Genomic DNA, 44497 nt, shown 5'->3' with positions numbered 1-44497 from the left:
TAATAATAAGTTATATTTAAGAACCTCAAATTGTACGACTGTAGCTCAGTTGGTTAGAGCACTACCTTGACATGGTAGGGGTCGGTGGTTCGAATCCACTCAGTCGTACCAATTCAAAAAATATAAACTCAAGAAAACCTTCTCCCTACTTTTATAGCGCTTTCCTTGGGTCAATAAATAGAATCAACTGAGTTGTGCAAATTAAAACTTATAAAGTTGCTAGTCAGAGAGCGCACCAAGTACATACACAAGTGGCGCATTCCAATTAATCGCAACCTCGTTAGTTGAAAAGCTACACCAATCGTCAACGTATGATTTTGCTGGCTCATTGAATAAGTAGTTACAATTATCTTGTTGTCCTGAATGAGGGCCACCTACAAGCATTCCTGGTACAGGTGCAACAACATTATCACTGTGTGAAATTCGATGATGTGGATACAAAGGTGTTTTAGTGCCAAACCCAGTAACAAAAGAGTACCCCGTAGGGTTTCGCCCTAATACATAATCGACAAGTCCATGAGCTGCATTTTTATAATCGTTATTTTTATTTATCTGAGCGGCTTGTAGCAAAACCATCGCTTTATTTAACGCGGCTGAGTTACTCCCCCATACAAAGTCTGATTTTTGCATAGCAACATTGTATGGACTGCTTTTATGTTGGTTTAAATATATGTCAGCTAAGTCATTTTGCTTTATTTTAAGGGCTTCGTATTCTTGTTTAGACAATAAGTCCTTTGCTTTAAACAGCAAACTACTCAAAGAAAGGTACGATACATTTCGCCACGCTGGAGCCACGTAATCAATATTTATCTCTTTATAAATAGTGTAAAAGTTTTTATTTTTAGTGGTTATAAATAACTCTGCAGCGGCCCAAGCAAATTCATCCTTTAAATAATGATCTCCATATTCACCACTTTTAATATCACTTGGTTGCTCATAATATTGTGTTTGGTTTAAAAGCGCCCAACGCCATGCTTTTATGGCTGCATTTGAATATTGCTTACTCTTATTGGGGTAGTAAGGTTCAATTACCCGGCTAGCCATGGAAAGCGTAGCTGCAAAATTTGAGCGCCTTTTATTTTAGACTTATTTTATAGCTTAACATTTTGTGATCACTGCCTTTAAAGTCCGTGACCACTAGGCTTTGTAATAAAACTTGTTCGCTCATTACACAGTGATCTATAGGTAAGCCAGTCAAAATAGAGTGCCCTTTTTTAAAAGGCATAAAGCTTGAGTATCGATGTTGCCCAAAGCAGGTTTGAGCTTGCTGCCACTCAAAATATGAAGACCAAGGTACTACATTTAAATCCCCGGCGACGAGCCATGCGCCCTTTTCATTTTGTGTTGAAAGCTTTAAGGCCGCTAATAGCGTATTTCTATTTTGCCAATGACGTTTAGAGCGTGGTGAAGGCGGGTGCGCAATAAAAGTGGTCAAAAGCGTATTACCCACCATAAACTTAAGTTTTAAATACCCTAGCTTGTCGCCATCTAATTTAACTTGTTGCTTATAAACCATAGGTATTCGCGATAAAACAACCATACCATAGGGTATTCCCTCAACCTCCTCATAGCCAAACATGTCGGTAGTGGTTATAAATTGAGTTAACAGGTGGCGATTTTTATCACTAAACTCTTGTAAAATAAGCACATCCCAACTTTCATCACGCAAACTTAGTAAATGTGTTGAAAGGTATTTATTACTATAATTAACATTAATTTGCTTGATTGATAAAGCCTCTGAATTAACAGGCGATGTTACGGGAAAAGACACCAAAATAGGGCCTAGCCCCAGCGCGCAAAGTAGGATCACCACTGCAGCTAATTTGTACAGTTTTAACAACATAAGTGCGCACCCACACATCAACGCCGCAATTAACATCTGTATTCGTAAAGATGAAAACACATCGGCATAAAAGCTAGTGAAGGGATTAAACGCGAGTAAGATAAATACGGCTGCTGCACATATAAAAATAATCCGCAAAACTAAATAGTGCGGATTATTACTTTCTGGGATATTTGACATTACTTTTTAAACCTAACCATTTTAATAATTATTATCGGATAACAAACTGTTGTTGTGCTTGAGCAGGTTCGTACTGCCAAGTGAATAAAAGCGGCTCGGTCGACTCATCGTAAAACCAAATTTCAGCAATCAGTTCAATATCTTGATTGCTTGACACTAATTGCGTATCGAGAGCGGTATTACTAAGAGGCCCTCTGTAAATACAGTTGTTATAATCTGCTCGTTGAGATGCCATCTTTGTTTGGCACACATTTAAGTAAGCTCTTACATCGCCCATCCCCAGGTCAACATCAACATCAAGTGAATATTTAGTAGATAAATTAAATTCGTTATCAACAGTAATTGCGTTAATCCCAGTTGGATTATTTGCTGGTGTAGAGGTAGAAGATACCGTCGCGACTGCTGGTGCTTTTGTCTCTTCTGAACCACCGCCGCCACATGCTGTTAACCCTATTGATAGTGATAAAATTAATAGTGTATTTTTCATTATTGTTCCCCTCTTACAACAACATTACTAATACTGTAATCGTTAAACCACGTTGGCTTTTGTTTACCCGATGATTGAGCAAACTCTGCAAAACTTCCGTAAGCGTCGGTTATGTCTACCCCTTCAAGGGGATGCAGCCATTGCATACCGACCTCCATTGCCCACGGTAAACCGTTTTCGTTAAGAAAATACAAGCCATTGCTTTGTACGCTGGCATCATCTGCGTTTGTAACGCTGTAGAGTGATGTATCAAACGCTTCAGTTGGTGCTTGGTTTTTAATGTGTACTTCCCAGCCTCGGGCGTTTTTACCGACTAAAAAATCGCCGTGGTAAAAGCCATCAGTTGCAAAAATAAACGGATCAAGCAGCGTACCGGGAGATGCACTTTTCGCTTTTGGTTCTTTTAAAGGAATACTCATGCTAAAGGTAACTTTAACGTTTTCATCGCAATTATCTTCTGTTCTAAAGTAACTACAGCCCGACTCTTTTGAAACGTGGGCCCAGGTATCTTGCATGAAAATGAGGATAGCTTCGTTTCTACCTGCCTCCAAAGGACTCGCTGTTTGCGGTTGCCCGTCAATAATAAAGCTAATTGCATCTTCATCGACTTCGTCTCGTAAAATAGTGTGAGTGGTATTATTGACAGTTTCTTTTAATCTCACAGCAAAGCCATTATGGTATGTGGCTCCAATACCAATTAGTTGACCATCTATTTTATAGCCAACCACATTGCTCCCTTCCATAAGCTGTGTGGTTCTGTAATTGAGTACTAGATCATTAAAGTCGTAATCACCTGCAAACGGCCATCTATCCTCGTAAGCAAGGGTTACCCAATCATTTTCGCCAGGGTAAACAGCGCTTGCATAAGTGGTAATTTCGTAATCTTCTACTTCGCCGCCCAGCACACCGCCTGTTGCCGTGATCAGCGACGCCTCTGTGCCATCGGTGACTCTGAATCGAGCCCATGTTTGGCCCGCTTTAGTGTTACTTGGCACCGTGATTAAAATGCTGTTATCGCCTTCATTTATAGCACGTTTAGTTACCATTCTTTCGTCTTCAGTAAAACGGCCATTTTGGTCCCAATCAAACCAAGCATATAAAAAGCCAGAAGTAGACGCGTTAACAATAATTTGCGAGTCTTGCCCTGCCGAAATCGCCGTTACAAAACTTACGCCATCGTCTGAATCGTCAATAGGAGACAATAGTAAATCGGCATTGGTATTAATGTTTTCACCATCCACCGAGCTTCCCAAATAAATTAAATCTGAGCCGGTACTATTCGGGTCAAATAAATGCCTTGCGCCACTTTGCTCAAGGCTTGTGTTGTAAGGCGCTGGCGCGTCACCAAAATCAATTGAGCTATCAGTTACTTTTACTTCGGCAATGGCACAGCGCGCACCGTCGTTTTGACTTGATTTAGGCCCCGATGTAAACACATTTGCCACCGGGGTGTAGCCAACGACTGGGCTAATACTTAAATCAACTTTATGGATTTTACCGCTTTTATTGTTACTAAAATAAAACTGGCCCTTCACATCAAAATAAGCCGCGCCAAATGCGCCAGTATCATCGCCTACATCAACTTGAGTAATTAACGTATGGGTATTTGCTGCAATATCTATTTCGTATAAATTGCCATTTGGCTCAACCGCATATAAAAGGTTACTAGCTGGGTGAAAGGCAAAGTCATAAATAGACAATTTCCAAGTGTTTGTATTGGTTAACAAACTTGCCGAAATAGATGCATCTAAGTCACCATCTAAATTAATACCATATAGGCCAAAGTTAGGATGATAAACATAATAGGTAGCTCGTTGGTCATTGCCCTCACCTACAACTTGTATATCACCGACGTAAAAATTAGTGGCAGGTAAACCTTGTACGTTTAGCCGCTTCATTTCGTAGTTGCTGCCAAGCTGCACTACGCTGCCAGGCGTTTGCTTACTGTAACCGTACATGTATTGATCTTTATAATTAAAACCGACTGCGTTAACGCTGTTAGTATTTAATTCGTTAGCGAACGTTAGCTGCGATGCTAAAACGGTAGGTTTAGCTGAAACTAAATCTATTCCGTATAGTTGCGCGTTAGCATCTTGCATTAAAAATGCCTGGCTAGGGCAGGACTCGAATGGTTGACTGAGCACAGCGCATGGAAATATAACTAAGCATGCTGTTGCAAGTTTATTTAGTTTCATAATTTAGCCCTTAAAAAGTTAAGTAATTAAACTGTTGCAGGGTCTATTCCAAAACTTAACTTTATGAATTTATTATAAATAAAATAAATTCAGTATAATCCTAATGCAGTTTGCAATTGACAAGTTTGCATTTTGCAAAATGTGAGAGAATACACTCGCATGTTTACTTACAATTTAAGTATTATTTTTTACCAATAACTATGCTTTACTATTATTGGTTTACGCTAATCAGCTGAGCTTTTTGATTAAGGGGGAAAAATGAGCATTGTTACAGATATATTTTTATGGCTTTTAATTGAAACAGCCTTCGGTTTCTTGTTTTATGCAACAGGTTGTATGCTGTTAAAAGTTACAACGTTTGGAAGCTATAAAATGGAATTTAAAGATTATGCTAGTTTTAAACAAAGGAAATCCAAAAAAGTAGTGCCGGTTATTGCGCTAGGCGTTGGCTTCTATATAACTATGATTACCCTGCTCGCTTTCATTAATAGTTAACTACATAGCTAAAAATCACGTTAGCGCTTATCACTGGTTAAATGGATGTTGCACGCAACATACCCATATGAGTATCTCCCACAATTTAACAAAACAATGGGGATAACTCTCACTCATTTTCAAAACATTAAATATATTTTTTACTGCACTAATTAGTACTAACCTTGCACCTAAAGTGTTCGTTTTTAAATCTCTAAATCCTAAAATCACATTAATATCACTATTAATCAACAACTTAAACTTATGGCTAGGTTATTGCTTTATTGAACACTAAGCACGTTAATTAACGGCATACACATTGGTTGAAAAAGCAACCAGAGGCAAAGAGGCCCGTACACAATTGCATTTAATTACAATTGTGACGGGCTTTTTTGTGTGTAAAATTTAAACCGTCACTGAAGGAATGCCTAATGCAAACCGCGCAAAAAATACTAATAATTGGCAATGGTATGGTCGGACATCATTTTGTAGAAAAAATGCGCCAAAGCGATGCTAACGCAAACATCACCGTTTTGTGTGGTGAAGCAAATCTAGCTTACGACCGTGTTTATTTATCAAGCGTATTTGATGGTAAAACAGCAAACGATTTAGCGCTAACTACTTTAGAAAATTATCAACAACTCAATATTAATGTATTCACTAACCAATGGGTTGAAGGCATAGATAGAGTAAACAAAGTTGTTAATACCCAAACAGGCGATCAATACCCGTACGATAAGCTTGTACTTGCTACGGGCTCGTTCCCGTTTGTGCCGCCAATTAAGGGAAACGATCAACCACATTGTTTGGTTTATCGCACCCTAGAGGATTTAGAGCAAATAAAAGCCAGTGCCGCAGCCAGTAAAAGTGGTGTAGTTATTGGTGGTGGTTTATTAGGACTTGAAGCCGCGAACGCCATTAAACAATTAGGACTTGATACACATGTTGTTGAATTTGCGCCGCAGCTTATGGCTGTTCAGCTAGACAAGCAAGGCGGCACACTATTAAAAAATAAAATAGAAAAACTGGGTGTGACTGTTCATACATCAAAAGCGACCAGCGAAATCGTTAAAGGTGAAACTAGCCGGTTTAGATTAAATTTTTCAGACGACACTTTTTTAGAAACCGACTTAATTTTATTCTCTGCCGGTATTCGTCCTTATGATCAGCTAGGTAAAGTGGCTGATCTAGAGCTTGGGGAGCGTGGCGGTATAGTTATCAATAACCAGTGCCAAACATCAGACCCTGATATTTTGGCTATTGGCGAATGTGCCCTATGGGACAAAAAGTTATTTGGCTTAGTGGCGCCGGGTTACAACATGGCTCGCGTTGCAGCAAGCCAGCTAAGTGGCGGCGAGCTTGAGTTTTTAGGTGCAGATATGAGCACTAAATTAAAACTACTAGGTGTAGAAGTAGGATCTATTGGTGATGCGCATGCAAAAACGCCCAACTGCAAAGAGCTCATTTATCAAGATCCAATTAGAGATTGCTACAAAAAAATTATATTAAATGAAACTGGCGATAAGCTTTTAGGCGCTGTCCTTGTTGGCGATACCAGTGATTACGATACGCTACTTCAATACATGTTAAACGACATGGACTTACCAGAGCACCCTGAATGTTTAATTTTACCAGATAGCGCCGGCGCCCCTTCTCTTGCGGGCAGCGCCCTACCCGATACAGCTACTATTTGTTCGTGTCATAACGTGAGTAAAGGCGACATTGTGGGAGCTATTGATGGTGGCTCATGCGATTTAGCCTCAGTTAAATCATGCACCAAAGCTGCCAGCGGTTGCGGTGGTTGTGCAGCGTTACTTAAATCGGTAGTTGACGACGAACTGGCAAGTCGAGGCGTTGAAGTAAATAATCACCTCTGTGAGCACTTCGCGTATTCGCGTCAAGAATTACTCCATGTGGTTAAAGTAGAAAGCATCAAAACCTTTGATGATTTAATAGCTAAACATGGCAGCGGCCATGGCTGTGAAATATGTAAACCCGCAGTGGCCTCTATTTTAGCTTCAACATGGAACGATTTTATCCTAGAGCCAACACATGTAGGTCTTCAAGATACAAACGACACCTTCCTTGCCAATATGCAAAAAGACGGCTCTTACTCTGTTGTACCGCGTATTGCTGGTGGTGAAATTACACCCGACAAACTCATTGTCATCGGTCAAGTAGCTAAAGACTTTAATCTTTATTGTAAAGTGACTGGCGGACAACGCATCGATTTATTTGGTGCACGTTTAGAAGAGCTGCCTGTTATTTGGGAAAGACTGATTGATGCTGGCTTTGAGACAGGTCACGCTTATGGTAAATCTCTGAGAACGGTTAAGTCGTGCGTAGGCAGTACATGGTGTCGTTATGGCGTACAAGACAGTGTAGGTCATGCCATCGATATCGAAAACCGTTATAAAGGATTGCGTTCTCCTCATAAAATTAAAATGGCAGTGTCAGGTTGTACCCGCGAATGTGCTGAAGCACAAAGTAAAGACATTGGTATCATAGCAACTGAAAATGGCTGGAACTTATACGTGTGTGGTAACGGTGGCATGCGCCCTCGCCATGCAGACTTATTTGCTACCGACTTAGATACAACCACGCTTATAAAATACATTGACCGTGTATTGATGTTTTACATAAAAACCGCCGACAAGTTACAGCGTACTTCAGTATGGATGGAGAACTTAGAGGGCGGCCTTGATTATCTCAAAAGTGTAGTGATTGACGACAGTTTAGGTATTTGCCAAGAGCTTGAAGAACAAATGGATTTGGTAGCGAATACATACGCATGTGAATGGAAAAAAACAGTAGACAATCCAGAAGCAACAAAACGCTTTCGCCAATTTGTTAATAGCCCACAAACCGATGACAACATTTTGTTTGTGCAAGAACGTAATCAAATTCGCCCAGCCACAGACGCTGAAAAACGCGAACAACAGATAACTCAAAACCGAATTGCGGTAACAGAAATACAAGAGGAGCAAGCTGATGTCTTGGCATAATATTGGAACAACCGATTGCCTTGTTGCTAACAGCGGCGTATGCGCACTAGTTAAAAACCAACAAGTGGCTATTTTTTACCTACCACAAAATGAATGCCCTTTATTCGCAGTCGGTAACTATGATCCTATCGGTAAAGCGAATGTGTTATCGCGCGGAATTATTGGCTCTTTCAGTAATAAATTTGTTGTGGCTTCACCTTTATATAAACACCATTTCTGTTTAAAAACAGGCCAATGTCTTGAAGATGAGTCAATTCAAGTCCCCGTGTTTGATATTAAAATTGAAGACGGCAACGTATTTATAAACGCTGAGCCTAAAGCAATAGCAGCTGTCGCTTAGAGGAATAATTATGAGTGTGCTCTCTTATTTTTCGGGTGTTGAAAACATCTGGTTAAACAAGGTAATTAACAAGCTAACCAATGGGGTTAAGTTTACCGACAAAAAGGCTAAAAATGGCCATGTTTATATTATTGGTGCGGGCCCAGGCGATGCCGAGCTAATTACTGTTAAAGCTCAGCGATTAATTCAATCTGCCGATATTATTTTGTATGACTGGCTAGTAAGTGAAGATTTACTAAACACATTACCTAAAAAAGCACAGCGAGTATTCGTAGGCAAACGCGCTGGTAAACACTCTATGTCGCAAGCGAATATTTGTGATCTTTTAGTTAAGTATGCTCAACAAGGGTTAAATGTAGTGCGCTTAAAAGGCGGCGACCCGAGCATTTTTGCTCGTATAAATGAAGAAGCTGACGCGCTAACACAAAATAATATTAGTTTTGCAATTGTTCCTGGTGTGACAACCGCTTGCGCTGCATCGGCATATACAGGTATTCCCTTAACTGCTCGTGATGTAGCTCGCAGTGTAACTTTTTTAACCGCTCAATTTGCCGATCCTAAAAAGTTACCTAATTGGCAAAATTACACATTTATGCAAGGTAAAAACAACCCAACACTTGTTGTTTACATGGGGCTGAGTAGGCTTAACGAATTATGTAAAGGCTTAAAATCAGTAGGTTGGCCCGACAACACTTCTATTGCCTTAATAGAAAATGCAACAACAACTAACCAAAAAATAATAACAGGGTCTATTAACGATATATCGAATAATGAATCAGTAGCTACGTTAATGGGGCCAACGCTCATTATCATTGGTGAAGTAGTTAATCATACAATGAATATTGACCCAGCGCTTTTAGTGCAACATGTTAACGCTTAACGCACTATCCGCGCTTATTCTTCCCCAGGAATAAGCGCGTTTTTTAATACCGGTACACCGTGTGGCAAAACTCTTTTTTAATGCACCAAAAAGGGGCTTTTCGTGTTGCTAAAATAAATCTGTTTTTACTTTATTAGTTTAAAGTAATACACAAGCAGCTGTTTTAAATTGATTTTAATTTGAATAATGAAATCTTTACATATATGGAATAGAGGTTGCACTTCATAAACAAAAAAGTGCGGAAATAACTCCATGCAAACAGCAAACCCTCTCACAAAACAATTTTTACTTGCGGCTAAATATCAAGAAATAGACGCGCTAAAACAATTACAAAATAGCTGTGCGTCGTTAACAAAATTAGGCGACTTTGTTCATCAATTGCAGAAAGAACGTGCTATGAGCAATATATTTTTAGCGTCTAAAAGCCTACAATTTAATTGCGAACTTAAAGAGCAAATAATGGTAACGCAAACGACCCAACGTTATTTTAATGACTCTTTAAAAACAACTTTTATTACCGACACCTCCTTAAATGGTCATTCGAGGCTGTATAATTTAATTTCTCATAGCTTGCAATCACTCGACGCATTACCCTCGCTTCGTTATCAAATAGCGAATCAAAACATTACACCCGTTCATGCTACCCAGTCATTTACAAACCTAATTGCCGGCTTGTTAAATATAATTTTAGAAGCAGCCGATGGTGCAAACGATCCGCAAGTTATTCGCCTTTTAGTGGCTTATTTTAACTTTATGCAAGGCAAAGAGTATGCAGGACAAGAGCGTGCCTGTGGCGCTCAAGCCTTTGCCGAAAGTAAGTTTTCATGCGAACAAAAACAGCAACTTGCTCATTTTATGCAAGAACAAGAAAACCGTTTTTCCTTCTTTAGTGAATACGCCGACAATCATTTATTAAAATGTTACTCATCACTTATAGAGCACCCGGTTAATAAACAAGTTGATCAACTAAGAAGCCTGCTACAAAAACTAGACGACCAAAATGCACAACCTTTATCTCAGTTAAGTGAAGTGTGGTATGAGGTAACGACTACTCGCATCGATATAATGCATAAAATTGAGCAAAATATTAGCGACCATTTAATTGATAGCGCAGCGATGCGGATTGCTGGCGCTCAACGAAAGCTTAACTCAAACAAGCAAATATTAAGCTCACTAGAACAAGAGTATATTCCTGTTTCAGATGGACAACTCGCTCTTAAAATAGGTGAGCCTTCAAATTCGGCGGTAAGTAAGCTGAGTAGTAATAAAACAATGTACGATTTAATACTTGAGCAAGCACAACATATAAAACAAATAAACCAAGCTTTATTAGATGCCAAACAGCTAATAAGCGAACAAAAAGTCATTCATCAAGCTAAATATATTTTAATAGAACAGTTAAAAATAAGTGAAGAGCACGCTCATAAACAGCTTCAAAAACAGGCAATGGAATCGCATAGTTCACTGTATGCAGTGGCTAAAAAAATAATTGAATTGAGTGAGTGTGAGTAAAAATAAAAGGCTAATGAGCCAAACACGCATAGTCACCTTTTAATTTTAAAATAAATTATTGGTGAAGTTCTAATGAAAGCTTCTTTTTAATTTTAGTTTGCCACTCAAGTGCAAGCTCGGGGAGTTCAAGTGCTGCTAATAATACGCTTTCATAATCTGGGTATTGTTTATCAAAAAACGCCTGAAACAACGTTTTAACCGAAATGTTGTGTTTGGCTTTATGTTCAATAGTCACGGCATCGCCACTTTTAGCAACACCTTGCTCAAGCACTCTAAAATAAACACCCGTGTGGTAATACTGGGTAAACAGTTTTAGGCTTTGTTTATTATTAAGTGCAATGGCAAGCTTAAAGCACGGCACTCGCGGCTGGCTTACTTCAAGTAGTGCTGTACCTACACGAATACGATCGCCTATATGAATATTTTTCTCATCAAGCTCTGAAATTGTGAAGTTTTCGCCAAAGGCACCGACTGCTAAATCATCATTTTTAAGGGTGCGTTTCCAGTAATCATAATGATTGTGCGAAAACGCATAAACCGCTTTATCAATACCGCCGTGATTAACTAAATCGGCTTGTTCATCACCTATTATCTTTAGTTTTTCAATAACAACCGGCTCATTGGTTGGCGTTTTAAATATACCGGTTTTGACCTCTTTGCCGTTATGCACGACCGTTTTTATTTTAGAAATATTGGTAGAGATTATATGCATTTACTTAATTGCACCCTGTTCGATACCTTGCCATTTATTTAACGCTTGCTTGTCGCTTTGTTTAAACTCAACCCAGTTTGAGGAGTCTTTAAAATGCTCTTTTTTCCAAAACGTGGCGTGGTTTTTTAAGTAATCCATTATAAATTGTGCGCCTTCAAACGCGGCTTGGCGGTGGCGGCTAGTTACCCCAACAAATACAATTTGCTCACCAAGCGCTAAATAGCCTACTCGATGAATAATACTTATGCGGGCAAGTTGCCAGCGTGTTTGTGCTTGTTCGGCTATCGATTGCAGTAGTTGCTCAGTCATCCCTGGGTAGTGTTCAAGCTCAAGGGCGATTACGTTATCGCCGCTGCTAAATTCTCGCACCAACCCTGTAAAAGTAACTACGGCACCATCACTTTTGTTATTACTGCAAAGTGCATTGTGTTGCTCACCTACTGAAAAATCCTGCGTTTGTACGTTAATGTTTATACTCATTAGCCACCTGTAACGGGTGGGAAAAAAGCAAGTTCATCCCCTGCTTTTACAAGCTCATCGCTTGATGACATAGTTTGATTAAGCGCACACAATACATCACGCTCTTCAAGCCATGCCTGCCAATGCGGGTTTTGCTCAACCAGCATGTGTTTAAACGCTTTAATGCTAAGGGTATGCGCTATCTCAACGGTTAACTTATCGCACTTTAGGCGCTCTTTTAGTTGGCCAAAAAAGAGTACGTTTACATGCCCTGCAGCTGCATCAGTATCATTTAAATTAGTCTCGCTGCCAGCTGCCATGTTTGCCTCCTGCTTTTTGCGTTACACGCATACCGTGTATTTCCATAAGCGGGTCGGCGGCTTTACACATATCAAATAATGTTAGGGTAGCCACAGATACAGCGGTGAGCGCTTCCATTTCAACGCCCGTTTTACCTGCTAATTTACAGTAGCTGGTGACTTTAATTTGGCTATTTACTTCATCAAGTTCAAAATCAACGGCTACTTTACTCAGTGCCAGCGGGTGACAAAGCGGAATTAAATCAGCGCACTTTTTAGCGCCCTGAATACCCGCGATTCGGGCTACGCCTAGCACGTCACCTTTTTTATTTTGATTAAGCAACACTTGCTCAAAAGCCTGTTTGCTCATTTTAATGTAGGCCTCGGCAGATGCATCGCGCAGAGTGACCTCTTTTAGCGATACATCAACCATGTTTGCTTGGCCATTTTCGTCTACGTGGCTCAGCATATTATTGCTCTCGCGATTCGCATTTTTTACCAATAGTAATATGCGGGGCAAAGTTACATGGCTTATGCATTGAGTCTAACTGATCTTTTATAATACCTGTCCAGGCTGTTTTACATGCGCCCGTAGAGCCAGGCATACAAAAAATAACGGTGTTATTGGCAAGGCCCGCCAACGCACGTGATTGAATAGTTGAGTTACCAATTTCGCCGTACGAAATATGTCTAAATAGCTCGCCAAATCCATCTACGCTTTTATCAAACAGCGGTGCAAATGCCTCTGGTGTTGAGTCACGCTCGGTAAAACCCGTACCACCGGTGACTAAAATAGCGTGAATGGTGTCATCGGCAATCCACTGCGATGCAACTGCTCGCATTTGGTAAACATCATCTTTAACTATGTCTTTATCCGCTAAGTGATGGCCTGCTTCAGTAAGGGCTTTAATTAAATAATGGCCTGAAGTATCCGTAATTTCATCGCGTGTATCGCTTACTGTCATTACGGCAATGTTTAATGCAATTTGTGACTCAGTTGTGTGGCTCATAGGGTTCTTCTCAATAAATTAGGTTTGTGTTGGTCAAATTGCTCGTTAACAGCTTTAAATTGCGCCGGTGTATTGGTATTAACAAGTGCATGCGCTTTATTACATTTTAGCGTTTGCACACCAATACTACGGGTAAACTGTTTAATTGATTTATGACTATTTGCGTTTATGAGTAATTGTTTTAAATGACGTTTAACGCTTTGGGTGTTTCGAATATACAGGGGTAACGGTTCATTTTCAAAGTGCCACGCATGTATTTGTGGCTGATTTGTTTGAAAGTGGGAATTAACGCTTGCTGCAGATGCAATTTGCGATAATAAAGTGCACGTAAGCAATGGCATATCAACAGCGGTTATAAGTATATCCTGCTCTGTTGCCATTAAGGTTGAATAAATCCCGCCAAGCGGGCCAGAACCTGGGTATATATCTGCTATGTATTGCGCAGTAGCATTTTTTACATTACGGCTTATAAGTACATCACTTGCTCCTGCTGCTGTTAATAACTCACATGCATTTTGCAGTAAGGTTTTATTTTTTAAAATGAGGTTGGCTTTATCGCTGCCCATTCTTGATGATTGCCCTCCGGCGAGTACAACGCCCGTAAATACAGCTTTATTGATCATTTTAGCCGCCCAACATAGCTAAATGGGTTGTGGCGCCTGTTAAGCGCTTATCAAGCTCATGGCTAATAGTTTTATTACCCATTGCCGCTTGAATCGCGTTTACAGTGGCTGGCATATCTTGCGCATTTAAATGCGGGCGTAAATCTATCCCTTGCTCGGCAAACAAGCACAAATGCAATTTGCCTAATGACGATACTCTTAATCGGTTGCAGCTTTTACAAAAATCTTTACTGTAGGGCATAATTAAGCCAATGCGACCCTCAAAATCAGGATGACAAAACTCCTCTGCAGGGCCGTTTAATTTACCTCTCACTACCTGTAACCAACCTTGTGCTAAAAGCTGCGTTTTAACACTTTGCCCGCTTAAATGGTTTTGTTCAAAAAAGGTGGCACCATTGCCTGTTTCCATTAATTCAATAAAGCGTACCGTTACTTTTTTATGTTTTACCCAGTCTAAAAAATCATTCAATTGGTTTTTATTAAATTGCTTAGCCAGCACTGCATTTATTTTTATATCTTTTATACCCAGCTCAATTGCCCGGTCTATCCCTTTTAAAATATGAGTTAGCTTGTCGTGTCCTGTAATTAATTTAAACATACTCGGGTTTAAGCTATCTATACTAATGTTTAGCGCATCTAGGCCAGCGCTGTAAAACTCATCAATTTTATTAAATAAGTTAAATCCATTGGTTGTTATGGCGACTTTTTCTATGCCTGGGGTGTTTTTACATTGCTTTATAATGTCGGTTACGTCACTGCGTAAACACGGCTCACCGCCCGTAATGCGCACTTTTTTTGTGCCTAATTGCGCAAACGCATTTACTAAGGTGTTTATTTCGTTTTTATTTAAAAAGTTACGCGGGGTATCGCACTGATACCCGTTTGGTAAACAATAGGTGCAACTAAAGTTACACACATCGGTAATTGAGAGGCGCAAATAGTTAAACTGCCGACCAAATTGATCATTAAGCATATGCTTCCTTGTTTATTTACATTTCAACTGCAACATCAATACTGTTAGCGTGTTGCGTAGTATGCTGCTTTATTAATTGGCTTAACTGGGTTTTACACGACCCACAGTTAGTGCCGCATTTTAATTTAGACCCCAATTTTTCTACTGTATTTTCACCACATTTAATGGCCTTTATAATGGGCTGTTCACGTACTTTAAAGCAACTACATACTTGCGCGCCTTGGGTAAATTCTTCATCGGGCATGGCATACAACAATGACTGTAATTGGCTAAAGGTTATTAAAGGCTCTGCAAATAAATGATTTATCCACTCAAGTGATATGTCTTTTTGAGCTAACGAAACAACCGCAACAAACACTAACTGCTCGTTTTGAATACATTGAATATGCATGGCTTTTGCACTGCCCATTGCCGACCACTGCCCTTGTAACCCTGTCAGTGTTTGGCAATAATAAAGTAAGTCATTTTGTGCCTCATTAAGTGCTAACTGGTAGTTAACACAATTACTTGCGTTAACTTTAAGCCAAAAATCACTGGTTATTTTAAGCTCTGTTTTGCTAAAAATTTGCATGTACTGAGCAAACTGCGCTTTAGATAAATCAACAGCACCATGCTTACACTCAGGCTGGCCCGATATAGGGTCAACAACCGATTGATAAAGCCCACTTACCGTTGCGGATGAGGCAAATTGCTTGTTCCAGTGAATAGGCATAAAACATTCGCCTTTACGCACAGCATCCGTCACCTTTGCATGAGCCGTAACCTGCCCAGTTTTAGCATTGGCGGTTATTAAATCGTTTGCTTTTATATTTAGTCTGCTGGCATCAATGGGGTTTATTTCAATGTATGGGCGGGTTATATGAGTAGAAAGCGCTGTACTTTTTCCGGTGCGACTCATTGTATGCCACTGATCGCGTATTCGCCCTGAGTTCATTACAAACGGGAAATCGCTTGAGGTTTGTTGCACAGGAAGTTTGGGCGTTATAGGTATAAAGCGGGCTTTTTTATCTGCGGTGCTAAATTGATTATTAACAAAAACCTGCCCGTTTTTATATGGCTCATTTTTTAGTACCGGCCACATAACCGGTTTTAAGTTATCGTATTGCTGCTGTGAAAGCCCTACTAAGGCTGATAAATTTAATAGCCTATCACCGTTATTTTCAAAATCAGTCAGTTGTGCCCATTCTTCAAAAATGCCACTGGGGTCTGTAAAATCAAATCCTTCAAAACCCATTTTTTGAGCAACTAAACACATTATTTGCCAATCGTTTTTAGCCCCAGAGAAAGGCTCAACTAGCGGGCGCTGCCTCGATATTCTTCGTTCTGAATTAGTCACTGTGCCGTTTTTTTCGCCCCATCCGGTTGATGGGAACGCCACATCAGCAAATTTTAGCGTATCACTTTTAGAAATACAGTCAGACACAACCACCAGCTCACATTGCTCAAGTGCATGTTGTATGGCTGCGTTATTAGGTAGGCTTACCATAGGGTTAGTTGCCATTACCCAAATAGCTTTTATTTTGCCTTTGGCGATTTCATCAAACATATCAATCGCATTACACCCTGCTTTTTTAGCTATTGTTGGTGATTGCCAAAAACGCTGCACTAACTGTTGATGCGCGTTGTTTTCAATGTCTAAATGTGCTGCTAATTGATTTGCCAAGCCACCTACTTCACGCCCACCCATTGCATTAGGTTGCCCAGTTATTGAAAACGGGCCACAGCCAGGTTTTAACAATTTGCCCGACGCTAAATGCGCATTTATAATGGCATTACACTTATCAACCCCTGAGCTTGATTGGTTAATACCCATTGAATAAAAACTAATGGCGGTTGGGCTTTTTGCAAATAAGGCGTAAAAGTCACTGACTAGCTGCGCGTCAATATCACAAAAATCACTTACTGCTTTAATACTCCACTTTTTAGCCTCTGCAAGCGCTGTTTCAAAGCCGTTTGTATACGCGTTTATAAATTGTGTATCTAAATAGTTATGTTCACTTAAATAATTAAGTAAGCCGTTATAAAGTGCTGCGTCGCTGCCTGGTTTTATATTTAAAAAGGTATCGGCAAGTTCGGCTGTATCAGTTTTTCGCGGGTCGATAACCACTACTTTCATGTTTGGATTAAGCTTTTTTGCGCGCTCCATACGCTGGTAAAGCACCGGATGAGTCCAAGCTGCATTTGAGCCAATTAAAATAAGTAGCTCAGTTTGCTCTAAATCGTCGTAGGTACATGGTACTACGTCCTCACCAAACGCACGTTTATAACCGGCAACCGCCGATGACATACACAGCCTTGAGTTTGTATCTATATTGCCTGAACCTATGTAGCCTTTCATTAATTTATTGGCAACGTAGTAATCCTCAGTGAGTAACTGCCCCGATACATAAAACGCAACCGATTCCGGCCCATGCTCTTTAATAATGGCGTTAAATCTATTAGCAACGTAATCAGTTGCCGTATCCCAGCTAGCGGGTTCGTTATCAATAAGGGGCGATGTTAAGCGGTTATCACTGCCGGTGGTGTCAAGCAAATGCGTGCCTTTAACACATAAACGGCCAAAATTAGCGGGGTGCTCGCGCGTGCCTTCAAGTTTTGTTGGGGTATTATTTAATAATGAAATATCAACCCCACAGCCTACACCACAATAAGCGCAGGTAGTTTGTTTAAGCAAAGGCGTGTTTGAACAAGTGTTTAAAGTTTCCATACTGCTCTCTTATTGTGAGTGTTAAGCGCTCTGTGAGACTGGCTCATCTACTGGGGTTAGCGTGGCTATTTTATTGTTAAGTGCACTGCTAATAACGCTTTGCACTAGTTTTTCACAGCCTCCACACCCCGTACTTGCTTTAGTAGCTTGCTGCACTTTATTTAAATCGCTACAACCTTGCATAACAGCGTGTTCAATGGTGTGTTTTGTAACCTTGTGGCACGCACAAATAATAGCGTCACTTGGTAAATCATCAGCGCTTAGCTCGCCCGTGTCACCTGCAAGCGGCATTATTAAAGACTCTGCGGGCACACTAAGGTCTATACTATTTAAGTGATACTGCAATAAGTTATCGTAATCACTGGTATCGCCAACCAGTACAGCACCTATGAGTTTATTGCCTTGCTCATTAGTGACTACTTTTTTGTAAATACCGTTTGGCTGATCTTCAAAGTAATAGCTAATTGCGCCTTCACTGCGTGCATGGGCATCACCAATTGAGCCCACTTCAACACCCATTAATTTAAGCTTAGTGCTCATATCGGCGCCGCTAAATTCATCAGTTTTGTTTGAATAGTTGCTTAAAGGTGTGTTTGAAGCTGTACTTGAAGAGAGGTGTTTTAAAACATGCCCCGCCGCTACTTTTGCCATCGCGTAACCCGGTGCTACAAGACCAAAAATAAAGTTATTCCAAAGGGCGCATTCGCCTATTGCGTATATGTTTTTATCACTCGTTTGGCAATGGTTGTTTATTACAATGCCGCCGCGCTCACCTATTTCTAAATTAAACTCGCGAGCTAGGTTATCGTATGGGCGAATACCGGCCGAAAATACTATCATGTCGGTTTCTAGGGTTTGACCACCCTTAAAGCACATTTTATAACGGCTGTTTTCACCTTCTATAATTTGCTCTGTCGCCACTGAGGTATGCACTTTAACGCCAAGTTCAGTAATTTTATTTTTAAGTAATCGCCCACCAGCCCCATCTATTTGTACGCCCATAAGTTGAGGTGCAAATTCTATTACATGGGTTTGCAAGCCAAGCTGCTTTAATGCGTTGGCTGCTTCAAGCCCTAGTAAACCACCACCAATAACAACGCCTACTTTACTATCTTGTGCTGATTTTTTTATAGCGTGTAAATCGTTAATGGTTCTGTAAACGAGGCAATGATCACGATCTTTACCTGGAATGGGTGGCACAAATGCAAACGAACCCGTTGCCAGTATTAGCTTGTCGTATTCAAATGACTCGCCTTTTGCAGTAGTAACCTTTTTTGCATCTCGGTTTATATCAACCACTTTAGAATGAGTATGGAAACACACTTGCCAATCTTGATAGGTTTTACTGCAGGTAAGTGCTAAATCGTCTTCGGTTTTGCCGTTAAAAAATGACGAGAGCTGAACGCGGTCATAAGCGAGGCGGTCTTCACCACTGAGCACGGTAATATCAACATTTTTGTTATCACCTTGCTGCGATACTAGCTGCTGTACAAAATGATGCCCAACCATTCCGTTTCCTACGACGACAACACGCTGCTTGCTTGGCATTAAAATCACCTGTTTTGTTCAAAGTACTCAATGCATAAATGAGTACTTCAAACGTATAATTTGTTATGTAGTTGTTATAGCAATATGCAAGCCAGATATATAATCAATATATTACAGTGACTTAACCAAATTAGTGCAGTAAAAAAGAAGTGAAAGCACCACAAGCTGGCGCTATTGCACCAACTTGTAACGCTTTAAATTCAATAACCAGAGCTCTGGTTAAATACTTAAAATTTAGCGCTCACCCACACCCATAGTTTTTGGGTATCAACTTTGCCTGCAGCACTATCGCCTGCTGAATAATCGGCATATTTAGCGCCAACGGCATAGGTTTTATTAATAGGCTTAACGTATTGCACGTTTAGCTCTGAGCCTAAATCATCAACGCCATTGACGCTGTCGTTTGCATCAAAGCTGTGATAAGCCACTAACCATTTACCGTCAAAGGCTTTACCATTTAAGCTTACATAAGTGTCATCAAGCCCTTGTGCAGGCGTTGCTAAAAACGTATCAGCCCAGCCATTAAATTTATGCATTGTGGCAAGCGGCGTGGCAAAACCATAATCGCTGTTATCAGAACCCAGTGACTCAATACCGGCTTTTAGTGTCACGTTTTTAATACCTAAACCGGCTAAATCAACGCCGCCTTCAAATGCATAATAATCAGCGTTAAAATCACTCATGCTCGTTGATGCAGATTGCGTGGCATACTCTGCTTTATAGTAAACCTTAGTATTGCTGAGCGTTTTATTACCATTAAAAGAAACGCCATAAGTATCTAAGCTGTCATCATCTACTGCGTCGTTACTTAATAAGTAACTGTATAAAACCACTTTACCCAAGCTTGTTTTAAAACTTGCATTGATAAGGTGATCGGATGAATCAATATCTTTGCTTTCGGCAAATATACGGTTGCGCTTGCTTATGTAGCTATAGTGCAAATTAATATCATTAAACGTGTAATTGACTGTTGCCGCATCAAAAGTTTGCCTGTCTTGTCTAAAGCCAACGTGACCCACAAACCGCTGCCCATCAAGCGCTATTACTTGCCTACCCACTTTAATTGATAACGAATCTTTCGCGTATTTTATAAAACCTTGATCTACTTCTGTAGTTTCTGGGTCGGCTATTACTGAGTAATTAGTATTTTTACCCAGTGTATTGTTGTAATCGTCTACACCTAACAGGCTTCGGCTGTCTTCAACTTCAATAAGTGCAGAAAAACCATTCACTTCATCTGTTTTATGAGTAAGGCGTGTGCGCAGCGTTAAGCTACTTGCATCTTTTAACGCGTTATCTTGCTCTGCGCTTTCAAAACGCAGTCTAAAGTTAAGATCGGTTTGCGCTGCAACACTAATTGAAGGCGCAGTTAAGCTACCCAGTATAAAAATAATAGGTAAATTTTTTTTTATGATTTAACATGTTTATCTCTTAGTTTTTAATTATGAGTACACACACCAAGGCTATAAATAAACACAACGAAATACTTTTCCAGACTAAAACCGGATCGCGTTTCATTATTGAGTCTTTCGGGGCGGTACTTTTTAAATGTGGATTAGGTTTATTGATATCGCTTATAAATTCAGAAAATGCGTGGTATCTGAATTCAGGTTTGGGAGCCAATGCTTTCATTAAAGCCTGATCTAACCAAAACGGGATATCTGCTCTGTGTTTACGAATACTAGTGTATTGCCAGTGACTGTAATCTTTTGGTACATGATTATGCGCGAGTGGCTGATACGGCAATTTTGAACATAATAATTCGTACGCAACAACGCCTAGCGAAAATAAATCACTCTTAAAATCGGCGTGCATAGTAATAAGCGTCTCTGGTGCGGTGTAATCTACCGTACCTTGCGGGCAATCATCTGCAATTTGCTTTACCGACTCATCCATAGCCGCAACACTCACCGTGCCGTAATCGATTAATGTTACTTTGCCGTGAGCGTCTATCATCACGTTATCGAGTTTTAAATCGCGGTGCACCATATCCAAACGCTGAAACGCTCTAAGTGCTTGTACTATTTGTTCAATAATACTGCGCACTTGGGTAATTTCTGGATGCGGCACATCATGTTTCCAATCGCTCAGTGTTTGCCCGTCCATGTATTCGCAAATATGATATAAAAATCGGCTTTGCGATTGCGTATTTAAAACCTTCATTACATTAGGATGATTAATACGTTGCCCTACCCAGCCTTCTCTTATAAAGCCTTGAAGGTAGTGCACATCGTCTTCAAAATTTACCGAAGGCGCTTTTAATACAACCGGCGGCGTATCGGGTGTTTGTTGCACTAAATAAATGTGCGAGCGGCTACTAGCGTGTAATTCACGGATAACAGTAAAGTCATCAATTTTTTGGCCAACTTTTAACGGTGGCGGAATCTTCCGCCTTGTTAAAGAGTGATATAACTCGTCTAAATTTTGTTTTGCAATACTATTCACTTTTACAAGTAAGCAGCTTACGTTGTCGTCACTGCCTCTTGCTATGGCAAGCTCTGTGACTGCTTTTGCTGCGTGCTCTAAATTAGTATGCTCATCAATTAGCTTTTGTATATCACTGTATGGCAATACATCGTGTACACCATCGCAGGTAAGTATATAAATATCATCAGCTCTAAGTTCAACTTCGTATACATCAATTTCTTGATGAAGCTGCGCGCCTAAAGCTCGCGTTAGAGTATCGTTTACTTTATGGTCGCGTGTTATCGCCTCCATACTTTTTGCACGTAACCGCGTAATTCGGGTATCACCTAAATGAAAAATATAACCCGTGGCCGATTTTAAAATAAGCGCTGTAAACGTGGTCATCCAATCTGCTTGGCGCTGGCCAAGGTGATTGTAGTTAACCGATTGCGAATAAAGCCACTGATTTAAACTGGCCAATACCTTAGATACCGACTTTTTAACGGCCCAACTTGGTGGTGTATTTAAATACTCATTTATAAAGTGCGTTACCGATAACTGTGACGCTTGTTTAGCATTTTTTGCTGATGAACACCCATCGGCCAAGCAGGCAATAACCCCTTTTGACTCTTTTTCTTGCGCTTGAGTATTAAGAGCAGCAAACGCATCTTGGTTTTCGGTTTTTATACCTTTGCTACTGTGCCCACCAAACTCAACGTTAAGTTCGTTTGTAAGTGCGCTGGCTTTTTGGGTTTCATCAAACATATGTATGCCTTAAGTCACAGAAATAAGTTCAACGGTGCCATCTTCGTTTACTTCTGTGATGTGGCCATCGGGTTCTTTCATGAAAAATAATGCACCTAAGCCTAATAATGCACTTGACGCAATAATCATAAAGAATGTTTGGTAATCAACTAATGAGAGCGCCGTTAAATACACAACAGCCCCTACATTGCCGTAAGCTCCCGTCATACCAGCAATTTGACCCGTTAAACGGCGTTTAATAAGTGGTACAGCCGCAAATACAGCGCCTTCCCCTGCTTGCACAAAAAACGAACACGCCATGGCAGCAGCAACTGCAAGCCAAAGCGGCCAGCTAGCGTCAACTAAGCCCATAACAAAATAACCTACAGCTAAGCCTGTGGTAAGTACAATAAGTGTTTTACGACGACCCATTCTATCTGAGATCCAACCACCACCCGGGCGAGAAGCTAAATTCATAAACGCATACGCTGATGCAAGCAAACCTGCGTATACCATATCAAGGCCAAACACCTCACTAAAAAATAATGGCAACATAGATACAACGGCAAGCTCTGAGCCAAACGTTGTAAAATAAAGAATATTTAAAACGGCAACTTGTTTAAATTCGTAACGGTGTGATTCAGGAACAGGTTGCTTAAAAATATGGCCGTTTATGTCGTACATTTTATACACTTCGTAAAGATAAAGCAGCACCAAAAATACATATGTACCAATAACAAAATTTTCTGAAAGTAAATTTGCACCAGTAGGAGAAAGCTTCCAAGTAAGTAGTGCTAAAGCACCGTACATAGGTAGCTTCATTATAAGAAGTAGTACAAAGTCGCCTTTGCTGGTTACTTCCATTGCTCCTACTTTTTTTGGTTTAAAGTAAGTGCCACCTTTTGGCGTGTCAGTTACGCTGATGTACCAAATAACACCAAAAATGACACTTAATACACCGGTTAGGCCTATCGCATAACGCCAGCCATCGTCACCGCCAAACATAAGCGCTAATACAGGTAATAGCATTGCAGCTGCTGCCGAACCAAAGTTACCCCAGCCACCGTAAATACCCTCTGCTGTACCCAACTCGTTTGCCGGGAACCACTCGCTCACCATGCGAATGCCCACAACAAAACCCGCACCAATAAAGCCAAGTGCAAAACGCGCGATAGCGGCTTGCTCAAACGTGGTGGCCATCGCAAACATAAAACATGGGATGCTACATAAAATCAGTAATGATGCATAAACGATGCGAGGCCCAAATTTATCAGTTAACATACCCACAACCACGCGAGCAGGAATGGTTAGTGCCACATTTAAAATAAGTAGCGTTTTTACTTGTGCCATAGTAATACCTAGCGAACCCGCTATAGCGCCTAATAATGGCGCATGGTTAAACCAGACAAAAAATGAGATAAAAAACACCATCCAGCTTAAATGCAGTATTTTCATTTTTCCGCTAAACGATATGAGATTAAACCCAGTACTCGGTTGCATGTTATTTTTCCTTAGTTACGTTTGTAGTTATTTATAGCAGTTACTACTTTATTATTAATTACACCGCTACATTTGTTAATTTCACGTTAACCATACTGAGCAATTAGTGAGCCAATAATTTATTTCATTAAAAATCATTAGCTTATGTTTTTACTAATTCGTTATAATTTTCATTTGCACTGTTAAGGTAATCAATGTGAGCACTAACAGTGCAATTACTTTTAACCGCGTTCTTGCCCACATATTCTAAAAATTGCTATTGTGTATAAAAATAATGAGAAGCCGCTAATGACTAAACCAGCCCTGACTTACCAACAACAACTACGCTACTCGCGCCACATAATGCTTCCTAAATTAGATATAGAGGGGCAAGAAAAAATATGGCAATCTCATGCGCTTATAGTCGGTTTAGGTGGTTTGGGCTGCCCGGTTGCTCAGTACTTAGCTGCCTCCGGTGTGGGTACGTTAACGCTTGTAGATAACGACGTGGTTGATGCTACTAACTTGCAAAGGCAGGTGCTTTATAAACAAACAGATGTGGGAAGCTTAAAAACACACGCCGCCAAAGCGCAGCTAACTAGCTTAAATGATGAAATAGATATACATACAATCGATGTATTTTTAGACGAAAAGTCAAAGCTTGACGAGCTATTAAAAAATATTGATATAGTTATTGATTGCTCTGATAACTTAACTACACGTAATGTATTAAACACAGCCTGTTATAAAACAAAAACCCCACTAGTATCGGGCGCTGCAATTAGAATGGAAGGCCAAGTTGCCTGTTTTACAATGCAAGAAAATAGCCACTGTTATGAGTGTTTATCGCAGTTTATGTCTGATCAAACACAAAGCTGCTCAGAATCAGGCGTGCTATCGCCCATTGTAGGATTAATTGGCAGTATTCAGGCCACTGAAGCCTTAAAAATGCTTGCTGGATTACCAAGCGGGTTGAACGAGCATTTACTGCTGGTTGATGGTTTAAGTATGGAGTTTAGTCGCTTTAAAATCACAAAAAACAGTCATTGTGCTACGTGCAGCTAAAACCCACTTCAAATTACTCTAGTTTATGAATAGTCGCATAAAGTGTATCGCCTACTTTATAGTTATTTTGATCCCATACTCTTGGTGAAAGTAAGCAGTACAAGCTTTGTCCGTCTACATCTAGCGTAAGTTGCCATGTTTTATCTATAAGTTCTGCACTGTGCAGCGTACATATTAAAACATTGCTGTTATTTGTGTTTAATGGCATTTCTGCACTTACTGATATTTGCTCACACTCTAATATAAGTTTATTTCCTTGCTCTACAGCGCTCGGTAATGCAAATAGCTGCTGCTCGCTTTTGTGTAGTTTAAGCAAATACACACCGTATTTTTCATCAAATGTAATGATTTGAAAGTTAATTAAGCTTAGCGGTGCTTGTTTATTATTAGCGTAAATAGCTTTAGCCACCTGTGCACTCGGGCCGTGGTTAATTACTTTACCCTTATTAAGCTGCACCAGGGTATCGCAACAAAACAATAGTTCTTTTAACGAGTGGCTCACTATAATAAATTTAATAGTAAACGTTGCCGCCAATTCACTTAATGTTGAGAGTGTTTTAAAGCGCAGCGGCCAATCAAGAGCGCTAAATGGCTCATCTAAAATAATTAATTTTTGACCTGCCAACAACGTACGTGCAAACACCACCCGTTGGCGCTCCCCGCCAGACAAGCTCTGAACGTTGCGTTTAAGTAAGGGGTGTAACTCAAGTGCATCAATAACTTTTTGTTCAGTTAAGTCAGTTTGCCTATTAAAACAATGCTTTTGTGTAAACGCTAAATTACCTGCTACATCCAAATGCGGAAATAATGGGCAGGACTGAACTTGCAACGTAACACCGCGTTGTTCAGTTGGTATATGACGTACCGATTTATCATTTATATAAACACTCTGCTCACCTTCAAGGCCACTAATACAACGTAGCAAGGTGGACTTACCGGAGCCCGATGGGCCAAAAATTCCCGCAATAGTAAAAGATTCAAGGTGAAGGTTTATGTCTAAATCAAAGCTATTTAGCGATTTATAAAGGGCTAACTTAATCATATTATTGCTTAACCCCCACTATGCTTTTATTAAATTTAAATAACAGCACTAAACACGCAAATGAAATAGCCAGTAAAATAAGCGAAAGCTGATGCGCCGCTGCATAGTTTAACGACTCAACATGGTCGTACAAAGCAATAGAAACAACCTGTGTTTCTCCTTGTATATTGCCACCAATCATCAGCACTAAGCCAAACTCCCCGAGCGTATGCGCAAACCCCAGTGCAAATGCACTACCAATACTAGGTTTTAACAACGGCAATATTAAGTAAAAAAAACGCTTAAAGTGGCTCAAACCCAAGGCAATTGCAGCCTCGTTATAGGTGTGGTTAATCTGCTTAAACCCTGCCACTAAGGGTTGCATTACAAACGGCAAAGAATAAAAAAGTGAACCAATAACAACACCCTGAAAACTAAACGCAAGCTGGGTGCCTGTTAGCCAAAACCAAAATTGCCCAAAAGCATGTGTGGGTGAAAATAAAACCAGTAGATAAAAACCAAGCAAGGTCGGTGGCAATACTAACGGCATTGCAATAAGCGCTTCTAAAAATGGTTTAAATTTACCTTTGTACCCCGCTAGTTTGTATGCAACAGGAATACAAAAAACAAGCAGCAACACAGCCGTTATAAAAGCTAACTTTACCGTCAGCCACAGTGCTGTTAAATCACTTTGAAGCATTGCTATCCTTTGTTCTATATCCTAATTCAACAAGCTTAAGTTGAGTGCTGCTGGTCATTAAAAAGTCCATAAGCTTTTGAGCGCTTGCCAGTTTTTTACTCGATTTAATAATAACCCCCTGTTGAATAATTTCGGGATACTCGCTAGGCGGTATTAACTTGTACGATAAATACTGTGGGTCCTGGCTATTATTAAACGCCATTTTTAATGTAGAGACAGCCACGATCCCTACAGATGTATTCCCACTTTGAACAAACTGAAAAGCTTGCGTAATATTATTACCATACACATAATTTATTGGCTTTTTAAAATTGGCATTAGCGTAAAACTCAGACGCCTGCCCATAAGGTGAAAAACGCGGATTAGCGATCGCCACTTTATTATTTACTTTATTAGCATTGGGCTGCCATACAGCAAGTTCACCCAGTGCATAGGTAATTAAACTACTTTGACTAGCAAATCCTTCTTTTATTAAAGCTTGCGGGCGCCCATCGTCAGCCGATAAAAACACGTCAAACGGCGCACCATGTACAATTTGAGAGTATAAAACACCGCTAGAGGCCGCTGATATTTTTACTTGTATACCCGGTATTGGGGAGTCTTGCAGTAAGGTTTGTAACACGGTTTTAAAATTACTTGCCACCGCAACATGTATTGTTTCTTTTGCGTTTAACGAGCTTGAAAACACGCAAATACTAAACAAAAAATAACCCAGCCATGTATTGTAAAGCTTTGACATTGTAAGTATTGTTTTAAAAAATGAATTAAGTAAGCAATATATATGAACGATGTTTGCAATGCACCCGGTTTATTACCAATAGAAACCGCAATCAGTAATATGTTAGATGCAATTAGCTTTAATAAGCATGCCGAAACAATACCTGTAATGAGTAGTGTTGGCCGAATTTTGGCTACTGATGTTCAATCAACAATTAATGTGCCCGCACATGACAACTCTGCGATGGACGGATATGCATTGTGTATTAGCGACGGCCTAACCACCTACACGCAAATAGGCAGTGTATTTGCGGGTCAAACCTTCGACAAAACGCTAACGCCCGGTCAATGCGTAAGAGTTATGACCGGTGCAGCACTTCCACCAGGTGCTAACGCCGTTGTTATGCAAGAAAACGCCACTGTAAATAACGATGAAATTACTTTTACAGGCACTATTGAGCACAATAACAATGTCCGTTTTGCAGGTGAAGATATTGCAAAAAACAGTGTGGTATTAAAAGCAGGCAGAAAGCTTAAAGGCGTAGACGTTGGATTATTAGCCTCTATTGGTATTAACGAAGTAAACGTTTACCAAACACTCAAAGTAGCCGTGTTCTCAACTGGAGACGAACTAATAGAGCCGGGTAATGCACTTCCTGCTGGCGCTATTTATGAAAGTAATCGCGCTGTGATTATTAGCGAGCTTAATAATCCAAATATAGAGGTGATTGATTTTGGTATTATTCCCGATGATAAAGCGCTTATTCAAAAAACCTTTTTAAAAGCGGACGAGCAAGCCGATGCCGTTATTAGCTCTGGTGGTGTATCGGTTGGTGAAGCCGACTTCACAAAAGAAGTACTAAACGACATTGGCGATATACACTTTTGGAAAATAGCCATGAAACCAGGCAAACCATTTGCTTTTGGTAAATTGCCTAACAGCTACTTTTTTGGTCTACCTGGCAATCCAGTTTCTGCAGCCGTTACGCTTGAGCGACTTGTAAAACCAGCATTGACCAAACTATCTGGCAATGAGCCTAAACCCACACTTCGTTTAAAAGCAGTCACAACTCAACAAATTAAAAAGCGCCCAGGCCGAACAGACTTTCAACGTGGTATTGCCAGTAACGACGAAAACAACAACCTTGTTGTCACACCTGTTAAAAAACAAGGCTCAGGCGTATTGTCGTCTCTCAGTAAAGCTAACTGTTTAATTGTAGTCCCTGCGCAAAGTGGAAACATTGCACAAGGCGAAACTGTTGAAATAGAACTCTTATAATGGCAGTTACAAAATACAAAAAGCCCAACTAGGTGTTCACCTTGTTGGGCTTTTTAATATTAGTTTATAAAACTAACGGTGGTTTAAAACACCGATTCAAAATCACCATTTGGAAATAAAACACCTGGGATCCCACGAACAGCGGTAACCTCAGCAATTTTTGTATCACCAAAGTATAAGCCGCCGCTGTAATTACGACCTGCTTGTTTTACATCTAACCAGCGACCGTTTTCACCTTTTGCAACTAGGCTAATATTACCATTAACATCGCGAATACGAAGATCCAACGCCTGTCCTTGAGCACTCACATATATATCCGTTGATGTTAGCTCTGTTAAATTATCTACAGCACCCACATAAGCAAATTTAAAATCGTTAGCGGCACTTAGTGGAAAATCTAATTCAAAAGTAAAGGCTAAATCATCATTTTCCTCACCAATAAAAGGTGACGATTCAATTGCAGTTATATGAAACGCAGTACTTTGAACTTCGCTTTCAAAGTCACCTTGAAAATCGAAAGACGATAACGTAGTGGATACCTCGCCAAATGAGTCCACAAAACGGTTTAGGTTTAACGATAAATCGCCTGCTAATTCACCATTAGCTTTATTAATAACAACATTAGTAGTAAGTTGTGCAATACCTGTATCAGCATCAGGATTTGTTTCGTTTACAACGTCAATACCATCAAACTGAATCAGCAACTCGCTAACATCAACACTCAGTAAAGTTGAGCCATTGGTTACCGTAGCACTCATTACACCCTCAATTTTATTACCTAACACGCCACTTACTCTAAATGTAGGAATAGATAAGTCTATGCTAATCGGTAAGTTATCGTAGGTACCCGTTATAGCCCAAGTATAAGGCGATTTACTGTAATCAATGTCTAAATCTCTCAGCGAATATTGCCCAGCAGGTACTGAATCATCAGCCAAAGGTGAATAATTCGTTATAACCTCGTTAAGCGCATTAGTCAGTGCTGTAAGCGTTGCTTGAGTATCTTCGTCAAACGCACCCTCTAGTTCAGCAAATTTAGCGTCGAGTTCATTTGAGTAGCTTTTTTCTTGAAGCCTTGCAACACCAATAATATTTCTAACATCAACAAGCAGCTCTCTTGACTCTAAGCTCTGTGCTTCACTCACACGTGGCTCCCACTGCTGATAAGTAGTAACACTCGCAATGGTTTGGTTTACTTGGCCTGCTACATTAGGAAGTAAGCCATTTCCCTGTTCACTAAACAGGTTATCAGGAATATATTGAGCAGCTAATTGACTGTAATCTCGCCATGCTTGTTGTTCGCTATCATTACTAGAAAAGGCATTAAATGCAGTATCAACGTTAAAGGTACTGTCAGCTACGCCTGCAATAATAGCGGCATACGTAAAGGCATTTGTGACCATTTCAGCTTCAACACTGGCTGTAAGGTTACTGTGCGTTAAATGATAAAACGGCGTGGCCGATAAACTTGCTTGCACTGCACTTAAGCCTGCATCAGTAATCGCTGTACTTAAAGGAGAAAAATATAGCGCGTTAACACCAGGGGCAATAAATGCATCTGCTTTATAATTTAATGTAACAGACGTTGGTTCTTGAAAATCAACTAAACGGTTACCGTTTAAATCATTAGGGTCATCACGTACTGTTCTGCCACACCCTGTAAATCGTGGACAAGATAACAACGTATCATCAGGTATAAATTCAAAGCGGCTGTATGTAAGTGGCGTTACACTTATGCTAAACGTATTAATGTTATCTACTTCAATCGACTCTTGAATAACCCCTTCGTTATTTAAAATATTGAGTGTACCCTTCGGCGACTGCCAGTTGGCGACATAAAAACGGGCTGTTGAATTAGTTGTAATTTGAGTTACAGCCACACTTTCGTTGTTATCAGAACTAGAAGATGATCCACCACAACCCGCTAATGCTACTGCAACCCCTAAAGGTATAATTTGTTTTAACATCTTCATTCCTTAAAACTTAATGTTCATGTACCAATTTATATTTGCATAATACGCTTTATCCAAATCTAAACTATCGGTTTGCAGATTAAGACCAAAAAACTCGCTTTCAATACCCACTAAATAAGCCTTGCTTTTAGTTTCATAGCCAGCCTGTACTTTCCAATGATCCCAAAAATGAACTCGCCCTTTTAACTGGCTAAATGTATCTTGATCGTAGCGTTTAAGAGTTAATTGAGTCGAAAATCGATCATTTATTCTATAGTCAGCAAACGCTTGCATGCGCATTTTCATATCAAAATCATGAGATTGCGTATTTCCAAACGACGATGTTTTTAACGATACAGTTGGCTGCGTAGTTATATCGCCATTATCGTTTTGGCTAAATGGGATCTCGGTTGTTTGCCCATTTACAAACCCACTGTCTTCATAATCAGTTTTATACAGCAAGTCTTTAACGCTAAAGCCTACATGCAACTCGTCATTTACTTGCCAATTAGCAAATATATCTAGGCTATAACCTAACCCTTCTGGGTTTTCAGGTGGCGTAAATTTTTTAAATAAAATATCTTTTGAATAGTTATAATCTACAGAAATATCGCCTTCTACTTCATCGCTGTAAATACGCCCGTCAACAATCCCGTCTTGAAAATGCGTACTAGCAAAAATAGAAAGTTTTGGTGTAATGGTTAATGCGTTTTTATCTAAAAATTGAAAATCGTAAGACGCAAATATACCATTAGAGGTTGCTTGTTTAGCGTCTAAATAATAGGTGTAGTATCTATCTTCAAAAGCCAAATCATTTTTTTCAATGTGTGTGTATTTTGCCGTATCTGGATCAAAATTTAGTACGTAGTCAAAGCGACTTTGTAAACCAACTTTAAAATTACCGTACCCAACACCAACTTCAAAAATATTGTACGTAAATGCACTGTCACCCGATGTTAGCGGCGCATCAAAGTCATCGACAAATGCCTGAACTGGTTGCGCTTCGGTATAGATTTCTGCGTCAAAATGAGTAAAAACTTGAAACTGATTATTAGCGGATGCAAGTGGAGATAGTAGAGCTGATGAAAATCCTAGCAAAAGAATTTTTTTTTTCATAATTTAATCGCTTTCAATAAAAAAAGGGAAAAGCACGCAGCTTTTCCCTTTAATAGTTTAAAAATTACTTGCTTGAGTCAATTAAATCAACATCAGTGTAATCCATTGTTACACCATCAATGTAAGAGATTGAAAGCCCATTAGTAACTTTAGTAGCAGTACCAAACGACATCATCATGCCGTTATACATAGCTTTAACGTCGCCAGTGTAACCTGAAGACTCAGCACCCGTAAGAGATAATGTGTAACCCATTGCTGCGTCACCTTTAACCATTACATCTAGCATGCTTTGATCTTCATCACCGCTTGCGTCAACCGTACCCATAACTTTAAAGTCTAGGTCGCCAGACATACCTTCAAGAGTAACAGTACCCATGTCAGTCGCGTCATCAGCAGTTACATTTAACATACCAGTAAACCCAGAATCACCGTCCATAATTGTCACGTGGTTCCAAGTTTCAGTATTAACGATTTCAGCATCATCTACTGTGTCAGCATCAACTTCGCCGTCAAAAGTAAATATTAAACAAGAATCAATTTGAGTCTCGTCAATAGTACCGGCTGCAAAATCAACACAATCTGCAAGAGCATTAGTTTGCGTGTCTGCAGTCATTAGCTCAACCGTAGCATCACCACCAACTAACGTAGCGCCCCAAGCAACAACTAACTGCTCACCTTGGTAAGATGCAGCAGCGCTGATCATTTCACCTGTGGTTGCATTGTTAAGCATAAGCGTTAGGTCGTCTAAGCTGTAAGCATAAGTCCAGTTAGGTTGACGAGTAGACGTGCCTTCACCTGAGTTACCCATATCAGCTAGCTCATCAATAACGTCTGCTAAAACATCAGCTGCATCAAGAACCGCTTCACCACCAGTGCTTGTAAGTACAGTCATTGTGCTTAGTGACTCTGATGTTGCTTTAACAGATACAAGAACTTCAAACTTAGCAATTGCATCTTGCGCCGTTAATTGTAGAGCATACGCTGTAGCAAACTGCTCTGATGCAAGTTCAGCTTTAGCAGCAGCCGTAACAGCCATTGCCTCTGCAGAATCAATTAAATCTTGTGCATCGGCACTGTCAGCATCTAAAGCTAAGTAAGCTTCTGCAGCAGCTAATGCTTGTGCAATAGCAACTTCGAATGCGTCAACACTTGCAGCAAAGTCAGAAGCCGCAACAATCGCAGCATCTGCCTTAGCTAGCGCCTCAGCTGCATTATCAGCGTTGTTTACCATTGCATTTTCAGCATCTGTAAGCGCGGTTGTTGATGCTGATTCAGCAGTCATTGCAGCCGTTTCAGCCGCTTGCGCTAGTTCGTTAGTTTCTGTAGCAAGGGCAGCTGCTGCTGCAACTGCTGCATCAAACTCAGCAAGCGCTGCTTCAGCTTCAGTAACAAGTAATGCAAGTTCTGTGTTAAACGCTGTAACTTTTTCAATTTCAGCTGAAGAACCGGCTACTAGCGCGTCTGCATCATCTAAAATCTGTTGGTAATCAGAGCTATTTGCCACAAGTAAAGTAGCAACAGACACTAAACCTTGAGACTGTACAAACAATGCATTCGATTCACCGGCTAAATCAGCAACTGCAGCTTCATTTACAAGTAACTCAACCGCATTTGCAAATGCTACTGCTGTGTCTGCGTCAACTACAGTGTCACCACCTAGTGCTTGTACTGCAACTAAATCAGCTTGCGCAGCAGTAACTGATGCCTGAATTGACACTAGCTCAGCTTCTGCAACAGTTACCGCAGCAGTTACTTTAGCTGCAAGTTGCATGTAGAAACCATCGCCTACTGTACAATCGTCAGTACAACCAATTTTCTCAAGTGCTTTTTTAGATTTTTCAGCAGCCTTAGCTAAACCAGCATCACTTGCTGCGCCATTTTTAACAGCTTTGTCTTTTGCAGCTTTTGCTTTTTTAGCAATACCTGTTGATTGTGCAGCAAATGCCGCCTTTTCAGCGTCAGTTGCATCTGGGTTGTTTACAGCAAATGCAGCCGCAAGAGCAGCTTCAATATCGCTTTCTTCACCAGTAGCAATTGCAAAGAAAATATTAGCCGTATTTGTAGCAGCTTGTTGCAGTGCAGTAGCTAGTGCAGCTATGTCTGCATCGTCACTACCTGTTACTTTACCTGCTTTAATACCAGCAATAAGCTTTGTCATGTTGCCGTTAATATCCGCAAGGCCTTGAATAGATGAAGCAACTTGAGTTAACGATAAAATACCATCGTCTAGCATTTCTTCGCCATCAACGTCAGCTAAATCGACTGCACCGCCGTTTGAAACATCACCTAGCAAAGAAGCAAGTAAAAGCGCTGTATCTGGGCCTAAAACTTGAACTAGTACGTCAACACTTGAATTTGCAATACCTTCAGCATCAACACCTTCGCCGGCATCAATTAATAGTTGTGAAACAAGCGTTGTTAAGAAAGTCGCGTTTGCTCTAAGTGAACGCGCTACGTTTGCGTCGCCTAAAACGCCACTTGCGCCAGATGCATCAGCTTCTACCGCTGGCACAAATTTAACAACAGAAAGCTCTAGGTCTGTTTTGTACCATTCGCCAAACTCAATTGCTGTATCGCCATCGTTAACGTCGTCTTCTGCTGGTGCTTCGTCGTAAGTACCACAACCTAGGTATGCATCACAACGTAGGTAGCTGTCGTCGCCTTCAGCTGATGTTTTAACAGTAATGTATACTGGACCTGTAAAGTCGTCTTCTAGGAATACACTGTAACGACCGCTTTCATCTGTTAAAACAGCGTCTGGGTTTGCTGCTAAAATACTTGCCGCTACTGCTTCATCAGCAGCTTCTTGAGATAAACCTTCAGCAGAGAAAGTTTCAGCATCCGCAGATGCCGCTAAACGAAATGGTACTGCTACCATTTGGCCTGTTGAATCCAATGTTGAAACGCTAACCACCGCGTTCATCATTGCACCTTTAACTGCTTTACCTGTTACTTCAACGTTAAACTGGACGCTATCTGATGAATCAAAAGACTCAACAGGTGGAACATAAACATTTCTGTCATTATCAGAACCACACGCAGTTAATCCGAGTGTAAGTGCAACTGATGCCGCTATTGGTGTAAATTTGATCATACGCTTCGCCATTTATTTCTCCTTGATAGCCATGAAATAAGTATCTGAAAAAGTTTGGTTAAACTTAGGTCAGCTTGCTGTTCATTTACAAAAAATGTAAAAAAACACAATAATCTAACCTTTGTTACTAGAACTTTAAAAGTACCATTAAGCTATGAGTTGTTGCTACATATTTATACATTTTAAATGATGTATTTTTAGTTTAACGCCATGTTATATTTTTTATAGGGTTTATTTTAATTCAATAACCTAAGTTACAGCCGAAAAAAATTAAACACGCATGCTTACAATATAACTTGTTTGTTGAGTGATTATTACATTAAATTTAGTTTGTTAAATTTTTTCTTCAAGTATTTGCGACAGAACATTAAAAATAAATGCAGAACGGAGATAAAGCAACCCAAAAGAACTGAGCTCTTAATTGAAAGTAAACCTTTAGAACCAGGAAAGCCAATCCCTTGTTTTTTATTTATTTTAAAATCCTGCTTAATTGTTACTGCATTATTAATATTATTACGTTAACCCTAACTGACTAAAAGGGTCTTTTAATTTCACAAAGTTAATAATGCAGTAAAAAATTATTAAAAGGGAACTCTTACAACCCCTTCCATCAATACTCTGGCGCTTCGGCTCATACTCGCTTTAGTAACTTGCCAGTCTCCATTAATCTTTTTAGCTTCAGCGCCTACTTTTAACGTGCCCGAGGGGTGACCAAAATTCACTTCACTCAATGCGCCACCACCAGCAGCCATATTTACTAACGTACCGTCAACTGCTGCTGCGGTGCCAATTGCAACGGCGGCTGTTCCCATCATGGCATGATGTAATTTACCCATCGACATAGCACGTACTAATAAATTAATACTACCAGCAACAATGTGTTTACCGCTTGATGCGTTATACGCCACAGGCTTAGCAACAAACGCAACTTTAGGTGTATGCTGGCGCGCTTGTGCTTCATTTATATTCGTAATTAAGCCCATTTTAACAGCGCCATAAGCACGAATTGTTTCAAGCTTTTTAAGCGCAGCGTCATCGTTATTAATGTCGTCTTGCAGCTCAGTGCCGGTATAACCAATATCTTTAGCATTAATAAAAATAGTTGGAATACCCGCATTAATCATTGTCGCCTTTAACGTACCAACATCTGGCACCTCTAAATCGTCAACAACATTACCCGTTGGAAATAAAGCCCCATCCCCATCAGCAGGGTCTACAAACTCAAGCTTTACTTCTGCTGCAGGAAACGTCACGCCGTCAAGCTCAAAGTCACCGGTTTCTTGCACTTCGCCATTAGTCATAGGTACATGCACTAAAATGCTTTTTTTAATATTAGCCTGCCAAACACGCACAATAGCTATGCCATTATCGGGCACACGGTTTTTATCAACTAAACCATTACTAATAGCAAAAGCCCCCACGGCTGAAGTTAAATTACCGCAGTTACCGCTCCAATCAACAAAAGCTTTATCAATAGCTACTTGCCCAAACAAATAATCTACATCGTGATTTGTTTGCTCACTTTTACTTAAAATAACCGTTTTGCTGGTGCTTGATGTTGCACCGCCCATGCCGTCGGTTTGTTTACCATAAGGATCGGGGCTACCAATAACACGAAGCAATAAATTATCGCGCGCCTGACCTGCCACTTGGGCAGGCTTTGGCAAATCGGTTAAATTAAAAAACACACCTTTACTCGTGCCTCCACGCATGTAGGTCGCGGGCACTTTTATTTGTGGTTTAAACATTTTTTAAATCCTTATTATGCGTTTGTCGCTTCTAAAAAGTCTTGAGCAAAACGCTGTAATACACCACCAGCAGCGTAAATAGAAAGCTCTTCTTGCGTATCTAATCGGCATTTCATTGCTGCAGTTAGCACTTCACCATTTTTGCGGGTGATCACAAGCTCTAAAGTGGCGCCCGGTGCTGGTGCGCCTTTTACATCGTAACTTTCACTACCATCAAGGTTTAATGTTTTACGGGTAGTGCCTGGTGCAAACTCAAGCGGTAAAACACCCATGCCAATTAAATTTGTGCGGTGAATACGCTCAAAGCCTTCAGCAGCTATAACTTCAACACCTGCAAGCCTTACCCCTTTTGCCGCCCAATCGCGCGACGATCCTTGCCCGTAGTCAGCACCGGCCACAATAATAAGAGGTTGTTTACGTTGCATGTAAGTTTCGATTGCTTCCCACATGCGCGTGTTTTCACCCTCTGGCTCTATACGCGCGTAAGACCCCTGCTTAACGTCACCGTTTTCATCAAGTACCATTTCGTTAAGTAATTTAGGGTTTGCAAACGTGGCACGCTGCGCCGTTAAATGATCGCCGCGGTGCGTTGCATACGAGTTAAAGTCTTCTTCTGGTACATTCATTTTAGTGAGGTATTCGCCCGCAGCACTGCTTGCCATAATTGCGTTAGAAGGTGATAAATGATCCGTTGTGATGTTATCGCCCAATACTGCCAAAGCGCGCATACCACTCATGGTGCGCTCACCAGCAAGTGCACCTTCCCAATAAGGCGGGCGGCGAATATACGTACTTTGCGCTCGCCAATCGTAAAGTGGGTCGTTGTCTTCACCGTAATCTACGGTTAAGTCAAACATAGGCTCGTACACTTTTTTAAATTGCTCAGGTTTAACGCTTTGCTGAATTACCGCATCTATTTCTTCATCGGTTGGCCATAAATCTTTAAGCGTTACATCATTACCTTGTTGATCTTGTCCTAAAATATCTTTTTCAATATCAAAACGAATCGTGCCCGCAATAGCATAAGCTACAACCAAAGGCGGTGATGCCAAAAAGGCTTGTTTTGCATAAGGGTGAATACGCCCGTCAAAGTTACGATTACCCGAAAGCACAGCCGTTGTGTATAAATCGCGATCTATCACTTCTTTTTGAATCACAGGGTCAAGCGCCCCACTCATACCGTTACAGGTAGTACACGCAAAGCCAACAATACCAAAACCAAGCTGCTCAAGCTCTGGCAATAGGTTTGCGTCTTCAAGGTACGATTGCACGGCTTTAGAGCCCGGCGCTAACGACGTTTTAACCCAAGGTTTGCGCATTAACCTTTTTGCATTCGCATTACGCGCAAGCAAACCTGCAGCTATTACATTGCGCGGGTTGCTGGTATTAGTACAACTGGTAATTGCCGCAATAATACACGCACCGGCTGGCATTAAGCCTTCTTCGTTTTCAACAACGCCCGAAATACCTTCTTTCGCTAAATCGCTGGTTGAAACACGACGATGTGGATTAGAAGGCCCCGCAATATTGCGGCCAACACTTGATAAATCAAAAGTCAAAACACGCTCGTATTTTGCGGTTTTTAAGCTATCGCTCCAAAGGCCAGCCGTTTTAGCGTAGTTTTCTACAAGGGCTATTTGCTCTTCATCGCGCCCTGTTAAACGTAAATAGTCTATTGTTTTATCGTCGATATAAAACATGGCCGCAGTCGCACCAAATTCTGGCGTCATGTTCGAAATAGTTGCTCTGTCGCCAAGCGTTAGCGCATCGGCGCCTTCGCCGTAAAATTCTAAATAGGTCGATACAACACGCTGCTCGCGTAAAAACTCAGTAATCGCCAACACAATATCGGTAGCGGTAATACCAGGCTGGCGAGTACCCGTAAGCTCTACGCCTACAATATCGGGTAAACGAATGTACGACGCGCGGCCAAGCATAACGCTTTCAGCTTCAAGCCCGCCTACACCCACAGCAATAACACCTAAAGCATCAACATGCGGGGTGTGGCTGTCGGTCCCTACAAGCGTATCGGGGAATGCAATGCCATCGCGGTTTTGAATAACAGGCGACATTTTTTCAAGGTTAATTTGATGCATAATGCCGTTACCTGGCGGGATCACATCAATATTTTTAAACGCGGTTTTAGTCCAGTTTATAAAATGAAAACGGTCATCGTTTCGGCGGTCTTCAATGGCACGGTTTTTTTCAAACGCCTCAGGATCAAAGCCTGCATGTTCAACCGCTAACGAATGGTCAACAATTAACTGCGTTGGTACCACAGGATTAACTTTAGACGGATCGCCACCTTTAGCCGCAATGGCATCGCGCAAGCCTGCTAAATCAACAAGGGCCGTTTGGCCTAAAATATCGTGGCACACCACACGCGCCGGATACCACGGAAAATCTAAATCTTGCTTGCGCTCAATTATTTGGCTAAGTGCATCGGTAAGCATCGCAGGGTCGCAACGGCGTACTAAGTTTTCTGCAAATACACGCGAGCTATAAGGAAGTGTGGCATAAGCGCCTGGTTTAATGGCATCAACAGCGGCTTGGGTATCGTAGTAATCTACATTTGAGCCCGCAAGCGGTTTGCGGTACTGAGTATTGTTAATTATGGTCATAATAAAAATTCGCTAATAAGTGACGGGAAATAAAAAGGCAAAAAGGTGAGCTAGGCTCACCTTACATGCTAACTAATTAGCCTCTTGATTCAATTGGCGTATAGCTGCGTGCGTCTGGCCCTGTGTAATCTGCACTTGGGCGAATAATACGGTTATTAGCACGTTGTTCTTTAACATGTGCTGTCCAACCTGTAACGCGGCTCATTACAAATATTGGCGTAAACAATTTAGTGGGAATATCCATAAAGTGATAAGCCGATGCATGGAAAAAATCAGCATTACAAAATAACTTTTTCTCGCGCCACATTACTTCTTCACAACGAACAGAAACCGGGTAAAGCACATCATCGCCCACCTCTGCCGCTAATTTTTCAGACCACTTTTTAATAATTACATTACGCGGGTCCGACTCACGGTAAATAGCATGGCCAAAGCCCATAATTTTATCTTTACGCTCAAGCATACCCATTACTTCTTGCTCAGCATGCTCTGCGCTAGTAAAGCCTTCAATCATATCCATTGCAGCTTCGTTTGCACCACCATGTAATGGCCCGCGTAACGTACCAATCGCACCCGTTACACACGAATGAATATCAGACAAGGTAGAAGCACATACGCGCCCTGTAAATGTAGAGGCATTAAATTCGTGCTCTGCGTATAAAATAAGCGACACATTCATTACTTGCGCAAACAACTCGCTTGGTGCTTTGTCGTGTAATAACGTTAAAAAGTGTGCGCCTACTGAATCGTCGTCTGTTTGTGTTTCAATACGAACACCATCGTGTGAAAAGCGGTACCAGTAACAAATAATACTTGGGAACACTGCAACCATGCGGTCAATCGCATCGTTTGCTTGGCTAAAATCAAGTTCCATTTCAAGGTTACCCAACATAGAGCAACCCGTACGCATTACGTCCATTGGGTGCGCGTCTTTAGGAATATTTTCAAGCACCGTTTTAAGTGCATCTGGCAAGCCACGTAAGCTTTTTAATTTTGCTTTGTACTCAACCAACTCGTTAGATGTAGGTAACTCACCGCGTGAAAGTAAAAACGACACTTCTTCAAACTGCGCTTTTTCAGCCAGCTCGCTGATGTCGTAACCACAATACGTTAAGCCCGAGCCACTTTGGCCAACTGTACATAATGCCGTTTGGCCTGCTACTTGTCCGCGTAAGCCTGCGCCGCCTAATGCTTTATCTACCATGATCTTCTCCTATCTTAAATTTGTGTGTTGTCTAATTTAATAATTATTATTTGTCAGATTTTGATGAAAAAAGGTTATCGAGTGTGTTTTCGTATGTGTGGTAATCTAAAAAGTCATAAAGCTCAGCTCGGGTTTGCATGTTTTCAATTTCGCTTTGTTGCGAGCCTTCATTTAAAATAGCCGAGTAAACGTTAAGTGCCGCTTTATTCATCGCTCTAAACGCACTGAGTGGGTAAAGCACCATTTCAACGCCCACATCACTTAGCTGCTCTTTGGTATAAATTGGCGTTTGGCCAAACTCAGTAATGTTAGCCAAAATAGGCACATTTAACGCATTGGCAAACGCTTGGTAATCGGCAAGGTCGTGCACGGCTTCAGCAAAAATAGCATCGGCGCCAGCTTCAACACAGGCTGCTGCGCGGTCAATAGCCGCATTTAAGCCTTCTTTTTGAAACGCATCGGTGCGCGCCATAATGTAAAAATCGCTATCGGTTTTTGCATCTACCGCGGCTTTAATTCGGTCAACCATTTCGCCTTGGCTAACAATTTCTTTATTTGGGCGATGGCCACAACGCTTTTGCGCCACTTGATCTTCTATATGAAAACCCGCCGCGCCTGCTTTGGTCATTTCTTTAACGGTACGTGCAATATTAAACGCCCCGCCCCAACCGGTATCGGCATCAACAAGTAAAGGTAAATCGCTTGCACCGGTAATACGGCGAATATCTTCAAGCACGTTGTCTAGGCTAGTCATACCTAAATCAGGCATACCGAAAGAGGCATTAGCAACACCCGCACCCGAAAGGTAAATAGCTTGGTGGCCCATTTTTTCAGCCATCATGGCTGTGTAGGCATTAATAGTGCCCACTACTTGTAATGGGCGGTTATTAGCAATAGCTTGTTTAAATTTATATCCTGCTGACATGTCATTTCCTCTCTTTGAACGGTGGCTACATGGAGTAACTTATATTTTTAATCTTTGTATATGACGCTTTAACTATTTTTCTTAACTTTTAACTATTAGCGGCTTTTACCAATCTGTATGAGTAAACAGTTATTCAGATTGGTATAAATCAAATTTGGTTTGAATATTCGCTTGCGACGCACTTATATGGCGCTTCATTAGCATTTCGGCCAGTTCGCCGTCGTGGTTTTCAATCGCGTTAATAATGGCTAAGTGTTCGTCAAACGCTTTTGATACACGCGGCCCCACCATACCCATTTGCACGCGGTACATGCGTATTAATTGATACAGGTCGTTACAAAGCAAATGAATCAAATGCGCATTTTTACTACCTTTAATAATGCGATAATGAAAATCTAAATCGCCAGCTTCTTGGTAGTACGACTCGCCTTCTTTAACGCGCTGCGTTTGTAAATGTTGATTAAGTAATTGCTTTAAGCCTTTAATTTCATCAGGCTCCATATTGTCGGCAGCTAATCGGCACGCCAAGCCCTCAAGCGAACTGCGCACTTGGTAAACTTCAATTAAGCGCTCAGCGGTAAGTGCTACAACACGGCAACCTACATTGGCTTTGCGCTCAACTAAATAACAGCTTTCAAGGCGGTTTAGCGCCTCACGCAATGTTGCGCGGCTTACGCCGTAACGCTTTGCAAGCTCGGGCTCAGAAATTTTACTACCTTGGGCAATAGTGCCTTCAACAATCTCACGGCGCATATTTACAAATACCTGATCGGATGCTGTGGTAACGGGCGCTTCGTTTGAAAATGAGTCTGTCATAAGTTAATTTTTGGATTGTCGACAATTTGTATCGCCATAATGGGCGCATTAAAAAAACATGTCAACCCTAAAACCCAATATAAAGGCTAAAAAACAGCCTCATTGTCGACACTATTAGTCTAAAGTATGATCAAAATAGCTTATAAATACCTAAAAAACACAAAGTGTCGACAGCGAAACTTAATTAGGTGGCGCGTTTTTATCACTGAAATTTAGTTATTTAAATGCTAAAATCGCGCTTTATTTTTAATGTACGAGCTAGCGCGTGAACGCCAATACTTTTATTCCTGAGCACTTTATAGACGACGTAAAAACCTACCTGCCAAATCATTTAAAGTTAGATGACTTTATAAATGCGTGTCGTCGCCCACTCAGAAAATCTATCCGCGTTAATACATTAAAAATAACCGTTGAAGACTTTATTAAAAAAGCGGAGCAAAAAAATTGGCAACTTACGCCAATCCCTTGGTGTAGCGAAGGCTTTTGGCTAGAACGCCCAACTAATGAAGAACAAAACCTAGCCCTGGGTAATACCGACCTACATTTAAGCGGCGCCATGTACGTACAAGAGGCAAGCTCAATGCTGCCGCCTATCGCGCTTAAGCAAAGCATACAAACAAGCAACACAGTGCTTGATATGGCGTCGGCGCCGGGTTCTAAAACATCGCAGCTAGCAGCACTAATGAACAACCAAGGCGTGCTTGTAGCAAACGAGCTCTCGTCGTCGCGTTTAAAAGTATTGAGTGCCACCTTAAAACGTATGGGTGTGGGTAACTGTGCGCTTTCACACTTTGATGGCGTTATATTTGGTAACTACATGTATGAATGTTTCGATAGCATATTGCTAGACGCGCCCTGCTCTGGCGAAGGCACCGTACGTAAAGATGCAGACGCATTAAAAAATTGGTCAATCGAATCAAACATTCAAATAGCCCAAGTACAAAAAGATTTAATAAAAAGCGCATTTTACGCGTTAAAACCCGGCGGCACGCTGGTGTATTCTACCTGTACGCTCACACCGCTCGAAAACCAGCAAGTATGCGAATTTTTACTTGAAGAATTTGGCGAGTTTATAGCGCCCGAGTCACTCAGCGATTTATTCCCGGGGGCCGACAAAGCAACAACGGCCGAGGGCTATTTGCACGTATGGCCGCAAACATACGACAGCGAGGGCTTTTTTATTGCTAAATTTAAAAAGCACGCAAGTTGTAACAACCCAAATCAAACAGTCAAAAAAGGCGCATTTCCGTTTACTGAGTTTGATAAAAAACCAACAACCGCGTTTATGAGCGAGCTTAAAAAGCACTTTGGTTTAACAAGCCTACCCGGCACATTAATGCAACGCGACAAAGAACTGTGGCTATTCCCAAAGGGGTTTGATGCCATTCAAAACAAAATTAAATATGCCCGCTTAGGTATTCAAATAGGCATTATTCATAAAAATGGTGTAAGGCTCACTCACGAATTTGCCACCGTGTTAGGTAACGCATGCAAAACCAACACGTACGCGCTTAATAGCGAACAAGCAAACGACTATTTTAATGGTAAAGATGTACGATTAGCCGAGCCCACAAAAGAGCTGGGCGAAGTTGTATTAACATTATGCGGCTGCCCCATTGGGCTAGGAAAATGGCAAAAAAATAAGATCAAAAACTCACTACCACGCGATCTGGTTCAAAATACACAGTTAATAACGTGGGAGTAAATACGAATAAATTGCGTATAAAATGTGTACAACATAGTTAAGTAACTGTATTTGCTGCAGTATAAAAAACAACCTAAAAATGTGTAATTTTAAGAGCTTTGGCTATACTTAAAATACTTTCAACTTCTCCCTATGAATTAGAAAGTTTTTTGTTAGCGCATGGCTCCAAAGAGCCCGTTATAGCCCAGAGTTTCCCTAAATCACTCTGGGCATTTTTTTGTCTACTTAAATACACCAGTGAAATAAAATAAAATTCACAAAGAGGTTAAGAGACGCTCCGCTTTAGAGCAGTGATTTAGTGATTAAATAAAAAACAGCATTACTGCCTTAATGTTTTCTCATTTACTTCTCATTCGCTTCTCTTTGTGTAAATGATCTTTTAAAAAGAAGCTTCGCTTTTAACGTGAGCAAGCTCTACGTCTACAAAGCAAAGTCAATTTTACACCGTAGGCGTGAAGCTTGCTCACGCAAGTTATTAAAAAATAATTAAATATTCACAAAGAGGTTAAGAGACGCTGCGCTATAGAGAAGTGATCTAGTGATCTAGTGATAAAGTAAGGAAATCATAATTTGTGTTTTAATGTCTCCTCATTTACTTCTCTTTGTGCAAATGATCTTTTAAAAAGAAGCTGCGCTTCTAACGTGAGCAAGCTCTACG

The 44497-nt window shown here is 40.7% G+C and carries 34 protein-coding genes, 1 tRNA gene and 1 pseudogene; 9 read left to right on the top strand and 27 right to left on the bottom strand.

Going from position 1 to position 44497, the window contains the following annotated elements; all coding sequences use genetic code 11:
• The first annotated feature begins 34 nt into the window (after positions 1-34).
• Positions 35-111: transfer RNA gene (locus tag CWB65_RS01975), tRNA-Val, on the top strand.
• A gap of 108 nt (positions 112-219) precedes the next feature.
• On the opposite strand, the pseudogene CWB65_RS01970 reads toward CWB65_RS01975, so the two are convergent.
• From CWB65_RS01970 to CWB65_RS01955, 4 genes and pseudogenes are all read right to left on the bottom strand, one after another.
• Positions 220-1053 (bottom strand): annotated as a pseudogene (locus tag CWB65_RS01970) (glycoside hydrolase family 9 protein); the annotation flags it as partial.
• Between the two features lie 22 nt (positions 1054-1075).
• Positions 1076-2023 (bottom strand): endonuclease/exonuclease/phosphatase family protein, encoded by a 948-nt coding sequence (locus CWB65_RS01965; RefSeq protein ID WP_138739765.1) that lies wholly within the window; start codon positions 2021-2023, stop codon positions 1076-1078.
• 31 nt (positions 2024-2054) lie between these two features.
• A complete protein-coding gene (locus tag CWB65_RS01960) occupies positions 2055-2510 on the bottom strand; it encodes a hypothetical protein (RefSeq protein WP_138739764.1) in 456 nt (151 codons plus the stop codon).
• The gene (locus CWB65_RS01955; protein ID WP_138739763.1) at positions 2510-4705 is read right to left on the bottom strand and encodes an LruC domain-containing protein; all 2196 of its coding nucleotides are present in this window, start codon (positions 4703-4705) and stop codon (positions 2510-2512) included. The genes CWB65_RS01960 and CWB65_RS01955 overlap by 1 nt, the downstream gene beginning before the upstream one ends.
• A 258-nt stretch (positions 4706-4963) precedes the next feature.
• Between CWB65_RS01955 and CWB65_RS01950 the strand changes: the two genes are divergently transcribed.
• The 5 genes from CWB65_RS01950 to CWB65_RS01930 all read left to right on the top strand — a co-directional run bounded on the left by CWB65_RS01950 (position 4964) and on the right by CWB65_RS01930 (position 10916).
• Positions 4964-5200 carry a hypothetical protein gene (locus tag CWB65_RS01950; RefSeq protein ID WP_039037160.1) on the top strand — a complete coding sequence of 79 codons (237 nt, stop codon included), beginning with the start codon at positions 4964-4966 and terminating at the stop codon, positions 5198-5200.
• 410 nt (positions 5201-5610) lie between these two features.
• A complete protein-coding gene (nirB, locus tag CWB65_RS01945; RefSeq protein ID WP_138739762.1) occupies positions 5611-8184 on the top strand; it encodes a nitrite reductase large subunit NirB in 2574 nt (857 codons plus the stop codon).
• Positions 8171-8524 carry a nitrite reductase small subunit NirD gene (nirD, locus tag CWB65_RS01940; RefSeq protein WP_138739761.1) on the top strand — a complete coding sequence of 118 codons (354 nt, stop codon included), beginning with the start codon at positions 8171-8173 and terminating at the stop codon, positions 8522-8524. The genes nirB and nirD overlap by 14 nt, the downstream gene beginning before the upstream one ends.
• 10 nt (positions 8525-8534) lie before the next feature.
• Positions 8535-9404, top strand: a complete 870-nt coding sequence (gene cobA, locus CWB65_RS01935; RefSeq protein ID WP_010556330.1) for a uroporphyrinogen-III C-methyltransferase — start codon at positions 8535-8537, stop codon at positions 9402-9404.
• Positions 9405-9656: 252 nt separating this feature from the next.
• Complete coding sequence (locus tag CWB65_RS01930) at positions 9657-10916, top strand: nitrate- and nitrite sensing domain-containing protein (protein ID WP_138739760.1); 1260 nt, start codon at positions 9657-9659, stop codon at positions 10914-10916.
• A 55-nt stretch (positions 10917-10971) separates the two neighbouring features.
• Here CWB65_RS01930 and CWB65_RS01925 read toward each other — a convergent pair whose 3' ends face one another.
• From CWB65_RS01925 to CWB65_RS01870, 12 genes are all read right to left on the bottom strand, one after another.
• A complete protein-coding gene (locus CWB65_RS01925) occupies positions 10972-11628 on the bottom strand; it encodes an MOSC domain-containing protein (protein ID WP_138739759.1) in 657 nt (218 codons plus the stop codon).
• A complete protein-coding gene (gene moaE / locus CWB65_RS01920) occupies positions 11629-12108 on the bottom strand; it encodes a molybdopterin synthase catalytic subunit MoaE (RefSeq protein WP_138739758.1) in 480 nt (159 codons plus the stop codon).
• A complete protein-coding gene (locus tag CWB65_RS01915; protein WP_138739757.1) occupies positions 12108-12407 on the bottom strand; it encodes a MoaD/ThiS family protein in 300 nt (99 codons plus the stop codon). The genes moaE and CWB65_RS01915 overlap by 1 nt, the downstream gene beginning before the upstream one ends.
• Complete coding sequence (moaC, locus tag CWB65_RS01910) at positions 12385-12855, bottom strand: cyclic pyranopterin monophosphate synthase MoaC (RefSeq protein ID WP_138739756.1); 471 nt, start codon at positions 12853-12855, stop codon at positions 12385-12387. Before moaC ends, CWB65_RS01915 begins: the two co-directional genes overlap by 23 nt.
• A 1-nt stretch (position 12856) precedes the next feature.
• A complete protein-coding gene (moaB, locus tag CWB65_RS01905) occupies positions 12857-13396 on the bottom strand; it encodes a molybdenum cofactor biosynthesis protein B (protein ID WP_004587753.1) in 540 nt (179 codons plus the stop codon).
• A complete protein-coding gene (locus CWB65_RS01900; protein ID WP_138739755.1) occupies positions 13393-14019 on the bottom strand; it encodes a molybdenum cofactor guanylyltransferase in 627 nt (208 codons plus the stop codon). The genes moaB and CWB65_RS01900 overlap by 4 nt, the downstream gene beginning before the upstream one ends.
• Position 14020: 1 nt before the next feature.
• Positions 14021-14992 carry a GTP 3',8-cyclase MoaA gene (gene moaA, locus CWB65_RS01895; protein ID WP_138739754.1) on the bottom strand — a complete coding sequence of 324 codons (972 nt, stop codon included), beginning with the start codon at positions 14990-14992 and terminating at the stop codon, positions 14021-14023.
• A 16-nt stretch (positions 14993-15008) separates the two neighbouring features.
• Positions 15009-17699: a nitrate reductase gene (locus CWB65_RS01890; RefSeq protein WP_138739753.1), complete on the bottom strand. Its 2691-nt coding sequence runs from the start codon at positions 17697-17699 to the stop codon at positions 15009-15011.
• A 21-nt stretch (positions 17700-17720) separates the two neighbouring features.
• Positions 17721-19247, bottom strand: a complete 1527-nt coding sequence (locus CWB65_RS01885; RefSeq protein ID WP_138739752.1) for an FAD-dependent oxidoreductase — start codon at positions 19245-19247, stop codon at positions 17721-17723.
• Positions 19248-19474: 227 nt separating this feature from the next.
• Entirely contained in the window at positions 19475-20629 is a 1155-nt protein-coding gene (locus tag CWB65_RS01880) for an alginate export family protein (RefSeq protein ID WP_502704837.1), read from the bottom strand.
• Between the two features lie 49 nt (positions 20630-20678).
• Positions 20679-22418 carry a bifunctional protein-serine/threonine kinase/phosphatase gene (locus CWB65_RS01875; RefSeq protein ID WP_138739750.1) on the bottom strand — a complete coding sequence of 580 codons (1740 nt, stop codon included), beginning with the start codon at positions 22416-22418 and terminating at the stop codon, positions 20679-20681.
• Between the two features lie 9 nt (positions 22419-22427).
• The gene (locus CWB65_RS01870) at positions 22428-23897 is read right to left on the bottom strand and encodes a NarK family nitrate/nitrite MFS transporter (protein ID WP_138739749.1); all 1470 of its coding nucleotides are present in this window, start codon (positions 23895-23897) and stop codon (positions 22428-22430) included.
• A 288-nt stretch (positions 23898-24185) separates the two neighbouring features.
• On the opposite strand from CWB65_RS01870, the gene CWB65_RS01865 reads away from it, so the two are divergent.
• Positions 24186-24941 (top strand): HesA/MoeB/ThiF family protein, encoded by a 756-nt coding sequence (locus tag CWB65_RS01865; protein ID WP_138739748.1) that lies wholly within the window; start codon positions 24186-24188, stop codon positions 24939-24941.
• Between the two features lie 13 nt (positions 24942-24954).
• Here the strand turns inward: CWB65_RS01865 and CWB65_RS01860 are convergent, their stop codons facing one another.
• From CWB65_RS01860 to modA, 3 genes are read right to left on the bottom strand one after another with little or no spacing between them, the layout of a single operon-like run.
• Entirely contained in the window at positions 24955-25983 is a 1029-nt protein-coding gene (locus CWB65_RS01860; RefSeq protein ID WP_138739747.1) for an ATP-binding cassette domain-containing protein, read from the bottom strand.
• A 1-nt stretch (position 25984) separates the two neighbouring features.
• Complete coding sequence (gene modB, locus CWB65_RS01855; protein ID WP_006794381.1) at positions 25985-26662, bottom strand: molybdate ABC transporter permease subunit; 678 nt, start codon at positions 26660-26662, stop codon at positions 25985-25987.
• Positions 26649-27401: a molybdate ABC transporter substrate-binding protein gene (gene modA / locus CWB65_RS01850; RefSeq protein ID WP_138739746.1), complete on the bottom strand. Its 753-nt coding sequence runs from the start codon at positions 27399-27401 to the stop codon at positions 26649-26651. Before modA ends, modB begins: the two co-directional genes overlap by 14 nt.
• A 42-nt stretch (positions 27402-27443) precedes the next feature.
• Between modA and moeA the strand changes: the two genes are divergently transcribed.
• Positions 27444-28658 (top strand): molybdopterin molybdotransferase MoeA, encoded by a 1215-nt coding sequence (gene moeA / locus CWB65_RS01845; RefSeq protein ID WP_138739745.1) that lies wholly within the window; start codon positions 27444-27446, stop codon positions 28656-28658.
• A gap of 83 nt (positions 28659-28741) precedes the next feature.
• Here moeA and CWB65_RS01840 read toward each other — a convergent pair whose 3' ends face one another.
• The 8 genes from CWB65_RS01840 to CWB65_RS01805 form a co-directional block, all read right to left on the bottom strand.
• Complete coding sequence (locus tag CWB65_RS01840) at positions 28742-30625, bottom strand: hypothetical protein (RefSeq protein WP_138739744.1); 1884 nt, start codon at positions 30623-30625, stop codon at positions 28742-28744.
• A 9-nt stretch (positions 30626-30634) separates the two neighbouring features.
• Complete coding sequence (locus CWB65_RS01835) at positions 30635-31726, bottom strand: hypothetical protein (RefSeq protein WP_138739743.1); 1092 nt, start codon at positions 31724-31726, stop codon at positions 30635-30637.
• 64 nt (positions 31727-31790) lie between these two features.
• Complete coding sequence (locus CWB65_RS01830) at positions 31791-34832, bottom strand: hypothetical protein (protein WP_138739742.1); 3042 nt, start codon at positions 34830-34832, stop codon at positions 31791-31793.
• A gap of 569 nt (positions 34833-35401) precedes the next feature.
• Positions 35402-36568, bottom strand: coding sequence for a 2-methylaconitate cis-trans isomerase PrpF (gene prpF / locus CWB65_RS01825; protein ID WP_138739741.1), 1167 nt, complete (start codon positions 36566-36568; stop codon positions 35402-35404).
• Between the two features lie 14 nt (positions 36569-36582).
• Positions 36583-39189: a Fe/S-dependent 2-methylisocitrate dehydratase AcnD gene (gene acnD, locus CWB65_RS01820; RefSeq protein WP_138739740.1), complete on the bottom strand. Its 2607-nt coding sequence runs from the start codon at positions 39187-39189 to the stop codon at positions 36583-36585.
• A gap of 76 nt (positions 39190-39265) precedes the next feature.
• Positions 39266-40393, bottom strand: a complete 1128-nt coding sequence (gene prpC / locus CWB65_RS01815) for a bifunctional 2-methylcitrate synthase/citrate synthase (protein WP_138739739.1) — start codon at positions 40391-40393, stop codon at positions 39266-39268.
• Between the two features lie 46 nt (positions 40394-40439).
• Positions 40440-41318 carry a methylisocitrate lyase gene (gene prpB, locus CWB65_RS01810; protein WP_006794390.1) on the bottom strand — a complete coding sequence of 293 codons (879 nt, stop codon included), beginning with the start codon at positions 41316-41318 and terminating at the stop codon, positions 40440-40442.
• A 129-nt stretch (positions 41319-41447) separates the two neighbouring features.
• Positions 41448-42134, bottom strand: a complete 687-nt coding sequence (locus CWB65_RS01805; protein WP_010556308.1) for a GntR family transcriptional regulator — start codon at positions 42132-42134, stop codon at positions 41448-41450.
• Between the two features lie 265 nt (positions 42135-42399).
• Between CWB65_RS01805 and rsmF the strand changes: the two genes are divergently transcribed.
• Positions 42400-43839, top strand: coding sequence for a 16S rRNA (cytosine(1407)-C(5))-methyltransferase RsmF (gene rsmF / locus CWB65_RS01800; RefSeq protein WP_138739738.1), 1440 nt, complete (start codon positions 42400-42402; stop codon positions 43837-43839).
• The last annotated feature ends 658 nt before the right edge of the window (positions 43840-44497 follow it).

The sequence above is a fragment of the Pseudoalteromonas sp. S554 genome (assembly GCF_005930865.1).
Taxonomy (GTDB): domain Bacteria; phylum Pseudomonadota; class Gammaproteobacteria; order Enterobacterales; family Alteromonadaceae; genus Pseudoalteromonas; species Pseudoalteromonas marina.
The sequence above is the reverse complement of the archived record's forward strand: the minus strand, read 5'-3'. Positions and strand labels throughout refer to the sequence as shown.

Bases quoted from the DNA above. Each gene is read 5' to 3' on its own strand.
- CWB65_RS01950 (WP_039037160.1), top strand. From the start codon at position 4,964: ATGAGCATTGTTACAGATATATTTTTATGGCTTTTAATTGAAACAGCC.
- CWB65_RS01955 (WP_138739763.1), bottom strand. From the start codon at position 4,705: ATGAAACTAAATAAACTTGCAACAGCATGCTTAGTTATATTTCCATGC.
- CWB65_RS01865 (WP_138739748.1), top strand. From the start codon at position 24,186: ATGACTAAACCAGCCCTGACTTACCAACAACAACTACGCTACTCGCGC.
- CWB65_RS01900 (WP_138739755.1), bottom strand. From the start codon at position 14,019: ATGATCAATAAAGCTGTATTTACGGGCGTTGTACTCGCCGGAGGGCAA.
- CWB65_RS01930 (WP_138739760.1), top strand. From the start codon at position 9,657: ATGCAAACAGCAAACCCTCTCACAAAACAATTTTTACTTGCGGCTAAA.
- CWB65_RS01870 (WP_138739749.1), bottom strand. From the start codon at position 23,897: ATGCAACCGAGTACTGGGTTTAATCTCATATCGTTTAGCGGAAAAATG.
- moaB (WP_004587753.1), bottom strand. From the start codon at position 13,396: ATGAGCCACACAACTGAGTCACAAATTGCATTAAACATTGCCGTAATG.
- CWB65_RS01840 (WP_138739744.1), bottom strand. From the start codon at position 30,625: ATGTTAAAACAAATTATACCTTTAGGGGTTGCAGTAGCATTAGCGGGT.
- CWB65_RS01835 (WP_138739743.1), bottom strand. From the start codon at position 31,726: ATGAAAAAAAAAATTCTTTTGCTAGGATTTTCATCAGCTCTACTATCT.
- CWB65_RS01925 (WP_138739759.1), bottom strand. From the start codon at position 11,628: ATGCATATAATCTCTACCAATATTTCTAAAATAAAAACGGTCGTGCAT.
- prpF (WP_138739741.1), bottom strand. From the start codon at position 36,568: ATGTTTAAACCACAAATAAAAGTGCCCGCGACCTACATGCGTGGAGGC.
- moaC (WP_138739756.1), bottom strand. From the start codon at position 12,855: ATGCTGAGCCACGTAGACGAAAATGGCCAAGCAAACATGGTTGATGTA.
- moeA (WP_138739745.1), top strand. From the start codon at position 27,444: ATGAACGATGTTTGCAATGCACCCGGTTTATTACCAATAGAAACCGCA.
- CWB65_RS01965 (WP_138739765.1), bottom strand. From the start codon at position 2,023: ATGTCAAATATCCCAGAAAGTAATAATCCGCACTATTTAGTTTTGCGG.
- CWB65_RS01860 (WP_138739747.1), bottom strand. From the start codon at position 25,983: ATGATTAAGTTAGCCCTTTATAAATCGCTAAATAGCTTTGATTTAGAC.
- CWB65_RS01960 (WP_138739764.1), bottom strand. From the start codon at position 2,510: ATGAAAAATACACTATTAATTTTATCACTATCAATAGGGTTAACAGCA.
- moaE (WP_138739758.1), bottom strand. From the start codon at position 12,108: ATGAGTATAAACATTAACGTACAAACGCAGGATTTTTCAGTAGGTGAG.
- CWB65_RS01890 (WP_138739753.1), bottom strand. From the start codon at position 17,699: ATGGAAACTTTAAACACTTGTTCAAACACGCCTTTGCTTAAACAAACT.
- modB (WP_006794381.1), bottom strand. From the start codon at position 26,662: ATGCTTCAAAGTGATTTAACAGCACTGTGGCTGACGGTAAAGTTAGCT.
- CWB65_RS01875 (WP_138739750.1), bottom strand. From the start codon at position 22,418: ATGTTTGATGAAACCCAAAAAGCCAGCGCACTTACAAACGAACTTAAC.
- CWB65_RS01830 (WP_138739742.1), bottom strand. From the start codon at position 34,832: ATGGCGAAGCGTATGATCAAATTTACACCAATAGCGGCATCAGTTGCA.
- nirB (WP_138739762.1), top strand. From the start codon at position 5,611: ATGCAAACCGCGCAAAAAATACTAATAATTGGCAATGGTATGGTCGGA.
- cobA (WP_010556330.1), top strand. From the start codon at position 8,535: ATGAGTGTGCTCTCTTATTTTTCGGGTGTTGAAAACATCTGGTTAAAC.
- nirD (WP_138739761.1), top strand. From the start codon at position 8,171: ATGTCTTGGCATAATATTGGAACAACCGATTGCCTTGTTGCTAACAGC.
- prpB (WP_006794390.1), bottom strand. From the start codon at position 41,318: ATGTCAGCAGGATATAAATTTAAACAAGCTATTGCTAATAACCGCCCA.
- CWB65_RS01915 (WP_138739757.1), bottom strand. From the start codon at position 12,407: ATGGCAGCTGGCAGCGAGACTAATTTAAATGATACTGATGCAGCTGCA.
- modA (WP_138739746.1), bottom strand. From the start codon at position 27,401: ATGTCAAAGCTTTACAATACATGGCTGGGTTATTTTTTGTTTAGTATT.
- prpC (WP_138739739.1), bottom strand. From the start codon at position 40,393: ATGGTAGATAAAGCATTAGGCGGCGCAGGCTTACGCGGACAAGTAGCA.
- acnD (WP_138739740.1), bottom strand. From the start codon at position 39,189: ATGACCATAATTAACAATACTCAGTACCGCAAACCGCTTGCGGGCTCA.
- CWB65_RS01885 (WP_138739752.1), bottom strand. From the start codon at position 19,247: ATGCCAAGCAAGCAGCGTGTTGTCGTCGTAGGAAACGGAATGGTTGGG.
- CWB65_RS01805 (WP_010556308.1), bottom strand. From the start codon at position 42,134: ATGACAGACTCATTTTCAAACGAAGCGCCCGTTACCACAGCATCCGAT.
- moaA (WP_138739754.1), bottom strand. From the start codon at position 14,992: ATGCTTAATGATCAATTTGGTCGGCAGTTTAACTATTTGCGCCTCTCA.